At 44.6% G+C, this 55,878-nt stretch carries 63 protein-coding genes and 2 pseudogenes (1 of these 65 only partly in view); 26 read left to right on the top strand and 39 right to left on the bottom strand.

All coding sequences use genetic code 11. The annotated features are described in order from the left end of the window. The 18 genes from rplF to FTU82_RS06440 all read right to left on the bottom strand — a co-directional run. On the bottom strand, positions 1 to 383 hold the 5' portion of the coding sequence (gene rplF / locus FTU82_RS06525) for a 50S ribosomal protein L6 (protein ID WP_005094142.1). 151 nt of this gene lie to the left of the window's left edge; the window shows 383 of its 534 coding nt (coding positions 1-383); it begins with the start codon at positions 381 to 383; its stop codon lies off the left edge, out of view. Between the two features lie 13 nt (positions 384 to 396). Then, the gene (gene rpsH / locus FTU82_RS06520) at positions 397 to 792 is read right to left on the bottom strand and encodes a 30S ribosomal protein S8 (protein WP_005094144.1); all 396 of its coding nucleotides are present in this window, start codon (positions 790 to 792) and stop codon (positions 397 to 399) included. 12 nt (positions 793 to 804) lie between these two features. Continuing rightward, the gene (gene rpsN / locus FTU82_RS06515; protein WP_004732275.1) at positions 805 to 1,110 is read right to left on the bottom strand and encodes a 30S ribosomal protein S14; all 306 of its coding nucleotides are present in this window, start codon (positions 1,108 to 1,110) and stop codon (positions 805 to 807) included. Positions 1,111 to 1,119: 9 nt separating this feature from the next. Next, the gene (rplE, locus tag FTU82_RS06510; protein ID WP_005094146.1) at positions 1,120 to 1,656 is read right to left on the bottom strand and encodes a 50S ribosomal protein L5; all 537 of its coding nucleotides are present in this window, start codon (positions 1,654 to 1,656) and stop codon (positions 1,120 to 1,122) included. 16 nt (positions 1,657 to 1,672) lie between these two features. Beyond that, positions 1,673 to 1,990 (bottom strand): 50S ribosomal protein L24, encoded by a 318-nt coding sequence (gene rplX / locus FTU82_RS06505; RefSeq protein ID WP_004281502.1) that lies wholly within the window; start codon positions 1,988 to 1,990, stop codon positions 1,673 to 1,675. Positions 1,991 to 1,999: 9 nt separating this feature from the next. Next, entirely contained in the window at positions 2,000 to 2,368 is a 369-nt protein-coding gene (gene rplN / locus FTU82_RS06500; RefSeq protein WP_005094147.1) for a 50S ribosomal protein L14, read from the bottom strand. Between the two features lie 91 nt (positions 2,369 to 2,459). After that, complete coding sequence (gene rpsQ, locus FTU82_RS06495; RefSeq protein ID WP_004281504.1) at positions 2,460 to 2,717, bottom strand: 30S ribosomal protein S17; 258 nt, start codon at positions 2,715 to 2,717, stop codon at positions 2,460 to 2,462. Continuing rightward, the gene (gene rpmC / locus FTU82_RS06490) at positions 2,714 to 2,911 is read right to left on the bottom strand and encodes a 50S ribosomal protein L29 (RefSeq protein ID WP_004281505.1); all 198 of its coding nucleotides are present in this window, start codon (positions 2,909 to 2,911) and stop codon (positions 2,714 to 2,716) included. The genes rpsQ and rpmC overlap by 4 nt, the downstream gene beginning before the upstream one ends. Beyond that, the gene (rplP, locus tag FTU82_RS06485) at positions 2,911 to 3,324 is read right to left on the bottom strand and encodes a 50S ribosomal protein L16 (protein WP_004281506.1); all 414 of its coding nucleotides are present in this window, start codon (positions 3,322 to 3,324) and stop codon (positions 2,911 to 2,913) included. The genes rpmC and rplP overlap by 1 nt, the downstream gene beginning before the upstream one ends. A 3-nt stretch (positions 3,325 to 3,327) precedes the next feature. Next, positions 3,328 to 4,080, bottom strand: a complete 753-nt coding sequence (rpsC, locus tag FTU82_RS06480) for a 30S ribosomal protein S3 (RefSeq protein WP_004281507.1) — start codon at positions 4,078 to 4,080, stop codon at positions 3,328 to 3,330. A 1-nt stretch (position 4,081) separates the two neighbouring features. Next, complete coding sequence (rplV, locus tag FTU82_RS06475) at positions 4,082 to 4,411, bottom strand: 50S ribosomal protein L22 (RefSeq protein WP_001982638.1); 330 nt, start codon at positions 4,409 to 4,411, stop codon at positions 4,082 to 4,084. Between the two features lie 11 nt (positions 4,412 to 4,422). Continuing rightward, positions 4,423 to 4,698: a 30S ribosomal protein S19 gene (gene rpsS, locus FTU82_RS06470; protein WP_004281508.1), complete on the bottom strand. Its 276-nt coding sequence runs from the start codon at positions 4,696 to 4,698 to the stop codon at positions 4,423 to 4,425. Positions 4,699 to 4,717: 19 nt separating this feature from the next. Beyond that, positions 4,718 to 5,542 carry a 50S ribosomal protein L2 gene (gene rplB, locus FTU82_RS06465; RefSeq protein WP_005094148.1) on the bottom strand — a complete coding sequence of 275 codons (825 nt, stop codon included), beginning with the start codon at positions 5,540 to 5,542 and terminating at the stop codon, positions 4,718 to 4,720. An 11-nt stretch (positions 5,543 to 5,553) separates the two neighbouring features. Beyond that, a complete protein-coding gene (gene rplW / locus FTU82_RS06460) occupies positions 5,554 to 5,874 on the bottom strand; it encodes a 50S ribosomal protein L23 (RefSeq protein ID WP_005094149.1) in 321 nt (106 codons plus the stop codon). Further along, positions 5,871 to 6,473 carry a 50S ribosomal protein L4 gene (gene rplD / locus FTU82_RS06455; protein WP_005094150.1) on the bottom strand — a complete coding sequence of 201 codons (603 nt, stop codon included), beginning with the start codon at positions 6,471 to 6,473 and terminating at the stop codon, positions 5,871 to 5,873. The genes rplW and rplD overlap by 4 nt, the downstream gene beginning before the upstream one ends. Positions 6,474 to 6,484: 11 nt before the next feature. Then, positions 6,485 to 7,123 (bottom strand): 50S ribosomal protein L3, encoded by a 639-nt coding sequence (gene rplC, locus FTU82_RS06450; protein WP_005094152.1) that lies wholly within the window; start codon positions 7,121 to 7,123, stop codon positions 6,485 to 6,487. A 60-nt stretch (positions 7,124 to 7,183) separates the two neighbouring features. After that, complete coding sequence (gene rpsJ, locus FTU82_RS06445) at positions 7,184 to 7,495, bottom strand: 30S ribosomal protein S10 (RefSeq protein WP_000070912.1); 312 nt, start codon at positions 7,493 to 7,495, stop codon at positions 7,184 to 7,186. A 246-nt stretch (positions 7,496 to 7,741) separates the two neighbouring features. Continuing rightward, positions 7,742 to 8,503 carry a type 1 glutamine amidotransferase gene (locus tag FTU82_RS06440; protein WP_100357820.1) on the bottom strand — a complete coding sequence of 254 codons (762 nt, stop codon included), beginning with the start codon at positions 8,501 to 8,503 and terminating at the stop codon, positions 7,742 to 7,744. A gap of 161 nt (positions 8,504 to 8,664) precedes the next feature. On the opposite strand from FTU82_RS06440, the gene FTU82_RS06435 reads away from it, so the two are divergent. The 6 genes and pseudogenes from FTU82_RS06435 (at position 8,665) to FTU82_RS06415 (ending at position 13,892) form a co-directional block, all read left to right on the top strand. Next, positions 8,665 to 9,867 carry a PLP-dependent transferase gene (locus FTU82_RS06435; RefSeq protein WP_005094155.1) on the top strand — a complete coding sequence of 401 codons (1,203 nt, stop codon included), beginning with the start codon at positions 8,665 to 8,667 and terminating at the stop codon, positions 9,865 to 9,867. A gap of 59 nt (positions 9,868 to 9,926) precedes the next feature. Then, positions 9,927 to 10,014 (top strand): annotated as a pseudogene (locus FTU82_RS16395) (hypothetical protein); the annotation flags it as partial. Positions 10,015 to 10,450: 436 nt separating this feature from the next. Beyond that, a complete protein-coding gene (gene hmpA, locus FTU82_RS06430; RefSeq protein ID WP_180101148.1) occupies positions 10,451 to 11,662 on the top strand; it encodes an NO-inducible flavohemoprotein in 1,212 nt (403 codons plus the stop codon). 89 nt (positions 11,663 to 11,751) lie between these two features. Next, the gene (locus tag FTU82_RS06425; protein ID WP_005094159.1) at positions 11,752 to 12,204 is read left to right on the top strand and encodes an Rrf2 family transcriptional regulator; all 453 of its coding nucleotides are present in this window, start codon (positions 11,752 to 11,754) and stop codon (positions 12,202 to 12,204) included. Between the two features lie 88 nt (positions 12,205 to 12,292). Continuing rightward, positions 12,293 to 13,237 (top strand): ribosome biogenesis GTP-binding protein YihA/YsxC, encoded by a 945-nt coding sequence (gene yihA / locus FTU82_RS06420; protein ID WP_005168732.1) that lies wholly within the window; start codon positions 12,293 to 12,295, stop codon positions 13,235 to 13,237. Positions 13,238 to 13,472: 235 nt separating this feature from the next. Next, complete coding sequence (locus tag FTU82_RS06415; RefSeq protein ID WP_005168733.1) at positions 13,473 to 13,892, top strand: VOC family protein; 420 nt, start codon at positions 13,473 to 13,475, stop codon at positions 13,890 to 13,892. Here the strand turns inward: FTU82_RS06415 and FTU82_RS06410 are convergent. Together FTU82_RS06410 and FTU82_RS06405 are read right to left on the bottom strand one after the other, a co-directional pair. Then, positions 13,889 to 15,127 (bottom strand): dicarboxylate/amino acid:cation symporter, encoded by a 1,239-nt coding sequence (locus FTU82_RS06410; protein ID WP_034608350.1) that lies wholly within the window; start codon positions 15,125 to 15,127, stop codon positions 13,889 to 13,891. The two genes, FTU82_RS06415 and FTU82_RS06410, sit on opposite strands and share 4 nt — an antisense overlap. A 177-nt stretch (positions 15,128 to 15,304) precedes the next feature. Further along, positions 15,305 to 16,177, bottom strand: a complete 873-nt coding sequence (locus FTU82_RS06405; RefSeq protein ID WP_180076353.1) for an acyl-CoA thioesterase II — start codon at positions 16,175 to 16,177, stop codon at positions 15,305 to 15,307. A 284-nt stretch (positions 16,178 to 16,461) separates the two neighbouring features. Between FTU82_RS06405 and plsB the strand changes: the two genes are divergently transcribed. Further along, on the top strand, positions 16,462 to 19,029 hold the full coding sequence (gene plsB / locus FTU82_RS06400) for a glycerol-3-phosphate 1-O-acyltransferase PlsB (protein WP_180101147.1): 2,568 nt from the start codon (positions 16,462 to 16,464) through the stop codon (positions 19,027 to 19,029). 139 nt (positions 19,030 to 19,168) lie between these two features. Here the strand turns inward: plsB and FTU82_RS06395 are convergent, their stop codons facing one another. Next, positions 19,169 to 19,984, bottom strand: a complete 816-nt coding sequence (locus tag FTU82_RS06395) for an NAD-dependent epimerase/dehydratase family protein (RefSeq protein ID WP_180101146.1) — start codon at positions 19,982 to 19,984, stop codon at positions 19,169 to 19,171. 33 nt (positions 19,985 to 20,017) lie between these two features. On the opposite strand from FTU82_RS06395, the gene recG reads away from it, so the two are divergent. Next, positions 20,018 to 22,063 (top strand): ATP-dependent DNA helicase RecG, encoded by a 2,046-nt coding sequence (recG, locus tag FTU82_RS06390; protein WP_100357824.1) that lies wholly within the window; start codon positions 20,018 to 20,020, stop codon positions 22,061 to 22,063. Further along, the gene (locus FTU82_RS06385) at positions 22,050 to 22,685 is read left to right on the top strand and encodes a ComF family protein (RefSeq protein ID WP_180101145.1); all 636 of its coding nucleotides are present in this window, start codon (positions 22,050 to 22,052) and stop codon (positions 22,683 to 22,685) included. The genes recG and FTU82_RS06385 overlap by 14 nt, the downstream gene beginning before the upstream one ends. A 3-nt stretch (positions 22,686 to 22,688) precedes the next feature. On the opposite strand, the gene FTU82_RS06380 is transcribed toward FTU82_RS06385, so the two are convergent. Both FTU82_RS06380 and FTU82_RS06375 read right to left on the bottom strand, forming a co-directional pair. Further along, on the bottom strand, positions 22,689 to 23,090 hold the full coding sequence (locus tag FTU82_RS06380) for an NUDIX domain-containing protein (protein WP_005094183.1): 402 nt from the start codon (positions 23,088 to 23,090) through the stop codon (positions 22,689 to 22,691). 31 nt (positions 23,091 to 23,121) lie between these two features. Then, a complete protein-coding gene (locus tag FTU82_RS06375) occupies positions 23,122 to 23,712 on the bottom strand; it encodes a TIGR00730 family Rossman fold protein (protein WP_180101144.1) in 591 nt (196 codons plus the stop codon). Positions 23,713 to 23,864: 152 nt separating this feature from the next. On the opposite strand from FTU82_RS06375, the gene FTU82_RS06370 reads away from it, so the two are divergent. Then, positions 23,865 to 24,878: a CorA family divalent cation transporter gene (locus tag FTU82_RS06370; protein ID WP_005168743.1), complete on the top strand. Its 1,014-nt coding sequence runs from the start codon at positions 23,865 to 23,867 to the stop codon at positions 24,876 to 24,878. Positions 24,879 to 25,205: 327 nt separating this feature from the next. On the opposite strand, the gene FTU82_RS06365 is transcribed toward FTU82_RS06370, so the two are convergent. The 8 genes from FTU82_RS06365 to dxs all read right to left on the bottom strand — a co-directional run bounded on the left by FTU82_RS06365 (position 25,206) and on the right by dxs (position 34,123). Continuing rightward, positions 25,206 to 25,496 carry an STAS domain-containing protein gene (locus tag FTU82_RS06365; protein ID WP_100329361.1) on the bottom strand — a complete coding sequence of 97 codons (291 nt, stop codon included), beginning with the start codon at positions 25,494 to 25,496 and terminating at the stop codon, positions 25,206 to 25,208. 15 nt (positions 25,497 to 25,511) lie between these two features. Next, positions 25,512 to 26,144, bottom strand: a complete 633-nt coding sequence (locus FTU82_RS06360) for a phospholipid-binding protein MlaC (RefSeq protein WP_005094187.1) — start codon at positions 26,142 to 26,144, stop codon at positions 25,512 to 25,514. A gap of 18 nt (positions 26,145 to 26,162) precedes the next feature. Next, positions 26,163 to 26,840: an outer membrane lipid asymmetry maintenance protein MlaD gene (locus tag FTU82_RS06355; protein ID WP_180101143.1), complete on the bottom strand. Its 678-nt coding sequence runs from the start codon at positions 26,838 to 26,840 to the stop codon at positions 26,163 to 26,165. Continuing rightward, positions 26,840 to 27,619: a lipid asymmetry maintenance ABC transporter permease subunit MlaE gene (mlaE, locus tag FTU82_RS06350; RefSeq protein ID WP_074383590.1), complete on the bottom strand. Its 780-nt coding sequence runs from the start codon at positions 27,617 to 27,619 to the stop codon at positions 26,840 to 26,842. Before mlaE ends, FTU82_RS06355 begins: the two co-directional genes overlap by 1 nt. After that, positions 27,616 to 28,434, bottom strand: a complete 819-nt coding sequence (locus FTU82_RS06345; protein ID WP_180101142.1) for an ABC transporter ATP-binding protein — start codon at positions 28,432 to 28,434, stop codon at positions 27,616 to 27,618. The genes mlaE and FTU82_RS06345 overlap by 4 nt, the downstream gene beginning before the upstream one ends. 404 nt (positions 28,435 to 28,838) lie before the next feature. Then, a complete protein-coding gene (locus FTU82_RS06340) occupies positions 28,839 to 30,716 on the bottom strand; it encodes a DEAD/DEAH box helicase (RefSeq protein ID WP_005168750.1) in 1,878 nt (625 codons plus the stop codon). 551 nt (positions 30,717 to 31,267) lie between these two features. Beyond that, entirely contained in the window at positions 31,268 to 32,098 is an 831-nt protein-coding gene (locus tag FTU82_RS06335) for an inositol monophosphatase family protein (protein WP_034608351.1), read from the bottom strand. Positions 32,099 to 32,212: 114 nt separating this feature from the next. After that, positions 32,213 to 34,123 (bottom strand): 1-deoxy-D-xylulose-5-phosphate synthase, encoded by a 1,911-nt coding sequence (gene dxs / locus FTU82_RS06330; protein ID WP_074383592.1) that lies wholly within the window; start codon positions 34,121 to 34,123, stop codon positions 32,213 to 32,215. Between the two features lie 309 nt (positions 34,124 to 34,432). Between dxs and ribA the strand changes: the two genes are divergently transcribed. Further along, positions 34,433 to 35,035 carry a GTP cyclohydrolase II gene (gene ribA, locus FTU82_RS06325; RefSeq protein ID WP_005094196.1) on the top strand — a complete coding sequence of 201 codons (603 nt, stop codon included), beginning with the start codon at positions 34,433 to 34,435 and terminating at the stop codon, positions 35,033 to 35,035. A 150-nt stretch (positions 35,036 to 35,185) separates the two neighbouring features. Here ribA and hemN read toward each other — a convergent pair whose 3' ends face one another. Next, the gene (hemN, locus tag FTU82_RS06320) at positions 35,186 to 36,559 is read right to left on the bottom strand and encodes an oxygen-independent coproporphyrinogen III oxidase (RefSeq protein WP_180001107.1); all 1,374 of its coding nucleotides are present in this window, start codon (positions 36,557 to 36,559) and stop codon (positions 35,186 to 35,188) included. A gap of 236 nt (positions 36,560 to 36,795) precedes the next feature. On the opposite strand from hemN, the gene hemF reads away from it, so the two are divergent. From hemF to FTU82_RS06295, 5 genes are all read left to right on the top strand, one after another. Further along, positions 36,796 to 37,752 carry an oxygen-dependent coproporphyrinogen oxidase gene (gene hemF, locus FTU82_RS06315; protein WP_005094200.1) on the top strand — a complete coding sequence of 319 codons (957 nt, stop codon included), beginning with the start codon at positions 36,796 to 36,798 and terminating at the stop codon, positions 37,750 to 37,752. A 134-nt stretch (positions 37,753 to 37,886) separates the two neighbouring features. Then, the gene (locus FTU82_RS06310; protein WP_005094202.1) at positions 37,887 to 38,093 is read left to right on the top strand and encodes a hypothetical protein; all 207 of its coding nucleotides are present in this window, start codon (positions 37,887 to 37,889) and stop codon (positions 38,091 to 38,093) included. A gap of 98 nt (positions 38,094 to 38,191) precedes the next feature. Continuing rightward, positions 38,192 to 38,980: a shikimate dehydrogenase gene (gene aroE / locus FTU82_RS06305; protein ID WP_180101141.1), complete on the top strand. Its 789-nt coding sequence runs from the start codon at positions 38,192 to 38,194 to the stop codon at positions 38,978 to 38,980. Positions 38,981 to 39,376: 396 nt separating this feature from the next. After that, positions 39,377 to 41,200, top strand: coding sequence for an acyl-CoA dehydrogenase C-terminal domain-containing protein (locus FTU82_RS06300; RefSeq protein WP_100357830.1), 1,824 nt, complete (start codon positions 39,377 to 39,379; stop codon positions 41,198 to 41,200). A gap of 346 nt (positions 41,201 to 41,546) precedes the next feature. Then, positions 41,547 to 41,756, top strand: coding sequence for a cold-shock protein (locus tag FTU82_RS06295; protein ID WP_004281542.1), 210 nt, complete (start codon positions 41,547 to 41,549; stop codon positions 41,754 to 41,756). A 220-nt stretch (positions 41,757 to 41,976) separates the two neighbouring features. Here the strand turns inward: FTU82_RS06295 and hemW are convergent, their stop codons facing one another. After that, on the bottom strand, positions 41,977 to 43,131 hold the full coding sequence (gene hemW, locus FTU82_RS06290) for a radical SAM family heme chaperone HemW (protein WP_180001106.1): 1,155 nt from the start codon (positions 43,129 to 43,131) through the stop codon (positions 41,977 to 41,979). 126 nt (positions 43,132 to 43,257) lie between these two features. Here hemW and FTU82_RS06285 point away from each other — a divergent pair, with 126 nt between their 5' ends. Then, a complete protein-coding gene (locus FTU82_RS06285; RefSeq protein WP_005094208.1) occupies positions 43,258 to 43,716 on the top strand; it encodes a DMT family transporter in 459 nt (152 codons plus the stop codon). A gap of 40 nt (positions 43,717 to 43,756) precedes the next feature. Then, positions 43,757 to 45,133, top strand: a complete 1,377-nt coding sequence (locus tag FTU82_RS06280) for an MATE family efflux transporter (protein WP_005168767.1) — start codon at positions 43,757 to 43,759, stop codon at positions 45,131 to 45,133. Here FTU82_RS06280 and FTU82_RS16145 read toward each other — a convergent pair. Beyond that, positions 45,122 to 45,365, bottom strand: a pseudogene (locus FTU82_RS16145) (DUF1737 domain-containing protein). The gene FTU82_RS06280 and the pseudogene FTU82_RS16145 sit on opposite strands and share 12 nt — an antisense overlap. A gap of 287 nt (positions 45,366 to 45,652) precedes the next feature. Between FTU82_RS16145 and FTU82_RS06275 the strand changes: the two are divergent. Then, complete coding sequence (locus FTU82_RS06275; RefSeq protein ID WP_005094220.1) at positions 45,653 to 46,951, top strand: AarF/ABC1/UbiB kinase family protein; 1,299 nt, start codon at positions 45,653 to 45,655, stop codon at positions 46,949 to 46,951. 97 nt (positions 46,952 to 47,048) lie between these two features. Next, entirely contained in the window at positions 47,049 to 47,300 is a 252-nt protein-coding gene (locus tag FTU82_RS06270; RefSeq protein ID WP_005094222.1) for a type B 50S ribosomal protein L31, read from the top strand. A gap of 87 nt (positions 47,301 to 47,387) precedes the next feature. Here the strand turns inward: FTU82_RS06270 and crcB are convergent, their stop codons facing one another. After that, positions 47,388 to 47,768 (bottom strand): fluoride efflux transporter CrcB, encoded by a 381-nt coding sequence (crcB, locus tag FTU82_RS06265; RefSeq protein ID WP_004281556.1) that lies wholly within the window; start codon positions 47,766 to 47,768, stop codon positions 47,388 to 47,390. 175 nt (positions 47,769 to 47,943) lie between these two features. Here crcB and FTU82_RS06260 point away from each other — a divergent pair, with 175 nt between their 5' ends. Beyond that, entirely contained in the window at positions 47,944 to 48,276 is a 333-nt protein-coding gene (locus FTU82_RS06260) for a HopJ type III effector protein (RefSeq protein WP_005094224.1), read from the top strand. A 70-nt stretch (positions 48,277 to 48,346) separates the two neighbouring features. Here FTU82_RS06260 and FTU82_RS06255 read toward each other — a convergent pair whose 3' ends face one another. After that, on the bottom strand, positions 48,347 to 48,910 hold the full coding sequence (locus FTU82_RS06255) for a hypothetical protein (RefSeq protein ID WP_034608360.1): 564 nt from the start codon (positions 48,908 to 48,910) through the stop codon (positions 48,347 to 48,349). Positions 48,911 to 49,101: 191 nt separating this feature from the next. Between FTU82_RS06255 and FTU82_RS06250 the strand changes: the two genes are divergently transcribed. Further along, positions 49,102 to 49,731, top strand: a complete 630-nt coding sequence (locus FTU82_RS06250; RefSeq protein ID WP_159516290.1) for a class I SAM-dependent methyltransferase — start codon at positions 49,102 to 49,104, stop codon at positions 49,729 to 49,731. 18 nt (positions 49,732 to 49,749) lie between these two features. On the opposite strand, the gene FTU82_RS06245 is transcribed toward FTU82_RS06250, so the two are convergent. Both FTU82_RS06245 and FTU82_RS06240 read right to left on the bottom strand, forming a co-directional pair. Beyond that, the gene (locus FTU82_RS06245) at positions 49,750 to 50,328 is read right to left on the bottom strand and encodes a hypothetical protein (RefSeq protein ID WP_074383599.1); all 579 of its coding nucleotides are present in this window, start codon (positions 50,326 to 50,328) and stop codon (positions 49,750 to 49,752) included. Between the two features lie 27 nt (positions 50,329 to 50,355). Beyond that, complete coding sequence (locus FTU82_RS06240) at positions 50,356 to 50,823, bottom strand: Holliday junction resolvase-like protein (RefSeq protein ID WP_180076120.1); 468 nt, start codon at positions 50,821 to 50,823, stop codon at positions 50,356 to 50,358. Between the two features lie 124 nt (positions 50,824 to 50,947). Between FTU82_RS06240 and FTU82_RS06235 the strand changes: the two genes are divergently transcribed. The 4 genes from FTU82_RS06235 to FTU82_RS06220 all read left to right on the top strand — a co-directional run bounded on the left by FTU82_RS06235 (position 50,948) and on the right by FTU82_RS06220 (position 54,122). Beyond that, a complete protein-coding gene (locus FTU82_RS06235) occupies positions 50,948 to 51,592 on the top strand; it encodes a ParA family protein (protein WP_005094230.1) in 645 nt (214 codons plus the stop codon). A gap of 128 nt (positions 51,593 to 51,720) precedes the next feature. Next, positions 51,721 to 52,851 (top strand): AI-2E family transporter, encoded by a 1,131-nt coding sequence (locus FTU82_RS06230; protein ID WP_370982120.1) that lies wholly within the window; start codon positions 51,721 to 51,723, stop codon positions 52,849 to 52,851. Between the two features lie 122 nt (positions 52,852 to 52,973). Then, positions 52,974 to 53,516 carry a superoxide dismutase family protein gene (sodC, locus tag FTU82_RS06225; protein WP_005168781.1) on the top strand — a complete coding sequence of 181 codons (543 nt, stop codon included), beginning with the start codon at positions 52,974 to 52,976 and terminating at the stop codon, positions 53,514 to 53,516. Between the two features lie 303 nt (positions 53,517 to 53,819). Continuing rightward, positions 53,820 to 54,122, top strand: coding sequence for a DUF3817 domain-containing protein (locus tag FTU82_RS06220; RefSeq protein ID WP_100357834.1), 303 nt, complete (start codon positions 53,820 to 53,822; stop codon positions 54,120 to 54,122). Between the two features lie 74 nt (positions 54,123 to 54,196). On the opposite strand, the gene FTU82_RS06215 is transcribed toward FTU82_RS06220, so the two are convergent. Then, on the bottom strand, positions 54,197 to 55,426 hold the full coding sequence (locus tag FTU82_RS06215; protein ID WP_005168783.1) for an MFS transporter: 1,230 nt from the start codon (positions 55,424 to 55,426) through the stop codon (positions 54,197 to 54,199). Positions 55,427 to 55,878: the final 452 nt, after the last annotated feature.

Genomic DNA, 55,878 nt, shown 5'->3' with positions numbered 1-55,878 from the left:
GCAGTTGGAGTTTCAGCAGTTACACCTGCAGGAAGTGCATAATCGATCGGGTGAGAGAAACCAAGGTTAAGATGAACAACATCACCTTTAACCGCAGCTTTATAACCAACACCGATAAGCTGTAACTTACGTTCGAAACCTTCGCTAACACCTTTTACAAGGTTGTTAAGCACAGCGCGAGCAGTACCAGCTTGCATCCAAGCGTCTTTCGACTCTTGTACTGGAGCAATAGCCAGAGTACCGTCTTCCTGTTTAAGCTCGACCAGCGCATGCAGGTTGAAAGACAATGTACCTTTAGTGCCTTTCACTTCGACCTGCCGGCCGTTCTGAGTAACTGTTACACCATTCGGTACAGTTACTGGGGCTTTAGCCACACGAGACATGAGGAATCACCTATTAAGAAACAAAAGCAATAACTTCACCACCAACGCCTGCAGCACGTGCAGCGCGATCAGTCATGATGCCTTTGCTTGTAGAAACAATTGCAATACCTAAACCTTGCTTAACGCTTGGAAGTGCATCTTTACCGCGATACTGACGTAGACCTGGACGGCTTACGCGTTTCACAGTGTCAATCACTGGCTTGCCTTCAAAATATTTTAACGTAATTGTTAAAGTTGGTTTGCCTTCAGCTTCCGCAACTTCTACGTTAGAAATGTAACCTTCTTGTTGAAGTAAGTTAGCAATTGCAACTTTCAACTTAGAATTAGGCATAGAAACAGTTTGTTTCTTCGCCATTTGTGCGTTACGAACACGTGTTAGCATGTCGGCAACGGTATCTTGCATACTCATTTATAGTGCTCCTTACCAGCTTGCCTTAACAACGCCAGGTACATCACCTTGCATTACTGTTTCACGTAATTTGTTACGGCTTAAGCCGAACTTACGGAAATAGCCATGCGGACGACCAGTTAAACCACAACGGTTACGTAGACGTACTGGAGATGCATTACGTGGTAATGCTTGCAATTTCATCATCGCTTCGAAACGTTCTTCGTCTGATGCATTTACGTTTGCAATAACAGCTTTTAATTCAGCACGTTTTGCAGCGTATTTAGCAACAGTAGCTTCGCGTTTCAATTCGCGATTAATCATACCTTTCTTAGCCATATCGACCTCTTATTTGAACGGGAAGCCGAATGCACGCATAAGCGCACGGCCTTCGTCATCGGTGCGAGCAGTCGTAGTAATGGTAATGTCCATACCACGAATACGATCAATCTTGTCAAAATCGATTTCAGGGAACATGATCTGTTCCTTAAGACCCATTGAGTAGTTACCACGACCGTCGAATGATTTCGCAGAGAAACCACGGAAGTCACGGATACGAGGGATCGCAATCGAGATCAAACGGTCTAAGAATTCGTACATACGTTCGCCGCGTAAAGTAACTTTACAACCGATCGGCCAACCATCACGGATTTTAAAACCAGCGATTGATTTACGAGCTAACGTAAGTACTGGTTTTTGACCAGCGATAGCTTGCATATCTGAAAGAGCACCATCAAGGAGTTTTTTGTCAGCAGCAGCTGCGCCAACACCCATGTTGATCGTGATTTTAGTGATGCGAGGAATTTCCATCACATTTTTAACGCCTAAAGTCTCTAATAACTGAGCTTTAAGTTCGTCATTGTAACGTGTTTTAAGTCTGGCCATGGCCTATATCAACCTATTACTTCGCTACCGCCACTGATTCACCATTTGATTTGAATACGCGAGTTTTCACGCCATCAATCACTTGGTAACCAACACGGTCAGCCTTTTGGGTTGTAGCATTAAAAACTGCCACGTTTGAAATATGAAGCGAAGCTTCCTGAGTTACAACGCTACCTTCAGCGCCTGTAGCACGGTTCGGCTTTTGGTGCTTCTTCACCAAGTTAAGGCCTTCAACCTTAACACGGTCATTAGAAACAGACAGAACAGTACCCTGTTTGCCTTTTTCTTTACCTGCGATCACAATTACTTGATCGCCTTTTTTAATCTTAGCCATGATCGCCTCTTATAGAACTTCAGGAGCCAATGAAATAATTTTCATGAACTGTTCAGTACGAAGTTCACGAGTCACTGGTCCGAAAATACGAGTTGCAATCGGCGCTTTGTTGGTGTTCAAAATAACAGCAGCGTTATCGTCGAAACGAATCACTGAACCGTCTGCACGACGGATACCGAATTTTGTACGAACCACAACTGCATTCATCACGTCACCTTTTTTAACACGTGCGCGTGGAATTGCTTCTTTTACAGTAACTTTAATAATGTCGCCAACAGAAGCATAACGACGATGCGAGCCACCAAGTACTTTAATACATTGTACGCGGCGTGCACCACTGTTGTCTGCTACGTCGAGCATAGTTTCGGTCTGAATCATTGCCCTACTCCAAAACCGAGCAACACCGGTCGAAATTTCGAAAGGCTCAAAGAGTACTCGAAATTGACCGATGATGCAACAAGAACGTTAATTACTCAGCAGCTGCTTCAACAACTTCAACTAGAGTCCAAGACTTAGTTTTAGAAATTGGGCGGCTTTCTTTAATGGTTACAACATCACCAGCTTTCGCTGTGTTGTTCTCATCATGAGCATGTAATTTTGTTGAACGGCGGATTAATTTGCCATACAACGGGTGTTGAACTTGGCGTTCAATAAGAACAACGATAGATTTATCCATCTTGTCGCTTACAACTTTGCCAGTTAACGTGCGGACTGTTTTATCACTCATTGTCCGTTCCCCTGTTTTTCGGTAAGGAGGGTCTTAATACGAGCAATCGTCTGACGAGTAAGTGCAACTTCATGCGATTTACCCAATTGACCAGTTGCTTTCGCCATACGAAGACGGAATTGGTTAAGCTGTTGCTCATCAAGCAAAGCTGTCAACTCTTCTACCGACTTTTCACGTAGATCTTTAGTTTTCATTACATTACCGTCCGAGTCACGATAGCGGTTTTAAACGGAAGCTTAGCTGCTGCAAGCGTAAACGCTTCGCGAGCCAATTCTTCGTTAACACCATCAATTTCGTACAAGACTTTACCTGGTTTGATTTGGCAAACCCAATATTCCACAGAACCTTTACCTTTACCCATACGCACTTCAAGCGGCTTAGAAGTAATCGGTTTGTCCGGGAATACACGGATAAAGATCTTACCACCACGCTTAATACGACGGCTAATTGTACGACGCGCTGCTTCAATTTGACGCGCAGTCATTTGACCACGTTCAACTGATTTAAGTGCAATAGTACCGAAAGATACTGTGCTACCGCGGTGTGCTAGACCAGTGTTACGGCCTTTCTGCACTTTACGGAATTTAGTACGCTTAGGTTGCAACATGGATTATTCTCCTTTTTCAGCAGAACGATCATTGCGACGACCACGACGCTCTTGACCTTCACCACGACCACGACCGCGTTTAGCTGGACGTTCTTCTGCTGGAGCTGGGTTCATGACTTGTTTCATGCCGCCCAAAATCTCACCACGGAAGATCCAAACTTTAACACCAATCGTACCGTAAGTAGTCTCAGCACGCATAGTCGCATAGTCGATATCTGCACGAAGCGTATGTAGAGGTACACGACCTTCACGATACCACTCAGTACGAGCAATCTCAGCACCACCTAAACGGCCTGAAACTTCTACTTTGATACCTTTAGCACCAGCACGCATTGTGTTTTGTACTGCACGCTTCATAGCACGACGGAACATTACACGTTTTTCCAATTGAGAAGCGATTGCTTCAGCAACTAGACGCGCGTCTAAGTCTGGACGATCAATTTCATTGATACTTACTTGCGCAGGAACACCCATGATAGATGTTAATTCGCGTTGTAGTTTCTCAATATCTTCGCCTTTTTTACCGATTACGATACCAGGACGAGCAGTGCTAATAGTTACTTTAGCAGCGCCTGTAGGACGTTCGATAAGAATGTTGCTGATCATCGCGTTTTTAAGTTTTTTGATTAAAAACTCACGAACTTGAAGATCTTTAAGCAAGTATTCAGCGTATTGTTTCGGATTCGCATACCAGTTAGCGTTATGACGTTTCACAACACCTAGGCGGATACCGATTGGATGAACCTTCTGACCCATATCAAACCCCTACCTTAACGGTGATGTGACAAGTACGCTTAGTAATACGATCTGCACGGCCTTTAGCACGTGGCATAATACGTTTCAGGCTCATGCCTTCATCAACGTAGATCGTAGAAACTTTAAGGTCGTCTACATCTAAACTGTTATTGTGTTCAGCGTTTGCAATCGCAGATTCCAACGCTTTCTTAACTAGAACTGCAGCTTTTTTGTTGCTGAAGTTAAGGATGTTAAGCGCGTGCGCAACAGATTTGCCGCGGATAAGATCTGCAACCAAACGAGCTTTTTGTGCCGAGATAGCGGCACCGCGTAATTTAGCAGTTACTTCCATCATAGCACCCATTAACGTTTAGATTTCTTGTCAACACCGTGACCGCGATAGGTACGAGTTGGTGCAAATTCACCAAGCTTGTGACCAACCATGTGTTCAGAAACGATCACAGGAACGTGGTTACGGCCATTGTGTACAGAAATTGTTAAACCAACAAAATCCGGGAGGATCATCGAACGACGCGACCAAGTTTTGATCGGCTTACGGTTATTAGCCGCGATAGCCGCTTCAACCTTAGCGAACAAGTGCGCATCGACGAATGGGCCTTTTTTCAGAGAACGAGGCATTGTCAGATTCCTTTACTTGTTACTTAACGCGACGGTCGCGAATGATCATCTTAGTCGTACGCTTATTGGTACGTGTCTTGTACCCTTTAGCTTTTTGACCCCATGGGCTTACAGGTTGAATACCTTTGTTACGCCCTTCACCACCACCGTGCGGATGGTCAACCGGGTTCATTGCCATACCACGAACGGTAGGACGAACACCACGCCAGCGCGATGCACCAGCTTTACCAAGCGAACGAAGGTTGCTTTCCGAGTTAGATACTTCACCTAACACAGCGCGACATTCAACGTGAATTTTACGCATCTCGCCTGAACGTAGACGAACGATAGCGTAAGAACCGTCACGACCCAACAGCTGAACTGAAGTACCAGCTGAACGAGCAATCTGCGCGCCTTTACCGATTTTAAGTTCGATGTTGTGAAGAGTAGAACCGATTGGCATGTTGCGAAGCGGCAAGCAGTTACCTGGACGAATTGGAGCATCGTTACCAGACTGTACTTTATCGCCAGCGCGAAGGCCTTTAGGAGCGATGATATAACGACGTTCACCATCAGCATACAATACAAGTGCAATGTGTGCAGTACGGTTAGGATCGTATTCGATACGCTCTACAGTTGCAGGAATACCATCTTTGTTACGCTTAAAGTCAACTAGACGGTAGTGCTGCTTATGACCGCCACCAACGTGACGAGTCGTGATGTGACCGTTGTTGTTACGGCCGCCAGTACGTTTTTTAGCTTCAACCAACGGAGAGTACGGTGCGCCTTTGTGAAGGTGATCATGAACCACTTTCTCTACAAAGCGACGTCCTGGAGACGTTGGCTTACATTTTTGAATAGGCATAATTCTCGTCCTTATTCCGCTGTGCTTTCAGCGGTATCGCCCAAGTCAGCCATTTCAACATCTTGGCCAGCTTTCAGGGTGACGTATGCTTTTTTAACATCAGAACGACGTCCTAATGTTTTACCAAAGCGTTTAGACTTACCTTTAGTGATAGTCGTGTTAACTTTAACAACTTCTACACCAAAGAGTTGTTCCACTGCTTTTTTGATTTCAAGCTTGTTTGCATTGATAGCAACTTTAAACACTTGAACACCAGCAGTTTCACCTAAAACTTGTGCTTTTTCTGAGAATACAGGTCCTTGCAGGACTTGATAGATACGTTCGTTGTTCATCCGAGTTCTACCTCAATTTTCTTAGCAGCAGCTACAGACATAACAACTTTGTCGAACGCAATCAAGCTAACAGGATCGATTGCAGCAGCATCAACCACATCTACGTGTGGAATATTGCGTGCAGCAAGATACAAGTTCTCATCAACAGCATCGGTAACGATCAATGCACGAGTTGCATTCAAGTCGTTAAGCTTTGCAAGCAATTCTTTAGTTTTTGGAGCTGCAACAGCAAACTCATCAACTAAAATTAGGCGATCTTGACGAACAAGTTCAGCCATGATGCATTGCATAGCACCGCGGTACATTTTACGGTTTACTTTTTGAGACCAGTCTTGTGGACGAGCAGCAAAAGTTTTACCACCGCCAACCCAGATTGGGCTACGAATAGAACCAGCACGAGCACGGCCAGTACCTTTTTGACGGAATGGCTTGCGGCCACCGCCAGAAACGTCTGCACGTGATTTCTGAGCTTTTGAACCTTGACGGCCACCAGCTAAATAAGCTGTAACCACTTGGTGAACAAGAGCTTCATTAAATTCACGACCGAACGCAACTTCTGATAATTCAACAGCAGAGCCGGAAACAGTATTTAAATTCACGTTATTTCCCCTCAGGCCTTGATCGTAGGACGAACGATTACGTCGCCACCAGTAGCACCAGGAACCGCGCCTTTAACAACAAGAACTGAACGTTCTGTGTCGATAGCAACGATCTCAAGACCCTGTGTAGTTACGCGTTCAGCACCTAAATGGCCAGCCATTTTTTTGCCTTTGAATACGCGACCAGGAGTCTGGTTTTGACCAGTAGAACCTAAAACACGGTGAGAAAGCGAGTTACCGTGAGTTGCATCTTGCGTACGGAAATTCCAACGCTTAACACCACCTTGGAAACCTTTACCTTTAGATTGACCAGTTACGTCAACAACTTGACCAACCTGGAACAATTCAACGGTAAGCGTACCACCAACTTCACGACCTTCAAGATCAGCTTCTGTAGCGCGGAATTCTTGAACTAGACGACCAGCTGCAACACCTGCTTTCGCAAAGTGGCCTTTCTGAGCGTTAGTTACGCGAGATTCGCGACGTTCACCAGTAGTGATTTGAATCGCTTGATAACCATCAGTTTCAAGCGTTTTGATTTGAGTGATGCGGTTAGGATCAACCTCAATCACTGTAACAGGCACAGAAACACCAGCATCTGTAAAGATACGTGTCATACCGCACTTGCGACCGACTAAACCAATAGCCATGTGCATAAACCTCTAAAAAAGCGGCCTAATTAACTTAGAGTGTTAATTAACCCGAAAGCCTTAACCCAATGCGATCTGAACATCAACACCAGCTGCAAGATCTAACTTCATCAATGCATCTACAGTTTTGTCTGTAGGTTGAACGATGTCGATCAAACGCTTGTAAGTACGGATTTCGTACTGGTCACGCGCGTCTTTGTTTACGTGTGGTGATGTTAAAACGTTAAAACGTTCAATGCGTGTTGGCATTGGAATTGGACCACACACTTGTGCCCCAGTACGTTTTGCGGTTTCTACGATTTCTTGAGCAGATTGATCAATCAGGCGATGATCAAAAGACTTAAGACGGATACGAATTCTCTGGTTAGACATACCAGTAAACTCCAAGCCAAATATATAAAGAATCACTCCTGACGCATCTCACCCCACTTTAATACGGGTAAGTGTCAAGAGCAGTGAAATATCACTAAGGTCGTGATCGATGCCACGACTGTAACGATAGTTAACTACTTTATTCGCAGTTAACCCCCTTCCTATCGAAGGGTCGCTTATTATAGCCATTGTTTAATGCATAAGCAAATCCCTTTTATGGTTTTATCCAAGTTTTCAATTTACCCCCTAAAACAAGAGTTTATTTTCTGAATGCGGGGCAGTTTTCGCCAAGACATATTCTATAGCTCGATTTAATATCTGATTTCCTTCAACAAACTTATTTTTATGGGTCTTTTTTAATTCAGAGAGATCCTGAACATATTTTCCTGAAAATTGTGCAAGCTGCTCCTCATCTTCCAAAAATAAAGACAGGATTTCTGGAGTACTCTCTGGATGAAACTGAAAACCGAGCACATTTTTACCCAACTGGTACATCTGATTACGACAGGCTTGGTTTTCTGCCAGATGCACTGCCCCTTTGGGTATTTCAAAGCTTTCACTATGCCATTGCAGAATATTGAACTGTTCGGGTAAGCTAAAACATTCTTGCGGTAGATTGGCTACCTTGTGTACCGTGGCCCAGCCCAATTCCTGCTCAGGATTACGACTGACGCCCGCCCCCAATGCATTGGCAATCAATTGTCCACCCAGGCATAAACCGATTGCCGGTTTGCCATGTGACAGATAACGACGCAACCAGCGTTTCTCTATCTTTAACCAGGGGAAATTTGCCTCATCATTGACACTCATGGTTCCGCCCATGATGATCAGTAAATCGACGTCCTCAACCCTTGGCAAAGCCTCAATCTCTAAAGGACGATCCAACGGTAAAGCAAAAAACTCAGTCGCACTAATGTACGCCTGATACTGCTTTAAAAACTCATGACAACTACCATAGCCTTCACCAGCAATATGCTGAAAATAATGCACTTTTAAATGCGACTTCATGCTCCTCAACCTATTTTTTAGCTAGATAGTTTTAGGTTTTGCAAAAATGAAGCCAACTTTTTTCAAGGACCAATTTTTTTAACAATTCACAACCGAACTGGCAGTGAGTCACAGATTCTCTTAAGCTAAGGTAATATTTGATTACATTTAAGGGCATTCACGTGAAAAAAAACGCTCAAACCACCCTGATTCATGCACCACGAAAAGCCCCTCAATCCATTTCTACGGTTCAACCTCCCCTGTTTCGTGCATCGACCATTATTTTTGAGAATACTGATGCGCTATTTAATCGCCACTGGACCGATGCTTATGACTATAGCTACGGCACCCACGGCACACCCACGACATTCACCTTAGGCGATAACATCGCGCAAATTGAAGGGGGTGAATACTGCCTACTTGCGCCGAGCGGTTTATCCGCCATTAACCTGGTGAATTCTTGTTTCTTGAGCCAAGGTGATGAAGTCTGGGTTGCCGATAACATCTATGGCCCAAACATGGAACATCTGCGCAATCTGGAAACGCGTTATGGCATTGCGGTCAAAGTGTATAACCCGCTTGAGGTCGAAACCTTTACACCAAGTGAAAAAGCAAAACTGCTTTGGCTGGAAGCGGCCGGTTCAGTCACACTGGAGTTTCCAGATCTGGTCGGTTTAATCAAAAAAGCCCAGGCACATCATATTTTGACGGCGTTGGATAATACCTGGGGCGCAGGTCTGGCTTTTAATGCTTTTGATTTTGGCGAAGAGCATTTAAGTGTCGATATCACGGTTCATGCCCTGACCAAATATCCAAGCGGTGGTGGCGACATCTTGATGGGCTCAGTTGTTACACGAGATAAAACCCTGCATCACAAACTGTTCCGTACCCATGCCATTCAGGGCATTAGTGTTTCTGGTGATGATGTGGCGCAGGTACAACGCAGTCTGGCTTCGATGCAACTGCGTTATCAGCATCAGTCCGAAAGCGCACTGACTTTAATGAAGTGGCTCAAACAGCAAACTGAGCTTGTTCAAGTTTTACATCCAGCCGATCCAGATTGCGCTGGACATCAATACTGGAAAGATATTTGTAAGACAGGTCAAAGTGCCGGCCTGGTTAGCGTGATTTTTGATCATTCTTATAAGCTGCAAGATATTCGCAATTTCTGTGACAGCTTAAACCTGTTTAAGCTCGGCTTTAGCTGGGGTGGCCCTGTCAGCCTGGTCATGCTCTATAACTTAAAAGACATGCGTGTACTGGAACATTCACATTTAAAACATGGCTTTCTGGTTCGTTTCTGTATCGGACTGGAACATCCGCAAGATTTGATTCAAGATATCCAGTACGCCCTAGAACACATGAAAAAGCCTAAAAATGAATGATAAACAATAGGAAAAGTTAGGTGAACACTATTTGGTATTACTAAAAAACCACAAATACCATGCAAGACATTGTCTTATGCTCACAGCTTACCAGTCGGCATGGTCTGCTTGTCGGTTTAACTGAAACTAAAAAAACAGTCACTCTTATTTATGAACAGAGTGTCGATCGGAATAGTGCTTTTGAAATGCTGCAAAACCCAAGTGGCCGAACCTCAAAAAAATGCCAAACAAGCAGAATTTGCAAAACAGCAAGCCAAGGAACAGTGACCTCTAACCGGTGAGCAACAAAAGGAATTAGAACACGCGACTTAGGCAACCTAAAAAGTTCATAAAAGATACTGATCGATTTATCAAACTGCGCACGCAGGCTCGGAGATGATACCGGGGAGAATTGTCCGCGAGTTTCATGACTGCTTTTTCAGTGAAAATAGCACGATTTATTCCTATCAAGATTTTTAAAATTATGGGATATTCAGATATCCCATAATTTTTTTATGGTTTTATTAAAAGATGTATTTACAAGGCATGCTTTAAGATGTATTTTAAATACATCTTATAAATAAACAGCCATGAGAGATCAAACATGACTCCGCAGCAAATTGACCTTGTAAAAGCAACAGTGCCTGTACTCCGCGAAAATGGTGTGGCACTCACGGGCTATTTTTATAACCGCATGTTAGGCAACAACCCTGCCCTTAAAGAAACGTTTAATATGGGTCACCAACGCAGTGGTGCACAGGCGCAAGCCCTTGCCGGCGCTGTATTGGCCTATGCCGAAAATATTGAAGACCCATCTGTACTTTTACCTGTGGTTGAGCTGATCGCGCATAAACACGTGAGCTTAAACATTCAAGCGCCAGACTATAATATTGTGGGTGAAAACCTGCTGCATTCTATTAGTGAAGTATTAAGCATCCCGATGGAAGATCCATTAATTGATGCTTGGGCTACAGCTTATGGTCAATTGGCTGACTTGTTCATCAGCACTGAAAAAACGATCTATGAGCAGCATCAGCAAACCAAAGGTAGCTGGTTAGGCTGGCGCAATTTCAAAATTTCCCGAAAAGTAGTAGAAAGTGACGAGATTACTTCAATCTATCTACAACCGGTAGATGGTGGCGATTTACCGAAATATGAAGCCGGTCAATATATTTCAGTTCGTGTATTCGTAGAAGAACTTGGCTTAAAACAGCCGCGTCAATATACGCTTTCAACCAGCCCTCAAGCAGACTATTTGCGTATTTCAGTTAAACGTGAACCGGGCAATGGCGCAGATCAAGTTGCAGGTTGGGTGTCTAACACTCTACATGGTTTGCCGGAAGGTTCAGAAATTGAAGTATCTGCACCAACAGGTAACTTCTACCTGATCGATCCAGCTAAACGTAATGTGTTTATCAGTGGTGGTGTTGGCCTGACGCCAATGATCGCGATGCTGAACCAGCTGGTGACTCTGGATATGCCACAACCTGTGACCTTTATCCATGCTTGCCGTAGCAAACAGGTTCATGCGATGCACCAGCATATTCATGACCTGAAAGCAAAATATCCGCGCTTAAGCACCCTTACTGCTTATGAATTTCCACATCAAGCTGACAAACTGGGTGAGGATTATGATGTAGCAGGTCGTCTGGATCTGAGTACAGTTGATGCAGCGCTGTTACCAGTCAATGCCGATTACTACCTTTGCGGCCCAATGCCATTTATGGCAGAACAGCAAAAAGCACTCGTTGCCCGCGGTATTCCTGCTGAAAATATTCATAGTGAAGCATTTGGTACAGGTGGGGTTCACCACTAAGCCCTCGCTTCAAGCTGAATAGGTGGGGCTAGTCTGGTTATGCTAGACTAGCCCTTATCTATTTAATTCTTAAAGATATTAGTGCGATCATGCAATTAAACAAATTTACCGACTATGCTTTGCGTATTTTAATGTACATCTCCCAGCCGCGAGATACGCCGTATACGATTGCGGAAATTGCGCGAGATTTGTATGTGTCACAAAATCATTTAATGAAGATTGTGCATTTCATGTCGAAACAAGACTGGATTATTGCCACACGCGGTAAAGGCGGCGGCATCCGCTTAAATCCTACTACACTAAATCTAAAACTCGGTGAGATCGTGCTTAGCTTGCAGGGTGAAAATCATGTGATTGTCGAATGTAATACCCCACCCTGCGTACTGCGTAGCAATTGTGGTTTAAAAGGTATTCTCGACCATGCGCTGGAACAGTTTTACCAAAGCCTGAACCAATATACCCTGGCCGATGTGCTCACCCCATCTAACCAATCTCATTTTAGTACTGTTTCTCCAATCGGTTTAATTAACCTGATGGATTAAGTTGCAATAGCATTGCAAAGCAAAGTTCGCTTGCCTGTGCGACTTCCTTTATAATGTTTCTTTGTAGATCATTTATTGAAGTTGAGTTATGCACCACAGCAGAGGAAAATCCAAAAACAGTAAGACAGCCCATGCACCCAAGCAAAAGATCAGCTACGAGAAAAAAGTTGATTCTGCTATTACTGAATATTCTGTGCGCTCACTCAACTGGCTACGCAAAGCCGAATTTTTAATGAGTGCACCAAAACTCAGTCTTTGTGTAGAAGATACAGGCTATGAAATTGCTTTTGCCGGTCGCTCCAATGCCGGTAAATCCAGTGCGATTAATGCCCTGACCAACCAGAAACAGTTGGCACGTGCATCAAAAAGACCCGGCCGCACCCAGATGATTAACTTTTTTAGCTTGGGTAATCCAGATCAGCGTCTGGTCGATTTACCAGGCTATGGCTATGCTGCCGTACCAGAGGCGATGAAAATTGTTTGGCAAAAAGAACTGGAAAATTATCTGATTCATCGCAAAAGCTTACAGGGCTTGGTGCTGTTGATGGATATTCGTCATCCGCTACAACACTTTGATGTGATGATGCTGGAATGGGCTTATTCACGTCATTTGTTTGTGCATGTTCTTTTAACCAAATCAGATAAGCTGAATCGTGGCCCTGCCTCTAAAGCGCTTCAGGAAGTCAAAGCTGCATTGAAAAAAATGAAACTGGACTTCTCGATTCAATTGTTCTCCTCCATGAACAAAGAGGGACTTGAAGAACTGGCCAGCGTCATGGGCGGCCGTCTGAATTTCACTTTAGATCAATCAACTCAATTTGATTTGGACAGTATTCCGGAAGTATCGGCTCATGATCTAAATCAATTCGATGAACCAGTTGAACTCGACTCTGGGTCTGATGCAACTGCTATTGGTGAGGTTTCACCGCATGACTTAAATGAAGCTGAAGAACCGCTTGAATTACTTGAGCAGGATCAGTCAGAACTTAAAGCAGCAGATGAGCTAAACCAGAATAAACGCTCAGCTGAATAATCAAATGACAAAATATTTGATTGATTGATTGATTTAAATTAAAAACCTCCGTTATGCCGCATAACGGAGGTTTTTTTCTAAGGTGATTTTCACCATATCAAGCTGGTCAAGTGATAGCAGCGCCGGATTGATCAGATTTACCTGTTTTTACATGAAGACTGCATTGTTTACTTAGTGATTAAATCCTGATTCATATTAGAATAAATCTTGATCAGCCTTAGATCAGGAACCCATTATGAAACCATCTATCTCTGTGATTACGCTGGCTGTTCAGGACATAGAGCAATCATTGCAATTTTATTGTGAGGGTTTAGGCTTTAAAAGCGACGGAATTATGGGGCAGGAATTTGAATATGGTGCGGTGGCGTTTATTCAACTGCAATCCGGTCTTAAGCTTGCCTTATGGCCGCAGCGCAGCCTTCAGCAAGATACCGGTCTTGAATTGAGTCCGATCTGCCCAACCCAAATGGCGCTGGGACATAATGTCTATAGTCCATTAGAGGTTGACCAGATCATGGTACTGGCTGAACGTGCGGGCGCTAAAATTATCAAAGCTGCACACACCACCTTTTATGGCGGATATGCTGGTTATTTTCAGGATCCCAATGGTCATCTCTGGGAAATTGTCTGGAATCCGGACTTAGATAAAGATTAAACCGGCGCTTCAGGTTCACGGGTATGCCGGTCTACCACCACACTGATCATCATATCGCCCTGCACATTCACCACGGTACGTACCGTATCCAGTAAACGGTCGATCGGCAATAAAATCGCAATCGCCTCGGCAGGCAATCCCACAGATTGCAACACCATAATCATGGTGACCATGCCAGCGCTTGGAATCCCAGGTGCGCCTAAGGATGCAATCATTGCCGTGGCACAGACCACCAGCTGTTGCCCTAAACTCAGATCCAGCCCCATTAAATTGGCAATAAACAAGGCGGCGGCTGCCTCATAAAGAGCTGTGCCATCCATATTCAGCTGTGTTCCCAGTGGAATCACAAAACCTGCCGTATGCGGACGTACGCCCAGATTTTCCTGCGCACATTTCATTGACAGTGGCATGGTGGCCGAACTGGAACTGGTGGCAAATGCGGTAATTAAAGCAGCGCGTGTGCCTTTAAAGAACGTGATCGGATCCATCTTGCCAAAAATCCACAGCAATAAAGGCAATACCACGATGCCATGGAAAATGGTGGTTCCAGTGACCACGGCCGCAAATTCAGCCAGACGACTGAGTACCGAAATATCCTCAGTCGCGATCAGCTTGGCCAATAAAGCAAAAATACCGAAAGGTGCCAGTTTCATCACCCAGCCAATCATCAACATCATGATTTCAAAAAACTGGTGACTCAACTTGCGCACGGTACGGAATTTATCTCCGCCTGCGACCAGTGCCACACCGACAAACAAGGCAAAGACCACCACCGCCAGGACATTGCCATCTGAAAATGCCTTAAACGGATTGATCAGGGTATTTTGGATAAAATTGGTAAAGAAAGAAGATGGCGTTAAGGTGTCCGGAGTCTGATGCTGCGCCATGGCATCCTGGAACATCAGTACATCGACACCCTTGCCGACATCAAACAGATGTGCACAGGCCAGACCTAAAATGAGTGCCAAAGTCGTTGTGGTCACACAGCACATCAGGGTGATTTTCCAGGTGCGATTCAGTTGTCCGCCTGCCTGCAGATTGGATACCCCGACCACAATCGACGTAAAAATTAGCGGAACCAACAGCATTTTTAATAAGCCGATAAAAACACTGCTGACGATGCCGATGCCGTATAAACTGACATCAAAAAATGAGGTCTGCGGAAATATCGTGAGTAAAAATCCAAACAGCACCCCCAATACGGCGGCAATTAAAATTTGCGTATTTAAGCTCATCTTTTCATGCATTTTAATATAGATCTTAAGCGGCACTATGCCATGCCGATTCTACAGAATCGAGTAATATTTTATAAACGCGTGCCTAGAACAAGATCTCAAATAATGATTGTTCTGCGAATTAAAAACAAAAAAACCGAATCTGGGATTCGGCTTTTTGAGCAAAAAATATAAAAATTATTGGGTTTCGATTTCACGTAAGCGGATCAGCCCTTCCTGCGTGGTACTACAGACCAGTTCGCCATTCTGCCACATCCGTCCAAAATTCAGACCGCGTGAGCTGGCGCTCTGGGTGGCATCCATGTCATATAGCATCCATTCATCGGCACGAAATGGCTTATGGAAGTACATGGCATGGTCAATACTGGCACATTGCAGGCTTGGCGAAATATAACTCAGACCATGTGGACGCAGTGCCGTGGTCATCAAGGTAAAGTCTGAATAGAAAGCGGCAATCGCCTGATGCAAAGAAATCTGATCCACTTCTACAGCAATTCGGTCATGGGTGCGGATATAGTGCGCATAAGACGGCGCTTCCGGCTGAGGCTGAAAGGGGTTTTGCGGATTGATCGGGCGGATCTCGACATGACGATCACGGGTGAAGGACGCACGGACATTTTCCGGAATAAACTCAATCATTTGTTTGATCAGTTCTGCTTCATTTTTCAGGCTTTCTGCTGGCGGATATTCCGGCTCTGAAATCTGGTAATTGAGACCTTCTTCCTGATGCGCAAAAGACACCATACACATAAAAATAGTGCGACCATGCTGAATCGCACGTACTTGACGGCTGACAAAGCTCTTGCCGTCACGGATACGATCCACTTCATAAATAATCGGTGCGTTGACATCTCCGCCAAACAGAAAATAGGCATGTAACGAGTGTGCCGGACGGTCTGTGGTATAAGACGCAGCGCGCAGTGCCTGCCCTAAAACCTGCCCACCAAACACGCGCTTGCCCACCAGATTACGGCTGATTCCCCGAAAAATGTTTTCTTCTAACTTTTCCAAGCTGAGCAGCTCGACCAGTTCCTGTGTTAAGGCATTCATAAGCAACCTACGTAATATTGGAGATATCCCAAAATGGAAAAACAGATCTAAATAATTAATCTGGAATATTCTGCCACAAAATCAGACCGAAACTCTAAAGATTGCATGACTGTTCTGTCATACTGATGTCATAAGTGACTAGGAAAAGCATCTGCTTTCACGCTAAAATTAGCGCACTTCTGTTGAAGTTGTTAAAAAAAGATATATGGTTTCGCTTTGGAAACCCGCAAAAATAAATCCCCTCAGAAGTCCTGTGGTTTTGGTCAGTAAAATTAGGAGCAGCTATGTCCAAGAATGGCTTTGGTCAAATGTATCGCAAGCTTTCAAGTAAGCTACTTGATCTTGTGGTTACCCCTCATGTTCTTGGGGAAGTACCAAGTGAAGTGACAGCACCTGAACCTGATCAGACCGCAGCAGAATCGCGAAAGCTGGTCTGTTACGTTTTACAGAACCATTCGCGTAGTAATGCGTTGGTCGTCGATGCAGAAACCCGCCGTTTAAAGTTGCCAGCTGCGCTCGATCCAATGCAACTGGGCAATAGTAAGGAAAAAGCTTCGCTGCTGTTTTTACAGCATCATGATGAAAATAACCTGCTCAGCTCACCGCCGCATGCGTTTCCGCCGCGCCTATTACGCCTGATTGAAATCCTGGAACAACATCCTGAGCTGGATATCGAACTGGTACCAGTCACGGTGCTTTGGGGACGTGAACCTGAAAAAGAAGATTCCTGGTTCAAACTGCTATTTACCGATACCTGGTCTACGCCAAGCCGGGTCAAGCAACTGGTCAATATCGGTCTGCATGGCCGTCAGTCTTATTTAGAGTTTCACGAACCCCAGTCTTTACGTGCCATGATTGAGCATGCCAAAGAAACGCATCCAAATTCAGCGCCAGCAACTTATATTGTTAGCACTTTAAATGATTATCTGGATGGTCAGCGCGAAGTGATTCTCGGGCCCGACCTGTCCGATCGCCGTAATGTCATGCACAGTCTCATCAAATCGCCAGATGTACAGGCTGCGATTCGCAATGACAGTATTCGCAGTAAAATCTCGATGCTGGAATCTGAACGTCGTGCCATTGGTTATCTGAACGAAATTGTTTCCGATTATTCTCATTCGACTGTACGTTTTGCCGATAAAGCCCTGACCCGTTTATGGACACAGCTCTATGACGGCGTGGAAGTGCATAATTTCAGTACCGTGCGTGAACTGGCCAAAGATTATGAGATTGTCTATACCCCATGTCACCGCAGTCACATCGACTATTTGTTATTGTCTTATGTGATCTATCGTCGTGGCTTGATGGTGCCGTATATCGCTGCAGGCGATAACCTGAACATGCCTTTTGTCGGGCAGATTTTACGTGGTGGCGGTGCCTTCTTTATCCGCCGTACTTTCCGTGGCAATGCGCTCTATACCACAGTCTTTAAAGAATATTTATATAGCGTTCTGTCACGCAATACCCCACTGGAATACTTTATCGAAGGTGGTCGTTCACGTACTGGTCGTTTGCTACCACCTAAAACTGGGATGCTGGCGATGACCGTGCATGGTCATTTACGCGGCAAGGCCAAACCAATTGTCTTTGTACCGACCTATATCGGTTATGAACGCCTGATGGAAGGCGGCACTTATGTCGGTGAGATGAGCGGCAAGCCGAAAGAAGCCGAATCTATTTTTGGTATTGTCAAAACCCTGCGCAAAATTGAACGCATTTTCGGTAAAGTGCATCTGAATTTTGGTGAGCCGGTATTTCTGGATGACATCCTGAAACAGCATGGCGCAGAAAATATTAAAATTGAAAAGAACGATGATCCAATTCCACAAGCAGTTTCTGATGCAGTAAACAGCTCTGCGCAAGCGATTCTGGAAAATATCAACCGTGCAGTGGTGATCAATCCGGTATCGCTATTATCGTTGATCCTGCTGGCGACACCGAAACATACGCTGGATGAAGAAATCTGTATCAAGCAGCTGGATACTTATCGTACCCTGCTGGCGGCATTACCTTATGATGAGCGGATGGAAGTTACCCCGCTTTCAGGCAAAGAAATTATTGCCTATGCGATGAAGCTAAAACTGATCAAACGGGTAAAACATGTACTGGGCGATATCATTGCCATTGAAGATAATCAGGCAGTTTTGCTGACTTATTTCCGCAACAATATCGTGCACTCCTTTGTGCTTCCGTCATTGATTGCAGCACTGGCTGAACACAATGGAACGATTCGCCGTGATGATGTCGTCAACATCAGCAGCACCCTGTATCCATTCCTAAAAGCAGAGCTGTTTTTAAAATGGCGTGAAAATGAGATTCAGGATCAGGTCAATGCACATATTGACAACTTGATTTCTGCCAAACTGATCACGCAAGATGGTGAAAATCTGCTTGCTCCGGCACCCAATACTGAAGTCCATCATCAGCTCGAAGTTCTGGCTGCACCAGTGACTCAAAGTCTGGAACGTTATTACATGACTTTGGCACTGATTACCCAACGTGGTTCAGGCAATATTTCGACCCGTCAGGTTGAAGAATTGAGCTATCTGGTTGGTCAGCGTTTATCAGTTCTATACGAATTCAATTCGCCTGAATTCTTCGACAAAGCCCTGTTTCAGAGCTTTATTAAAGTCTTAACCCAAAAAGGTTATCTGTGTACCAATGACGACAATGCCATTGTTTTTGATGAGCAGCTGACCAACGTGGCGCAATATGCAGATCTGGTACTGGATGAAGTGAAATTACAGATGCTGCATCACATCACCGCCTTTACCGATGAAGAACTCAAAGAAGCACTTGATGCAGTTGCGGCTGAACAAGCCAAGAAACGTGCCAAGCGCAAAAAGAAGTAAAGCTTTTATTCTCTCTCCTTTCAGGAGATGGGAAGCACTGCTTCATAAGGGGGATGAGGGGGAATTTAAAATCCTTCCCCTTCTCCCCAGCTCTCTCCTACAAGGAACGGGAATTTAATCCTCCCTTTTTAAAGGGAGGTTAGGAGGGATTACTTTTCCTCATTAGTTCCAAATAATCCTCAAAACAATCTGTACGCTTTAATTCAAATCCTGTTTTTTGCATCCGAGTGGCATAGAGCTTTTTACCGGTGACCTGCTTGTTCTCAACTTCGAGTAAAGGCAGCCCCATCTGCTGCTGAAACCATTGCAAGACTTCATGTAAAAGCTGTGGCTGGTTATTGCTCATAATATAAGAAGACTCAGGATGTTCCACGTGAATCATCTGTGACAAGAAACGTGATAAATCTTCGATATGAATCCGGTTTGACCAGTGCAGATTTGGATAACTGGTCATAGATACTGCCATTTTTTGTAAGCGCTCTACCGATGTTCCATAAATTCCACTTGGGCGAATGATTGTACATTGCTCAGGATAAGCCGCTAAATAGGCCTGCTCCATCCGATACAGGATTTTTCCTTGCACATCGTTGGGCTGTAGAGGCGTTTCATCATTGATATTTTCTCCAGCATTTTGCCCATAGACCCGTGTCGATGACACCACCACAATCCGCTGCACTGGATGCTGCTTCAAGGCAGTGACAATCGGCTGAACTGAATCCAGATAGGTCTGTTGATAACCATCGACAGCACTTTGTTTTGGACTAAGCAATACATAGACCCAATCAATCGGTGTGACTGTCGTTAAATTCAGTTTATGCACATCTTGAATCAGATGAGTTGCAAAGGAATCTGTTTTGGGACTTGAGCTAATTGTGCTAATTTGATGACCTTGCTCAAATAGTTGTTTAGCAACACGCCGGGATGTTTTACCATAACCGATAAATAGAATATGCATTGAGCACCGAATCACGAATCTGGTTGAGGGGACATGGCTGCAGTCCATCAGTTACAAGGCGTTGGCAATGCCGCCGCTGCATTACTTGAAAAATTAAATATCTTCAATACTGATGATTTGCTTTTTCATCTACCACGTGACTATGAAGACCGTAGCACGATCATTCCCATGAATCAATTGAGCGTGGGGCGTAGCTATTTGCTCGAAGGTATCGTCAAAGGTGTGGATTTCCCGCCGGGTAAACGCAAGTCCATGGCTGTATTACTGGATGATGACTGCGGTAAAGTCACTTTGCGTTTTTATCATATTTATAAAGGCATCACCGATCGCTGCAAGCTCGGTCACCGTTTAAGAATTTTTGGTGAAGTCCGGGTCGGTGCGCGCGGTCTGGAAATGTATCATCCCGAACTGCAAGTCATTACTGAAGATACCCCGCTACCGCAAACCCAACTTACCGCGATTTACCCGGCCACTGAAGGTCTGACCCAGCCAAAAATACGCGATTATATTCAGCAGGCTTTGGCTCAGTATAGCGATCATCTGCCTGAACTGCTGCCAGCAAAATTTAGCAATGGTTATGCGTTAAAACAGGCACTGGAATATATTCATCATCCGCCAGTCAATGCCAATATGTTGCAACTGGCACAAGGTTCGCATCCCGCACAGCAACGCCTGATCTTTGAAGAACTGGTGGCGCATCAGATCAGTTTATTGACCCGGCGTGCCTTTATTCAGCAGGTTGAAGCCCCTTCATTTGCACCGAGTAAAACCTATGCCAAACAGCTTCTGGCCAGTCTGGCTTTTGAAATGACCGGTGCGCAAAAACGTGTATCCAAAGAAATCGCACAAGATTTAAAAGCCAATAAACCGATGTTACGTCTGGTACAAGGCGATGTCGGTGCCGGCAAAACATTGGTGGCCGGTGTCGCAGCCTGTCATGCCCTGGAAGAAAGCTGGCAAGTGGCGTTGATGGCACCTACCGAAATTCTGGCCGAGCAGCATTATCTCAACTTTAAACGCTGGTTTGAGCCACTAGGTCTTAATATCGCTTGGCTATCCGGCAAGCAAAAAGGCAAAGCCCGCGCCGCAGCGGAACAGGTCATTCGGGACGGGAGCGCCCATCTGGTGATTGGCACCCACGCCCTGTTTCAGGAGAATGTCGAGTTTGCCAAACTCGGTCTGGTGATTATTGATGAGCAACACCGCTTTGGAGTCGATCAACGTCTTGCACTCAGAAATAAAGGCCTGGATGGCATGTCCCCGCATCAGCTGGTGATGACCGCAACCCCGATTCCCCGCACCTTGGCCATGTCGGCTTATGGTGATCTGGATACCTCGGTGATTGACGAGCTGCCACCGGGTCGTACCCCGATTCAAACGGTGACCATTCCACTGGATCGGCGTGAACAAGTTCTGCAACGTATTGCGACGAATTGCGCTGAAGGCAAACAGGCCTATTGGGTCTGTACCTTGGTGGAGCAATCCGAAACTTTAGATGCCCAAGCCGCGGAGGCCACTTTTGCCGAAATTCGGGAACGCTTTCCTGCGCTGAATATCGGTCTGGTACATGGCAAAATGAAAGCCGATGAAAAACAGGCGGTGATGCAGCAATTTAAGAATAATGAATTACAGCTACTCATTGCCACCACCGTAATTGAGGTCGGGGTCGATGTACCCAACGCTTCCATTATGGTGATTGAAAATGCCGAACGTTTAGGCCTGTCACAGCTACATCAGCTACGTGGTCGGGTTGGCCGTGGTGCCAAAGCCAGTTTCTGCGCCCTGCTATACAAGCATCCACTATCGCAAAACGGTCAGGAACGCTTAAGAATCATGCGTGAAACCAATGATGGTTTTATGATTGCCGAGAAAGATCTGGAATTGCGTGGGCCGGGTGAATTACTGGGGACTAAACAAACCGGCGATATGAATTTCCGCGTGGCCAAACTTGAACGCGATGATCACCTGCTCAATCAGGCACATTATGTGGCGCAGCAAATTTTAAAAGATTATCCAGATCAGGCTGAGGCATTATTACAACGCTGGCTACCAGAAGCACCGCGTTATGCCTATGTTTAAATTACTGGCACAGGGAATCTCCAAGCTGAATACGCTTCAGCCCTGCCAGTTGTGTCAGACTGATTATCAGAGCATTCATTCAGTCTGTCAGGATTGCTGGCAGCAGTTGCCGTGGATACATCAAACCATTCAGCGTCAGGACATGCAGTTTCAGATTGCCTGTGATTATGCCTACCCAATGGATCGGTTGATTCAGCTGTTTAAATATGAACAGAAGCTGCATTTGCAAAATTTACTGGCCGGTACGCTGTTGAGTTTAGAATTACCCAAAGTCAGTGCAATAGTCCCGATGCCGATCTCGACTGAACGCCTGGCCGAACGCGGTTATAATCAATCTCTGGTACTGGCCAAGCATGTGGCGAAAAAATTGAATGTTCCCATCTGGCAACCTGTTAGCCGGCTGAAACAGCATTCACAAAAAGGCTTAAGCCGTCTGGAAAGAATCGAAGATATCCAGTCGCAGTTTCAGATCAGTACACCGTCTAATATTCGTTACCGACGCGTGCTGATTATTGATGATGTGGTGACAACCGGCAGTTCGATTCTAGCGCTCACTCGAAAACTTGAAGAGCTAGGCTGTCAAAAAATTTATGCAGCCTGTCTGGCAGGCGCGCAAATCTAAAATTTAAGCTTGGGCGAGCAAATGTGACTTCACCCACGGAATCACAATTTCAGTCGTTAAGGGCGCCAGCAAGACCTCTTTTTCATCCAGATCAACCCATTTCATTTCAGCGATTTCTGCTTCAATTTTAGGTGCTTGATCGAGCCTTACCCAATAGACATAACTCACCAGTTGATGATCAGGTTCATTGGCAGTCTGGGTTTCAAAACGGCCAATGAATTGCTGAATCTGGGCTTGTGTGCCAATTTCTTCCTGAATTTCACGCAACATGGTGGCTTCCGGGGTTTCATTTGGCTCCAGCTTGCCACCGACCTGCATAAAGCAGGATGTTCCTTGCTTGCGAACCACCAGCAGTTGCTGCGCTTCATTTAAAATAATGGCTGCAGCCACCGTAATCACTTTCATTTATTTTCTACAATTGCGTATTCTGGATAACTTATTTTACAAGGTCGGTCTGATCAACCATACCCCATTTGGCTTCAGGCGGCTGATAACTTTCGAATTGGCGCAAAATATCGTCCAGATCATCACTGATAATCAACGCCTCAGTGAAACGTGATTTAGTAAAACCCTTCTCCGTGGTCATACGGATGAATTTAATCAGGTCATCATAAAAACCATCGGTATTGAGAAAAGCACAAGGCTTCTGATGAATTCCCAATTGTGCCCAGGTCCATTGTTCAGAAATCTCTTCCAGTGTTCCTGCACCACCGGGAATGGCAATAAATCCCTGGGCCAGTTCCGACATCCGGGTTTTACGCTCATGCATATTATCCACCACATACAGCTCGGTAATATGTGGATGTGCCAGCTCACGATTGACCAGCTGCCTTGGAATCACGCCAATCACCTTACCGCCCGCCGCCAATGTACTATCAGCCACAATACCCATTAAGCCAGAACGACCTCCTCCATAAACCAGCGTTTGCTGTCGTGCCGCCAGAGTCTGACCGACTTTTTCGGCAACCTGCGTATAAAGAGGATCCGAGCCAAGCGCTGAACCACAAAAAATTGCGATAGAATTCATCATTTCATCCTCTAATTGACGCCATATTGTACGAAATCGCGGCAAGCGCGCTTTTTACCAAAATAACTGCTTAATATCAGTGTTTTTATTCAATTCCTTGTCTAAAATACACCCATTCCAATTCACATACTGCGCCCGGGAGAAAAGACAGCATGCTTGAAGCCTTTTACGCCACAGAGCGCGGTAGCTTAGAAGATATCACGATTAATGGTGATTTCGACCTGCATCCAGATTTAGTCTGGCTTGATCTGATTGCGCCTTCACAGGAAGAGCAGCAATGGATTCTAGATGCCTACGAGCAAAACTTACCGACCTTAAAATCGCTGGAAGATATTTCCTCGAGTGCCCGATTTTACCGTGATGATGACGGTATTTTGCATATCAGCACCTATTTTTTAACCAAGAATAAAAACTATCAAGTCGAAAACGAACACGAAGATGAATCCAGCATGCTGGCAACAGTACAAACTGTTGCATTCATTCTGCACAAGGATCGTCTGTTTACTTTGCGTGGTGAAAAACTGGTGGCTTTTCGCGCCTTTCGTGCCCGCGCGCGCCGCAATGATTATGAAATCGATTATAAAGATCCGACCTGGATTTTATTGGGCTTACTCGAAGCCAAGCTGGATGAGCTGGCCGATATTCTGGAAGATGTGCATAAAGATTTAGAGAAATATTCAACTGAAGTGTTGAATAACCGCCATCGTGAACAGATTCTGGATCTGGATGACATGATTACCCGCTTGGCGCAACTTGAAGATATGTTGGGTAAAGCGCAACTGTGTTTAATCGATTTACGCCGCGTCCTGACCTTCCTGTCGCGTCCACGCGCCTTGGGCAGTCATATTTATGATGCGGATATTCGAGAACTGAGTGAAGATGTGCGCTCGCTGGTCGAGCATGATGCTTTCTTGTTCCAGAAAGTGCGTTTCCTGCTCGATACCACGTCCGGATTCATTAACACTGAGCAGAACGATACCATTCGTCGATTCTCGATTCTGCCAAGTATGCTTGCGCCCCCAATGCTGATTGCCAGTATTTACGGTATGAACACCGAAGTGCTGCCCTTTGCACAAGGCACCATGAGTTTCATCATGGTCAGTATTATTTTAATTGGCTTCCTGATTGGCCCATTAATTTACTTTAGATGGAAGAAGTGGATCTAGAATCCCTCCTAACCTCCCTTTTGAAAAGGGAGAGATGTTTCCTGTCAGGGAGAGGTTTTTTTATTAGATATCCCTTTCTAAGTCTCACTTGCTCTTTAGATTTAAAGCGAAGTGCAAGAAATGCCTGTATTTAATTCATATTTATTTAATCCCTATTCAACTTCTCTTTAAAAAGTGAAGAAAATGGTTAGGGAGGATTTTTACACCCCTCTCTCTAACTCTCTCCCTGAGGCAGAGAGGACGTGCAATCCATATTTAGATCTATTTGATTTTAATGATTTCTTAAAATTTGATCACAATAAAAAAGCACCTTTCGGTGCTTTTCTTTTACTGAACGATGTTTAAATCATCCTGCAAATGGCTGGCCTGAATGATATTCATCATTTTAGCAGGAACAGCTTTAAACTGTAGCCCTTGAGCCTGAGGAGTCTGGCGCAACCAGCGCACCAACACTGCCAAAGCCAAAGTACTGCCACTTTCAAGCTCAGCCAGGTTAACCACAAGTGGAAACTTGCTTTGTGACTGGATCACACGCAGACCATTTAAGTAATAGTCCTGTGCATTGTCATAGTCAATCTTGCCTGAAACCTGTAGTTCCTGATCCTTGAATGTAATCACGGCTCACCTGTTTGATTATTTCTTGTCGATTGCAGCTTCTGCATCCGGTTTAAAGTTGGCAATTGCTTTATCAATATTACCGCCATTACGTTTTACCGTCGCAGCAAACTGGTTACGGAACTGTAAACCCAGGTCAATACCCGATACGTTGATGTTGCGGATTTTCCATTGTGAACCCTTGTCCACTAGCTGGAATGCTACTGGAATTTTCTCGCCTTTGTTATTAAAGTCGATGGTCACAACAGGGTTTTTGCTGTTGCTGGCCTTGTAAGGACGCACGCTATAAGTCTGATTACTGAACTTGGCAAAGGCAGAACCATAGTTTTCAATTAAGGTTTCACGGAAATTCTTTTCAAACTGCGCACGCTGTGCCGCCGTACTATATTGGTTCGTGGCATACGTGCCCATCACAATACGTGTGAAAGACTGAGAATCAATATACGGATCCAGATTCTGGCGCACAATGCTTTTGACCAAAGCTGGATTTGATTGCAGTTTTGCATTGTCAGCTTTGAGGCGCTCAATTAAACCATCTGCTACTTTTTTAATAAAAGCAGGTGGTGCTTCAGACGGTGCAGCAAACACTGTACCAGCAACCATTGTTGAAAGAATGCTTACTGCAAGCGTTTGTTTTACTAAAGTCTTCACTGAATTCTCCTCAATCTATTATTCAACAAATGCAGGTTCTGCATCTATTGTTTCTGAAACTGTCGTCTGTTCCGATGTAGTTTCTTGACTATCTGACGATTTGCCGGCACCACCGGTAATAAACTTCGTCACCAAATCTTCAATTTCCATAGTGCCTTGGGTATTGGCAATCTGATCGCCGCGTTGCAAATAGCTCAGACCACCACCTGGAATAATTTTCAGGTACTTTTCACCCAATAAGCCATTGGTCGCTACCATAATATAAGCATCTTCATCAATATTGGTGATGGATTTCATGTTAGCTAACAGTTGTTTTTCCATGTCTTTTTGTTGCGCAGGTGTCGCTGCTTCATAGTCCGAGCTGTAGCGTAACTCGTCCAGAGCTTCCTCTTGAACTTGCTTTAATTGTTCAGCATTAAACGAGGTCAATGAGCCATCTAAGGTCATATGTACGGTTGCCAGACGCGTTACAGGATCCAGGGTAATCTCATCGACCTGTCCCACTTTCACCCCGCTTAAAGCGACTTTGGCACGTGGCTTGATGCCATTCACATTTTCAAAAGTTGCCGTCATTTTATAGCTGTCGGAAATATTGCTGCCGACCAGACCACTGACACGCATCGCTAAAAAGAATAAGGCAATACCAAATAAAATAACAAAAACACCAACGGCCAGCTCACTAGTACGTGATTTCATTAAACACCTCCGAACATGACCGCAGTCAACACAAAATCAAAGCCTAAAACGCACAGTGAAGAATACACGACTGTACGCGTTGTAGAAGTTGCAATACCTTCCGATGTTGGTACACAGGCATAGCCTTGATATACCGCAATCCAGGTACACATTAATGCGAATACAAAACTTTTAATAATAGTGCCATTCAAGACATCTTTATAGAATTGCACGCTGCTTTCCATGCCGCTCCAATAAGCGCCTTCATCAGCCCCCAAAAAGTCTACACCGACCATTTTGCCGCCCATAATTCCGACTGCGGCAAAGATCACCGAAAGCATAGGCAAGCTGAAAATCCCCGCCCAGAGACGTGGCGAAATCACCCGTTTTAAGGGATCCACCCCGATCATTTCCATACTGGACAATTGTTCAGTGGCTTTCATCAGACCAATTTCTGCGGTCAAAGCCGAACCGGCACGTCCTGCAAACAGCAAAGCCGCGACCACAGGTGCTAATTCACGCAGCAAGGTCAACGCCACCGCTGTACCAAGCATGGATTCACTGCCAAAGGTCGACAGAATACTGAACATCTGCAAGCCAAGCACGGCACCAATAAACAGACCAGAAACCACAATAATCAGCAGGGACAATACCCCGACCCGATACATCTGATAAACAAATAGTCTTAGCCCAAGCCAGGTCGGCATGGAAAATAAGATCTGCAACAGCATCAGGGTTGCGACCCCAATCCCCTGTACACGTTCAATAACGCGTCTACCTAATGCGGCAATTGCATTCATGAACGTACCTCATCACTTAAATAAGCCCGGTGACTAAACTGATAATCGACTGGACCTTCCACCGAACCCGTCAGGAATTGCTGCACAAAAGTTGAAGGATGCACTTTTAGCTCTGCCGGTGTCCCCTCGCCCTGGATCTTGCCTTCTGCCACAATATAAATGTAATCAGCAATGGATAAGGTTTCTGTCACATCATGCGAGACAATAATCGTGGTCAGATCTAGTGCTTCACGCAATGAACGGATCAGGCGAGTCAATACCCCCATCACAATCGGATCTTGTCCGGCAAAGGGTTCATCGTACATGATCAGTTCAGGGTCCAGCGCAATCGCCCGGGCCAAAGCCACACGTCGGTTCATACCACCAGACAGTTCCGATGGCATCATTTGCTCTGCACCGCGCAAGCCGACGGATTCCAGTTTCAATGCCACGATTTCCTTAATTAGATGTTCTGGCAGTTTGGTATGGGCCCGAATTGGAAACGCGACATTTTCATACACGCTCATATCGGTAAACAAAGCACCGCTCTGAAATAGCATACCCATCCGTGCACGTGCTGAAAAAAGTTCGGAACGTGACATCGAGGCAATATCTTTGCCATCCAATAAGACCTGACCATGCTCAGGCGTCAGCTGCCCACCGATCAATCTTAATAAGGTAGTTTTACCAGTTCCGGATGGCCCCATAATGGCGGTAATCTGCCCACGACGAATATTTAAACACACGTCGTCATAAATCACGCGCTCGCCTCGTTTGAAGCTCAAATTCTTGACTTCAATCAAAGACTGAGCATCTCGCGCTGTTTGATTTTTCATAGCTGAGTTTATTCCTACATTTTTTCAGCATGCATACTATAAAGGAACGAAGTTCAAAATGTTAGCAGTTGAAAAAGGTGGGGGAATATCATAAAAAGATGACAACAATTGATTATTTCGTGTTTTTTATAATAAAAATATGTACTTAGGCTTAAAATGACTAGATTGATTAATTAAAAACACTGTATAAATAATAGATAATATTACATAAAATCAAAGTCAATGCGATATATGGCATATGCACCTTTATCAATTGAGATCGAGCGGCTAAACTTTTCATATTAATAATTATCATAACCCTGACAAAATATGAATTAGTAGACATTTTACGTTAAAAAGCAAAAAACTCAATGCATAAAAAACCGGTATTTCTACCGGTTTTTTATCTTCATCTAGCGACTCTATTAGTCGTTAAATTTACGACGTGGACGATCTTCACCACCGAACGAACGTTCACCACGTGGTTTGTCATCAAAGTTGCGACGTACTGGACGATCACCGAAATCACGTTTTGGACGGTCATCACCGAATGAACGCGCTGGACGATCACCGAAACCACCTTCACGACGTGGAGCAGGACGATCACCAAAATCACGTTTTGGACGATCACCATAACCGCCTTCACGAGCTGGCTTGTAATCTACACGGTTGCCACGGTTGTCATCATTAGAGCGAGGACGGTCACCAAAACCACCTTCACGACGCGGAGCTGGACGATCACCGAAGTCACGCTTTGGACGGTCATCAAACGAACGTTGTGGACGGTCGCCAAAACCACCTTCACGACGTGGCGCTGGACGGTCACCAAAGTCACGCTTTGGACGGTCATCAAACGAACGTTGTGGACGATCACCGAAACCGCCTTCACGACGTGGCGCTGGACGATCACCGAAGTCACGACGTGGACGATCTTCGCCAAATGCCGGACGTTCGCCACGTGGTTTGTCATCGAAGCTACGACGTGGACGATCATCACCGCCTTCACGACGTTTGAAGTTGCTTTCGCCTTCAAAACGACGACCACCGCCAAAACCACCACGACCGCCATCACGACGACCGCCGCCATCACGACCACGACCACGACCAGCGCCATCACGGCTACCACGTGCAGGAGGTGGAGATGGCTCAAGACCTTCGATTTCAGATACGTTTAAACGCGCATCAAGGAAGTCTTCCAAAGCACGGATTTTGCCACGCTCACGGTAAGTTGCAAGTGTAATGGCTTTACCAGTACGACCGGCACGACCTGTACGACCAATACGGTGTACATAGTCTTCGTTCTTCATTGGAAGACCGAAGTTAATTACGTGTGAAATGGTTGGTACGTCAAGACCACGAGCAGCAACGTCAGTTGCAACCAAGATCTTCGCACGACCTTCACGGATGCTGCGTAAACGACGGTTACGAACAGTTTGTGGCATAGCACCATGCAGCGCTACAACTGATAGGCCTGCTTCAGCAAGTTCTTCAGCCAACATATCTGTGTCTTCTTGAGTTGACGCAAATACAACTGCTTGATCAACGTCTTCTTCGTTCAACCAGTGAGTAAGCAGTTTTTTCTTGTGCTCGAAACCGTCAGTCCAATGCAAAGTCTGAGTAATGTCAGTATTTGTAGAGTGACCAGTTTCAATCGAAATACGCAGTGGATCATTCATCATGCGTTCTGCAAGTGTAATGATACGTGGTGCAAACGTCGCAGAGAACATTAGAGTTTGTTTACGGTTTGCAGCCAACTCACCAATTGCTTCCAAGTCTTCAGAGAAACCTAGGTCAAGCATACGGTCAGCTTCATCGACGATTAACGCATCAACTTTATCAAGTTTGATTTGACGGCGATTCACCAAGTCAAGTAGACGGCCTGGAGTTGCAACAACAACTTGCGCGCCTTTTAACTGTTGAATTTGCTTACCGAAAGGCATACCGCCCATGATTGCAGCAATACGAACACCTTTCATGTGACGTACAAATGCAATTGCGTCTTGACATACCTGTTGTGCCAATTCACGAGTCGGTGAAATCACCAGAATATTCGGTTGAGTAACCGCTTTCATACGGTCTTTAAATGGTACTAATGTATCTTGGCTTGCCAACGCATTTAAGGTAGGAAGCAAGAAAGCAGCAGTTTTACCAGAACCTGTTTGGCTTGACACAAGAAGGTCTTTACCTTCAAGTGCAGCTGGAATCGCTTGTTCTTGTACAGGAGTTGGAGTAGTAAAGCCTAAAGCATCGAGAGCCTGGGTTAGAGATTCGTCGAGGGAAAAATCAGCAAAAGTTTTGCTCATAGAGAGTGTTCACCCTGAAGTGGGTGCTCCATTAAATAAATTACAATATGGACATCGGCAAAAAGCGGCACAGCAAATAGAGCTGAAAAAGTTAGGATTCAGCAGCGATCCGAATAACGACGATGTGGATATAACGCACGTATATGATTACGGCCGCAAACCTGAAGGAATCGCTTAAGCGATTGGGGCGCGAAGGATATGTCCTCTCTATGGACAGAACGCGCATACAATGATTAGAAGATAGTGTTCAGGTAAAGAACGGAAAATTAAGTGCGTGGCAAGATTATAGCAGAATAATCAACAATGTCATTAAGTTTTCAAATAAATTTGCTTTATTTGTGATTTATATATGAATTTCATAGACTTAAATATGAATATAAAATGTAACGACTGGTATAAAAAGGCAATTTTTGCCAATTCACTTGATAGTTCCCGTATTCATGTGCGTTAAAAAACAGGCTTTTCCTCCCTGTTAACTATTTCACTGCTGCAAAAAAGGCATCCCGAAGGATGCCTTTTTTGAAAATTAGATATAATTCATCTAAACCCGATTATTTTGCTGCCTCACCCCAAGCAGGAACAACTGCTTGCATTAAAGGTTTAAGCATTTTCATTGAACAAGCCAAAACTTGACCATTTTCCATAGAGTCGCTACCACCACGTGCATCAACTACAGTACCGCCTGCTTCTTTCACGATCAATTCGCCCGCTGCGATATCCCAAGGTTTTAAACCAAGTTCGAAGTAAGCATCAAAACGGCCTGCAGCAACATAGGCTAAATCCAATGCCGCAGAACCTGAACGACGATATTGCGCGCCAGCTTCAGTCACGTTTAACAAACTTTGAAAATGGTTCTTGGCATAAGATACAACTTCGCCATTACGTTTAGCACGGTAAGCGTGACCAACAGCCATAAAGGTATTTTCCAGGCTGTCTTTGACATTCACACGAATACGACGCTGGTTCATCATGGCACCACGACCACGACTGGCAGAGAATAGCTCATCTTTCACCGGGTCATAAATCACCCCGTGTTGAGTAATGCCTTTGTGCTGAACTGCGATAGAGATACAGAAATGCGGGAAACCGTTAATGAAGTTTAAAGTACCATCCAGTGGATCGATCACCCAACACCAATCGGCGTCGTGACCATTACCTTCCTGATAGCCAAACTCTTCACCAAGGAAACTGTGATTTTTATAGCTTTTACGTAGGGTATCGATGGTCAACTGCTCCAAATAACGATCTACACGCGTTACTGGACCATCAATTCCTTTTTCTTCGACTTGTAGATCGAGTTTATGACGATTCTGATGCGCTTTTAAAAGCTCTTGACCAACTAACTGAGCCGCACGCGCAGCCATCACCACCATAGGTTCCATTGAACACCCACTACAAATTTAAAGAAACTGATAAAGAATAATGCATAAAAGCCCCGATATCTTAGCAAATATCAGGGCTTTTTTGGAGAAAATGTGTCTAAAATTTTTAAGAACTTATGACAAAACGCTTTGCCCCAAGGCTGACCAGGCTTGATTCATTGATTTTTCAATACCTTGCGCATCCAATCCGGCCTGCTGCAACATTTGTGCATGCGTGGCCTGAGCCATAAACGTGTCGTCTAAACCAAGATTCAGCAGCGGTTTCACAATCTGTGCTTCTGCCAGATATTCATTCACAGCACTACCCGCACCGCCCATCACGGCATGTTCTTCTACTGTCACAAACAGACTGGTGCTTGATGCCAGATCATCCAGCATTTGCGTATCAAGAGGTTTGATAAAACGCATGTTCACAACACGCACACCAATCTCATGTTTCACTGCAAAGGCTTCAGCGGCGTCGACTGCGGCCTGTACCCGGCTGCCAAAAGCCAGCACAGAAATATATTCGTCACACTGCGCATTAAAGCTGGCGACAATTTCCGCCTGACCGATTGGAATTTCAAGCATCTTTTGCTGGATATCCACCCCTAAGCCATTACCACGTGGATAACGCACAGCTGCCGGCCCGGGATATAAATAAGCGGTATGCAGCATTTGACGACATTCATTTTCGTCTTTTGGTGCCATGATCACGATATTCGGGATCGTCCGCATATAGGCATAGTCATAGGCACCGGCATGGGTCGGGCCATCTTCACCGACCAGACCAGCACGATCAATACCGAAGGTCACATCCAGATTTTGTAAGGCCACATCGTGTACCAGCTGGTCATAACCACGTTGCAGGAAGGTCGAATAAATTGCCACGACCGGCTTTAAGCCTTCACAGGCCATGCCCGCAGCCAGCGTCACGGCATGCTGCTCTGCAATCGCGACATCGAAAAAACGTTCCGGATATTCTTTGGCAAACTGCACCATACCTGAGCCTTCGCACATGGCCGGTGTAATCGCGAGCAAGCGCGAGTCCTGTGCTGCTTCATCGCAGAGCCACTGCCCAAATACATCCGAATATTTCGGTGCAGTCTTGGCAGCGGTAATGGCATTAAGCTTGCTAATCGCGTGATATTTGATTTGATCCGATTCGGCCGGCGCAAAGCCCTTGCCCTTTTTAGTATAGATATGAATCAGACGTGGGCCTGTACGCTTTTTCAGCGCTTTAAATACATGCACCAGTTGTTTGACATCATGACCGTCATAAGGGCCGAAATAGTCAAAGCCGATGGCTTTAAACAGGTTATCTGCGGCATCAGTCGCGGCACAGTGCAAGCGTGAGTTATACAGCCACTCCGGATGCGGCTGTACGTAAGCTTCACCTTCCTCGGTAATATTAACGAATTCACCGCGCTCCCAGATCGCCGCCAGATGCTTGGCAAAACCGCCAGTACTGCAAGAAATCGACATGTCATTGTCGTTCAGCACCACCATCAGATCGGCATTGTGCGCAACGGCATCGTTCAAGGCTTCAAAGGCCATACCCGCCGTCATGGCGCCATCGCCAATAATCGATACCACTTCACATGGCTTGTTCTGGTAGCGACGTGCCAAGGCCATGCCCAGACCAGCAGAAATTGCCGTCGAAGAATGCCCTACCCCAAAGGTATCAAATTCAGATTCTTCACGTGCTGGAAAGGCTGCCAGACCATCTTTGGCTCGGATAGTAGTGAGCTGTTCACGACGGCCGGTCAATGCCTTATGCGGATAGGCCTGATGCCCCACATCCCAGATCAGACGGTCATGTGGAGTATTGAAGCAATAGTGCAGAGCCACCGTAAGTTCAATAACACCGAGGTTGGCACCAAAATGTCCACCACTTTGCCCGGCAGCATACAAAATGAATTGACGTAACTCATCTGCCACTTGCGCTAGCTGGCTTTGCTCGAGTAAACGTAGTTGCTCAGGATGATTGATCGTATCCAGCAACGGTGTTACAGGGCGTTGAGTAGGGATTTCTGTATACAGCATATTATGGCAAAGCCTTCTAAAGCCTGGCAAATCTAAAGCTAGGTCAATGGGGAGTACCCGATCATATAGCTGAATTGTAGCAGCTTCAATTCAGCTACGCTTCTAGCGATGCAATATTAAACAATGATCTCATCGGGGTGAAAAAATCGCAGGCTACGATTATCCTGAATAATCTTACTATTTATCAACTATTATCGTCTGCTTTCTACAAAAAAGAAAATCTAATACAGAATTTCGACTTTGCAATTCTACCAATGTTCAATCATTACGCTATACTTTAGCCACTTTCAGGATTTAACGGGTTCAGCTGTGCCAATCGAATTTGTCGCAACGTCAAGATTACCTACCGCTCACGGTGAATTTAAAATTACTGTATTTCAAGACCCTAAGACTGGCGAAGAACATGTCGCGCTATCTAAAGGACTTGAAGAAGTTTCTGACGAGCCAGTCGTGGTTCGTGTACATTCTGAATGTTTAACCGGTGATGCCTTTGCTTCACTGAAATGTGACTGTGGCCCGCAATTGCAGGCGACTTTAAAGCTGATCAATGAGTTAGGTCGCGGGGCGATTCTGTATTTGCGTCAGGAAGGACGCGGTATTGGCCTGACCAACAAGATTCGTGCCTATGCCCTGCAAGATCAGGGACATGATACGGTCGATGCCAATTTAATGCTGAACCTGCCGGCTGATGCACGTCAATATGACATGTGCAGCATTATGCTGGATCATTTGCAGGTCAAAGCGGTACGTCTGGTGACCAACAATCCTTTAAAAATTGAAGCTTTAAAAGCCCAAGGGATTAATGTGGTCGATCGGGTGCCCCTCACCGTCGGCTTAAATCCGTTTAATGAGCAATATCTCAAAACCAAACATGAACGTATGGCGCATCTTTATCAGAAGGATGATTTTTAAATCCTCCCCTTAATAAATCCCTCCAAACCTCCCTTTCTTGCGCTTCGACTTAAAACAATGCTTAAGTCTTGCTCAGGGAGGCTTTTCCTTCTTTCAAAAAGAGGAGAAAACTCCCTCCTTTCTTAAAGGAGGGCTGGGGTGGATTAAGTATTAAATCGTCATCGAAAAAATCCGGTTCTCGGGCATGCGTCGCTTTAAACGTAAATCAAAAGCCATACAAATATTACGTACAAATGGTTTCCCTTTCTCCAAAATCGTGACTGATGAGTCTGTCATTTGAATCAAACCATCCTGTGCCATTTCTTCAAGCTGCACCAAGACCTGATCAATTTCAGGGAAAAATAGCTCGGGTTTTTCCCATGAGGTACTAAAGCTGCACATCAAATTCAGAATATGCTGACGAACAATCAAATCTTCCTGATTTAAGACATGTCCTTTAAATACCGGAATTTCATTGCGAGCTAAACACGCATAATATTCTTCAATGGTTTTCACATTTTGGGCAAAGCTGTACCAGCTATCACTGATCGAAGAAATGCCTAAACCGATCATCACTTGAGTTTTAGAGGCGGTATATCCCATAAAATTGCGGTGTAATGTTCCAGCTTGAAAGGACTGGTACATGCCATCTGTATCTAAAGCAAAATGATCCATGCCAATTTCATGATAACCATGCGCCAGCAGTTTCTTTTTAGCCGCTTCATAACATTCACGTTTGATCGCATCTTTGGGTACATCGGCATCTTTAAAACCGCGCTGGCCATTGCCTTTAATCCAGGGCACATGTGCATAGCTATATAAAGCCAAACGATCCGGCAGAAGTGAATTGGTTTGCTCAATGGTATTTAAGACATCGTCCAGATGCTGAAAAGGCAGGCCAAACACCAAGTCATGCGAAATCGACTCATAGCCAATTTCACGCGCCCATTCGGTTACCTGTTTGACATGTTCATAGGGCTGAATCCGGTGAATGGCTTTTTGCACGGTTTCATTATAATCCTGCACCCCATAACTGACCCGGCGAAAGCCCAGATCATACAAGCCTTGCAAATGCTCACGCGTGGTATTGTTCGGATGCCCTTCAAAACTGAATTCATGCACAGGCGCTATGTCTGCTTTGGCCAAAATACCTTGAATCAGTTGAGTCAAATGCTCAACAGAAAAGAAAGTCGGTGTTCCCCCGCCCAAATGAATTTCTTTAATCATTGGCTTATCTTTCAGCAACTCACAATACAAATCCCATTCTTTCAGCACTGCCTGAATATAGGGCTGTTCCATTTCATGTTTTTTCGTGACTCGCTTATGACACCCGCAAAAAGTGCACAGGCTTTCGCAAAATGGCAGATGGATATACAGGCTGATGCCTTCACTTTGATTGGATTCAGTAAAGGATTTTTTCAGCGTTTGCTTCCATTGTTCCAGTGAGAAATTCTGCTCTTCCCAATATGGAACGGTCGGATAACTGGTATAGCGGGGACCGGGAACATTATATTTTTGAATCAGGGAATTGACCTGTACCGACATGACACCCACCTATTACCATCGAGAAATGCTCAAACCCATGAGCGCTTGCAAGTTATTGTGCGGAGCTTGAAAAAAGAATTCAACCTAGCCATTTGGTCGGATTTAATACCCCATTCTGTCCATCAATACTCAAATTTAAAGCCTGGTTCAATCCACTACATTGCTAAATAGACCTTAATCTTTGACTGATTTTATGCTTTGATGTAGCTAGTTTTTTATTTCCCTACGAGGCTCTGATGCAGCATCCTACATCTGCGGATATTCAACGCGTTCGTGAATTTCTCCTCGACTTGCAGGCACGGATTTGTGCAGCACTGGAACAACAGGAGCGTGCTGGCGGCGGTACGGCCGAATTTATCATTGATGACTGGGAACGTCCTGAAGGTGGTGGTGGCCGTTCGCGTGTCTTGCAAAATGGTACCGTGATTGAGAAAGGCGGGGTGATGTTCTCCCATATCAATATTTCCAAACTGCCCGCTTCAGCCACTGAACGCCATCCCAATATTGCCGGTGCCAAGGCGCAAGCGATGGGTGTATCGCTGGTCATCCATCCGAAAAATCCGAATGTACCAACCTCACATGCCAACGTACGTTTATTCGTTGCAGAAAAAGAAGGGCAAGATCCAATCTGGTGGTTTGGTGGCGGTTTCGACCTGACGCCGTTCTATCCAAATGATGAAGATGTCCTTTCGTGGCATCAGACGGCGCATGATCTGTGTGCGCCATTTGGTGAAGAGATTTATCCTGAACATAAACAATGGTGTGATGATTATTTCTATTTAAAACATCGTGATGAACAGCGTGGTGTCGGCGGGTTATTCTTTGATGATCTGAATCAGTGGGATTTTGATACCTGTTTCCAGTATATACAGGCCGTAGGCAATGGTTATCTAGAGGCGATTCTGCCGATTTTCCAGCGTAATCAGGATAAGCCTTATACCGAAGCACAACGCGAGTTCCAGTTGTATCGTCGTGGCCGTTATGTCGAATACAATCTGGTTTATGACCGCGGTACGCTATTTGGTTTGCAGACCGGCGGCCGAATTGAATCAATCTTGGTGAGCTTGCCTCCGCTGACCGGCTGGTCCTATCGTCCTGAATGGGATGAAGGCTCGCCGGAAAAGCGTTTGACCGATTACTATCTGAAACCCCATGACTGGCTCACAGAATTAAAATCAACTGCAATGAAATGATACAAACAGCCCTCAAATAGAGGGCTGTTTTAATCCATTATTCCTCTATACTGCTGCAGAGTAATCCCTGATTTGGTCGCGGCATCCTATCGCTACATCGATCACAATCTATTAGATGTCTAGTGAGAATAACAATGCATCATCTTCAATTAAATCTTCCTGTTTTTGCCTTTTGGCTTTTTCTGGCTCTCGCCATCAGTGCGATGAGTACCGCCGTTTTGAGTCATAATCTGCTTCTGGATGGCGCGGCTATTCTGGTGAGTATCCTGACTGTGGTCGGAGCTGTGCTTAGTATGGCGCTGGTATTTGCAGAACATATTATGGACATCTGCAGTTCCTAAACCGCACTTCCAGCCCCCTTATTTAAAACAGCGCAGGCTTTAGTCCCTGCGCTTTTTCACGTATATTGATGCTCATTTCAGCACATGGACATTGTGAAATGAGCAAACAATTTGCCGTGATTGGTAATCCGATTGAACAGTCACGCTCTCCAGAATTGCATCATGCTTTTGCAGCAAAAACCGGAATTGATCTAAATTACAGCAAACGTCTGGCTCCACTGGATGGCTTTGAGGCCAATATTCAGGAGTTTTTTGCCCATGGCGGAATCGGGATGAATGTCACCGTGCCGTTTAAAGAGCAGGCTTTTGCCCAGTGTCAGGTGCTCAGTGAGCGAGCCAAAATTGCCAAGGCAGTGAATACCCTGTGGATAAAAAATGGTATTTTGCATGGCGATAATACTGATGGTCAAGGTCTGGTCGATGCGATTCGTGCACTCAACTGGCCGCTGGAAAATACCAACATCCTGATTATCGGTGCAGGCGGCGCAACCCGTGGCGTGATCTATCCTCTCGCCCAGGCAGGCGCAAAAAAAATTGTGATTGCCAATCGCACCTTGGCACGCGCTGAACAACTGGTTGCGGATCTGCAGGATGCTGTAGCGCAGCTCGAATTACAGGCTATTTCACTAGAACATCTTGCAGGTGAGTTTGATCTGGTGATCAATGCCACTTCAGCCAGTCTCAGCGGTGATGCTTTGCTGCTTCCAGAAGCCTTACAGTTTAACTATGCCTATGAAATGGCCTATGGCAAGCCTTCCTCCTTCCTTGATCAGGCCAAAGCACGTGCTGTGCCAACATCTGAAGGCTTTGGCATGCTGGTCGGTCAGGCACTGGAATCTTTTTCTATCTGGAATGGCATCAAACCAGATTTAAAAGATTTTCTATAAATATCCAGTTATTTTGACCAGAGAATTCGGGTTGTAACAACAATCCGAATTGATCTTAACTCCATTATTAAAGACTAAAAATTCAGCTACTGGATTTAATGACATTTTTAACTTGAATTTTTTATTGATAACAATTGAGTACAATTCATACAAAAGTAGCACTAGACAATCTGGTGTTCAATTCATTAAAGTCCAATCAGATAAGAAGTTTTCAACCTTTCTGTACGCTGACAGCCAGAAGATGAAATCATCCGATTTTATTGGTTGGCTCTAAGACTCGATTCGCTTTTCTGACATTTTTATTTGCTTGCCTTATCAATGTTTTTTTATCTCAAATATGAATAATCAAAGAATCGATACAGATAATCCAAAACTATTTTAATCAGGATTAAACGCATGCCAGCATATAAAGCCCCTTTACACGACATTCGCTTCCTCATGAATGAAGTGCTCGATTACCCTGCGCACTACCAGAATTTGTCGAATGGTGAATATGCCGATACCGACACGGTAGACATGATCTTGGAAGGTGCAGCAGATTTCTGTGAAAATGTACTTTCACCTCTGAATGAAAGCGGTGATGCTGAAGGCTGTCATTTTGAAAATGGCGAAGTGAAAACGCCTAAGGGCTTTAAAGACGCTTATGATCAGTTCGTCCAAGGTGGCTGGCAAGGTCTGTCTTATCCTGAAGAGTTTGGTGGTCAAAACCTGCCAATGTCTTTAAACCTGATCAAATCGGAAATGATGGGAACTGCAAACTGGTCATTCCAGATGTATCCGGGTTTAAGCGTGGGCTGTATCAATACCATTATCCAGTACGGCACCGATGAGCAGAAGAATACCTATCTGCCGCATCTGGTTGCGGGTACTTGGGCTGGCACCATGTGTCTGACTGAGCCGCAATGTGGTACCGACTTGGGTCAGGTTAAAACCAAAGCCGAGCCGCAAGAAGATGGCACGTATGCCATTTCAGGAACCAAAATCTTTATTTCCGCAGGCGAGCACGATCTCACTGAAAATATCGTACATATCGTGCTGGCGCGCCTTCCGGATGCACCGCAAGGTACTAAAGGCATTTCACTGTTTATCGTACCGAAATTTATTGCTGCTGCCGATGGTGGCATCGGTGAGCGCAATCCAGTCAATTGCGGTTCGATTGAACATAAAATGGGGATTCGTGCCTCAGCAACAGCCGTGCTGAATTTCGACAAGGCCACGGGTTACTTGATTGGTGAACCGAATAAAGGCTTGCATGCCATGTTCACCTTCATGAACACTGCGCGTATTGGCACTGCGATTCAAGGCATCTGTCATGCGGAGTTATCCTTCCAAGGTGCTCTGCCGTATGCCAAAGAACGTATGTCGATGCGTGCCCTGTCTGGCAAAAAAGATCCGGAAAAAGTGGCGGATGCCATCATTCATCATGCCGATGTACGCCGTATGCTGTTGACGCAAAAAGCCATTGCCGAAGGTGGCCGTGCCATGATTTATCATGCTGCGCAAATTGCCGACAACATGAATGATGCTTTATTGCGTGGCGATACCGCTGCCTTTGAACAGCATGATGATCACTTAGGTTTCTATACCCCGATTCTAAAAGGCTTCCTGACTGAAATGGGCTATGAAGCATCGAATCACGGTATGCAAATCTTTGGTGGTCATGGCTATATCAAAGAATGGGGCATGGAACAGATCGTGCGTGATTCACGTATCTCTACCTTGTACGAAGGAACGACAGGTGTACAGGCACTCGATCTGATCGGTCGTAAAGTACTGTTAACCTCGAAAGGCAAAGTGATTCGTGATTACACCGCTGAAATCCTGAAATTCTGTGGTCAGCATGCGCGTAATAAATATATGCGCCGTTTTGCCTGGGATCTCACCAAGCTATGTGCCCAGTGGAATGCATTAACTGTTCGAATCATGCTGGCAGCCCGTAAAGACCGCGATATCGTCTCTTCTGCTTCAGTCGATTTTCTGATGTTCTCGGGCTATGTGATGATGGCATACTTCTGGGCGCAGCAAGCCGCAGTTGCCTCAGCCAAACTGGCTTCTGGCGATGGCGCAGAAGTACCTGAGTTCTATAAAGCAAAAATCAAAACCGCTGATTTCTATTTCGAACGTATTCTGCCTCGTACCCAAGGTCATGCTGAAGCGATGGTGAATCCATCCAAAACCATGACCGCACTGGCGCCAGAGCACTTTAGTTTTGATTACTAAGCTGTAAATTGAATTACAAAGAGCGCTTCGGCGCTCTTTTTATTGAGAGCTAACCTTTTAAAACCCTAAAAACACCGGCCTGAATACAAAATATACAGGTTTAATTTTATATTTTTCAATAGCCTAATAAATTAGATAAATAAAACGCTTGTATATCTCAAAATAAGCGGTATGATAATCCCAACTAGAAAAATTCTTGTTTTGGTTAGTTTCTTTTAAGTATCGCAGTTTTAGTCATAAACCTTCGTATTACAGATCAAAAAGCTCCATCCTTTTTATTTTTCAAAGTTACAGTTAGTCATCTGAAATTTTGGCTATAAATTCATACGATTCAATAGGTTACATTATGTCTAATACAGTTAACGGTACAGTAAAATGGTTCAACGAAACTAAAGGTTTCGGTTTCATTCAACAAGAATCAGGTCCAGACGTTTTTGCTCATTTCAGCGAAATCACTGGTTCAGGTTTCAAAACTTTAGTTGAAGGCCAAAAGGTTTCTTTCAGCGTAGCTCAAGGTCAAAAAGGCCCTACAGCTGTAAATATCGTTGCTCTATAATTTAGAAGCAAGATATTGAAAAAAAGCACTCTTAGAGTGCTTTTTTTGTGCTTGTAATTTCTCTTATTCAACTCTAGCTTTTAAAGCTTATTTGTTTGATTTAAAAACCGGTGTGCTCTATGCCAAGCTAAAAACTCCTGATCTGGTAAAATCTGCACAATAAAACCCCCCATATAGATTTATGAAGGTCTTTGAAAAATGTTCAGAAAATAAAAATCAGTTAAAGAAATTCTTCCAGTACCGAATTTAAGAAGATATGCCCCTGCTCGGTACATGCAAGCCGGTTTTGATCATAGATCATTAATTTTCGTTTACGTAAAGAGTTCAATAAATCTTGTAGGGTGTCCAAACTTTGACCAGTACGCTCGATATAAAATTTAGCCTCTACGCCCTGATTTAAGCGTAGCGCATTCATCATAAACTCAAATGGCATCTCTGCAGCTTCAATACGCTTAAACTGCAAATGTTCAGCAGGTACTTTGGCTAAGTAGTCCTTAGGTAAGCGGGTTTTCTGGAAACGATATACGCCATCAGGTTGAGTCACTTTGCCATGTGCACCCGCACCAATCGCCAGATAATCGCCGAATTGCCAATAATTCAGGTTATGCGCTGAAGGTAGTTCTTTACGCCAGGCAGAAACTTCATAATTGATAAAGCCTTGAGCTTTGAGATAAATTTCGCCCTGCTCCTGAATCTCTTCAAGTACATCATCTACCGGTAGAATAGGTTGGGTACGGAAAAATACCGTATTCGGTTCAATCGTCAGCTGATACCAGGAAATATGTGTCGCGCCATTTTCTACCGCAAGTTTTAAATCATGCAAGGCCTGATCTAAAGTCTGCTCAGGCAAGCCATGCATTAAATCGACATTAATTCGTTGAAAGCCTGCTTCACGCGCCAATCCAATCGCAGAAATCGCATCTTCATTGCTGTGAATCCGACCCAAGCGTTTAAGATGGTCAGTATTAAAACTCTGCACCCCAATCGACAAACGGTTAATGCCGGCCTGCAAATAACCTGCAAATGGGTCATGCTCTACCGTACCAGGATTTGCTTCCAGCGTAATTTCACAGCCTTCTGCAAAGGGAATAATGGCTTGCAACTGATCAAATAGCCATTGATAACCTTGAGCAGAAATCAGCGACGGCGTACCGCCACCAATAAATACAGTATGAATCTGGCGGTCTTGGGCAAAATCGACCTGCGTTTTAAAATCCTCAACCAAGGCATGTAAATATTCCTGTTCTAGTTCCAGTGATAATTCACCATCAGGAACAGCATGCGAATTAAAGTCACAATACGGACATTTGCGCACGCACCATGGCATATGAATATATAAAGACAATGGGATAACAGCAGGATTCAATTCAGCCAAAGAACTACTCAAAAACGACTACAAGATATAGCTGAATTTTAACATGACTCGACAGCAACACTGCTAAAATTAAAATGATCACCGGGTTATATCTAAAAACTCAAATAGAATTAGACAGTTAAAATTATGAAAATATCTTCTCAACTGATTATTTTACTTCCTTTAGTCTTTGCAATTGGTGTTTTGCTGACGCTTCAAACCGCAATTAACACGCAACTGAAAGAATATTTATATTCTCCTATGCAAGCTGCATTTTTTTCCTTTTTGATTGGTACAATAGTGCTCGCTGTGATTGTACTTTTTCAGTCCAATCCCAAACCCGGTGTACAGGAATTAATGAATGTTCCCTGGTATTTATGGCTTGGGGGCATCGTGGGTGTCTACGCGATTAGCATGAGCATTTATGCAGCCCCCAAACTTGGCTTTCTGGTGCTTAGCGGCCTGATTATTTTTGGTCAGATGGCCATGTCGATGCTGGTCGATCATCTGGGTTTATTGGGCAACGAAAAAATGCCGATTAACTGGCAACGTCTTTTAGGCGGCGGAGTAATTTTTATTGGTGTGCTTCTCACTTTACAACGCTAAACCCCTCTATTTAAGCACATGATCACGATGAGTAATTTTTGTGTCGAATGTTACACCGGTTACGACCTTTGGTTTTGAATTAAAAAAACTGTTTCATCTGATGTTACCTATTCTGGTGACCCAATTTTCCCAGGCAGGTTTGGGCCTGATTGATACCATTATGGCAGGTCATCTGTCTGCGACCGACCTTGCAGCAATTGCAGTCGGGGTGGGTCTATGGATTCCGGTGATGCTGCTGTTTAGCGGTATCATGATTGCAACGACACCCTTGGTGGCTGAAGCGAATGGCGCACGTACCCCTGAAAAAATTGCCACCATTACCCGTCAGTCACTTTGGGTGGCCCTGATTCTGGGGATTATTGCTGGCCTGATTTTGCAGCTGTTGCCAGCGACTTTACCAATCTTAGGTGTACCGGAAAGCTTGCAGCCTAAAGCCGGTTTATTCCTGCATGCAATTGGTTTTGGTATGCCGGCAGTAACTATGTATGCCGCCTTACGTGGCTATTCAGAAGCGATTGGTCATCCACGTCCGGTGACCGTCATCAGCCTATTGGCACTGGTGTTGCTGGTTCCACTGAACTATGTATTTATGTATGGAATTGGCCCTGTTCCAGCCTTGGGTAGTGCCGGCTGTGGTTTTGCTACGGCAATTTTACAGTGGTTAATGGTCATTACTCTGGCACTGTATATTTTTAAGAATAAAGCCTATCAACGCACCCAGCCGTTTACTCATTGGGAAAAAATCAACCCGGAATGGATGAAACGCATCTTGCAGCTTGGCCTGCCGATCGGACTGGCGATTTTCTTTGAGGTCAGTATTTTTAGTACTGCGGCGATCGTGCTCAGCCCTTTGGGAGAAACCATTGTTGCGGCGCATCAGATTGCCATTTCAGTGACCTCACAGCTATTTATGATTCCAATGTCACTGGCGATTGCCCTGACCATTCGGGTCGGCACCTATTATGGCGAGCAGAACTGGCAGGCAATGCGTAAAGTGCAATATCTCGGCCTGATTACGGCCACTATTCTGGCAATCCTGACCATGATTTTGCTTTGGGCGTTCCGTAATGAAATCGTGGCGCTCTACACCTCGGATATGATCGTGACCCAAATCGCGGTCTATCTGATTCTGTTTGCGATTGCTTATCAACTGATGGATGGCTGGCAGATCAGTGCAGCAGGTTGTCTGCGTGGGATGCAGGACACCAAAGGCCCTATGTGGATTACCATGCTGGCTTACTGGGTGATTGCCTTCCCGGTCGGGGTGTATCTGTCCCGCTTTACCGACATGGGCGCAGCCGGTGTCTGGGTTGGCCTGATTGTGGGTCTGAGTGTGGCCTGTGTACTTTTATTAGCTCGTTTATACGGCAACAATAAACGTTTAAGTCTCGACCACCCAATGCGTTCAGCCGATTAATTCAAGCTGGAAAATGCGCTGCGATTCAAGATCCAGCGCATTTTTTAATGCTTTGGAAATCTCCGATTCGTCTATCACATCTTTGATCAGCAGGGGCTCTTACAATCACCTCCGTGCCATTAAAGCGCATGGTGGGTGAATCATCTAACTTAGGTCCTGTATTTAAGGTTTAAGTGATACGCACACAAAAATGCACATCATCTTGAGCAGTAAAATATCGATAGACTTTCATTGAATTTTCTTCATTACTGTAATCGGTTTCTTTTATACTTTTGGGACTAAAACAACCTTTAGTATGATTATGCAGCCTGACCTAAAACAATGATGTATTCAGGAATCTTGTTTGGGTTTAAGTACAGGAAAGGAAGAAAAATCTTCTGATAAATCAAAGATCATGCACTAAAGATGGAGAAGTTAAAGAAAATCACAACACAACCTCTACAATTAAATCTAGGCAATTGAATCTTTGTCACCTATGATCAAATACATCAAATAATTGTTGGTTTCAAGGAATCTCGCATGGCAAAAACGGCTAGCACACCCGGTCGTCGCTTTATGAAACTTGCCGGAATGACCGCAAGTATTGCAGGTAAAACCCTATCCAATTCAATTAAAAATTTAACTGCCGACGAAGAGCAAAAAAATACTGCGCGCAGCAAATTATTTCAGGATATTGGTATACAAATCGCGGATACCTTGGGAGAAATGAAAGGCGCGGTCATGAAAGTTGGTCAGATCGCCTCGCAATATAAAGATATTTTTCCACCCGAAGTTGCCAAAGCCATTGCCAAATTGCAACGTCAGGCACCGCCCATGCCATTTAAGGACATTCAGGCGCAAATTGAAAAGGAACTCGGTAAACCTTTACAGCAATTATTTCAACAGTTTGATGAACAACCTTTTGCCGCAGCATCGATTGGTCAGGTACATAAAGCCACTTTACCCAATGGCCAGCAAGTGGTGGTCAAGGTGCAGTATCCGGGTGTCGATGAAGCCTGTGAAAGCGACCTGAAACAGGTACGTCTGGCGCTCCGCATGATGGGCGTTTTAAAGATTGACCGTAAACTTCAGGATCAGTTATTTAAAGAAATTCAGCATAGTCTGGACAATGAGCTCAACTATGAAATTGAAGCTCAGAACCTGGAAGTTGCCCGCGCTTTCCATGAGTCACTGGATCATAAAATTGTGATTCCACAGGTTTTTCATGAATATTCTTCACGGCATATTCTAACCTTGAGTCAGGAAATGGGAGAAAGTATTGAAACCGCCAGCACCTGGCCACAGGAAACCCGCAATGCCTTAGGGCGACGTCTGCTGCGTGCGATTGGTCAGGAAATTTTTTATCTGAAACGCTTTCACTGTGACCCGCATCCGGGCAACTTTGCCTTTCGTGAAGATGGCTCTGTGATTGTTTATGATTATGGTGGCGTTAAGACTCTTTCGACTGAAGTGATTGGGCATTTCCGGGAACTTATTCATGCCGCACGCGAGAAGAATATTCCCGTGATCGAGCAACAGTTAGATGCGCTGCATTCCTTGACTGAAACCGGAAAATTCCCGACTGAATTGTATGAACAATGGCTGGAAGTTCTGATGCGTCCACTGGTCACCCATTATGATTTTGCTGAAAACTCGGCCCATCATGATGGCATGGAGTTGCTCAAACCTTCTCTAAAATATTGGGATGTGTTTAAGCCATCTCCAGATACGCTCATGGTGAACCGGACGATTTCAGGACAATACTGGAACCTGATTCATTTAAAAGTTCATGATGATCTGAGTGATGTATTTGAAGAACTGGTGCCGAGTCGAGGTTAATTTTGACCCCAAAGGCTTACACGCTGTAACTCTAGATGACTTGAAATACCAAATGTTATATTATAACATTTCATTAAGAATCATAAGGGAATTATATATGCGTCCAGATATTCATCCAGCGTATCGTGAAGTGTTATTTCATGACACCAATGCCGATACTTATTTTGTGATTGGCAGCACAATGAACTCTAGCCAGACTAAAGAATATGAGGGGAAAACATACCCTTATGTTACGCTTGATATTTCAAGTGCTTCTCATCCCTTCTATACTGGCGAGCAGCGTCAAACCAGCAATGAAGGTCGCGTGGCAAGCTTTAATAAACGTTTTGGCCGCTTTAAACGTGGCTAAAACTAAAAACCGTCGATTATCTTGATCTTCAAATCGTGGTTTATGTCAGGAAATAACCTCCAGTTTCCTGACTTTTTTATGTCTGTTTCAGCTTTGAGCCAAAGCCAGTGAAGTCAAGTAAAAACCCAGCGCCAGAACGATAATTCCAACAATTACACTCGACAGCGCATACAATAGAGCTAAACCTACAGCGCCATGTTTCAAGAGCTGAAAGCTTTCCAGACCAAAACTGGAAAATGTGGTAAATCCGCCCAGTATCCCCACCATTAAAAACAGACGTGCTTCCTGTTGCAGCATTGGATATTTTTGGCTACAGGCAAAAAAGATCCCTGCACATAAGCAGCCCAGAATATTGACCCACCAAGTCGGCCAAGGAAATTGCATCTGTGGTTTTAGCAACCAGAGCCCTGCTGCATACCGTAAACTGGCACCCACTGCCCCGCCGATTGCCACCCAAAGCCAGCCCATATACGTTCCTATTCTATTTATTGATCCAGTTGATTTGATCCGGAATTTCAAATTAATTATGAATCATTTTCATGATTATCTTGAACTGCAAACCCATTAAATACCATGGAACTTCGCAAGAAAATTGCTATATTCATCGCATCGAAATTTTTATTGATTGCAAAGGGAAAACAGCATGGCACAAGATTTATTGGCACAATTGGCCGCAGGTGAGGCAAAATTTGCAGATGTGATTGCCTATATCGAAGCGCATTATACCCATACCCCGACTGCATTTAAAAATGGCCAGCAGAGCAATGCGACCACTGAAAACCAAGGCAGCGCCAAAGTTTTTGCCTTTGCACGACTCAATGGGCTGGATCAGGCCCAAACCTTAAGCCTGTTTGCCGAGCACTATGCAGCTGTACAAGCGACGCCTCAAGCCAGCGATCATCAGAATATCCGCCAGTTTATGCAAAATGGCTGGGATGGCATTGCATTTAAAGGTCAGGCTTTAACTGCTAAATAAGCAGTTTATCAGTATATAAAACCGCTCATAAAAGCGGTTTTATATAGGCATCTAAATAGCAAATTTTAATTTAGCTTTTCCCAACCTGTTCAATCCACTGAATTGAACTGACACGGAATACCTCACAGGCGCCATCACCGGTATCGGTCGGAGTTAAAGACGATGTCCAGACCAGATCTTTATCACGCACTTCAACCAGCTCACCCTGCATACGCACCAGATCACCACGTTTCACCTTTTTAATGGCCTTGGCAATTTCAGGATTGGCCGGAATGATATGCATATTGGACACCATCTGCTTGGCTTGTTCTACCGGCACGGGCACCCGATCCATTTTCCAGTTCAGATAACGGTCATATTGATTGACACTAATATGTCGGGCAATTTCAGGTTCAGCAAACAGGCCCCAACTTACCGCATAATCAATCGGAGAGAATTTGGCCTGTGGATCAGCGCTATAGACTTTGGAACCCAAAATACGGAAATCGCCTTTAAAAGGCTGCAAGACAGAAATTGACTGTCCTTTGACCACAGGTGGCAAACCTTTGGCAATATTGTGATCGACCGAGCTATAGCTGGAAATAGGCAGCAACAAACCGGCCAACAATGCATAATGTTTAAAGTGTTTGAACATCATTTTTAATCTAATCCTAATCGAGTTGATCAAACGTTTTAAGGATATCTTCCTTGATCTTACGTATTTTTTAATGAATAAACAGTTGAACTTGGTAACAAACTGGGTGTATTTAGTCAGCTTGGGCATTCCCGAATATTGTATTTTTCAGTTAAGCTAAAATACATTCAGATTAAATTAAAACAACCCAAATGCTGTATCAACTTTATCAACAACACATCTTTCCGCACCTTTTAAATCAGGTGATGCAAACGCCGTCCTTGATGGATTTACGCCGTGAATTGCTTTTGAACATTTCTGGTGAAGTACTGGAAATTGGTTTTGGTACAGGGCTGAATCTGCCTTTCTATCAAGAAGTAGATCTGGTCTATGCCGTAGAACCCAATCCGGCCATTTTCAAGCTGGCAGAACCGCGCATCCAGCAGGCTGCTTTTCAGGTTGAATATATTCAGGCCAGCGCAGAAGCATTGCCTTTTGCAGAACATAGTCTAGAACATGTGATCTCGACCTGGACACTGTGTAGTATTGCTGACCTCGGCCAAAGTTTGCGTGAGATTTATCGGGTGCTACAACCGGGCGGTTACTTGCATGTGGTCGAACATGTGCTGAATCGACAAAATTTAAATATCCAGCGCCTGCAGCATTTACTCACCCCGATTCAGAAGAAAGTCGCAGATGGCTGTCATTTAAACCGGGATATTGAAACTGCCTTACTGGAAACTGGTTTTGAAATTGAAGAATTGAATTATATCAATGCCGCAGGGATTCCGAAGATTGGCCAGCGTATGCTGCTGGCTCGACTGCGTAAACCGCAAGGCTAATTTATTTTCGTTTTGCCGTTAATGTTGCTGCAACTGAGTCACACGCAGCAACTGACAATGGGCATGATATTCCGAGCCTGTACCCACCTGAAATTCCTGTCCCGTGCTTCCTGAATGTACTGTGACCAGATCACCGCTGAGTGTAATCTTCTGCCCTGATTTTAGCCTGCGAATCTGATTGGCAATTTTCTCGTTGGCAGCGATCAGACTAAAATGCTGGACATGCGTGCTGAGAAATTCAGCTTCAGCCTGGCTGATTTGTTCCTCGATTTGATAACAGCGTTTTGCTTTATCAAATGCTAATGTTGCCTGCATGACTGGCAGTGACTGACTGAGCAACAGCACATCAATATTACTGACATAGGCCAGATCATTAAAATGTCCGACCATAGGGCTGGCCTGATGCAAGACACGACGATTCGGTTTAACAAAACGTTTATCATGCACAGTAAATGTAGCTGAAATGGGCTGAATCGGCTCTACCGAAAAGTTTTTCAAGACACCTCGTTCTTCCAGATGTGGGATCGCACGAAAAAACTCATTCCAGACCCACAGTCCAAGCATAAACAGCAGCGCAGTGATCAGTAATTTCTGCATAATTTCTTATTCTTTCCTTGGTCGTGCTCAATCATCGAAATCAATCCGGATGGTTTCAAAACGCACCCGCCCTTCCTGAACTGCACGGGCAATCGCTTGCTGGCCTTTAGTCAGACGCGCTCCGCCACTTTTGATATCAATCAATACCACTTCAATATCCTCTGCTTCGCCTTCGCCGTCTCTGAAATCACTGTAGCCATCAAAGACCACATAATCGACAGGATCGCCCAGAAACTTGGCATCACTGGGCAGATATTGAAATTCCGGCATGATCGGTGCGAGCTGTTCCGCCATTTTGCCTTTCAGGACTGCACGGCTGGTATTGACACTGCGTTTTTGCGCGGCGATCAATGCCTGCTGATGTTCTAGTTCCAGCTCGGCAATATACTGCTCATATTCAGCCTTGATGCGTCCATTGCGTGTCTGACTTAAAATAATGGTGGTCAGCACCACCCCGATACATGTGCCAATCAGCATGGCCATCCATATGGACATTCAATCTTCCTAATTTACTTTATTTTTTCAGCACAATATTCGACTGAAGTTGAAAACATCAGCCATTGGTACGCTTGAAAAGAATGATATGCTAGGCAGGAACAGAATAAAATCACCTTGAGTCATGAAAACAATTTTAGTTGCGAATCAGAAAGGCGGTTGTGGCAAAACCATGACAGCTATTAGTTTAGCGTCAGCACTCGCACAAAAAGGTTATAAGGTGGCGCTGGCCGATGCCGATAACCAGAAATCGGCATTGCAATGGCTCAAGCAACGTCCGGAACAGGCCATGCCGATTCAAAGTCTGGACTGGCGCAATCACAAATCCATTGGTGATGCACCGAAGCAGATTGAGTATCTGATCATTGATGCACCGGGAGCGTTGACTGAAGATCATGCCGAGCAGCTGATCAGTGAAGCGCATGCGATTATTATTCCGATCCAGCCTTCATTTTTTGATATTGATTCGACCCGCCGTTTTCTCAAGCATTTGCAGGACATTAAGCGGATTCGTAAAGGCAAGGTTGAAATTTTACTGTTGGCCAACCGTACCAAACCGAATGCAGCCAGTAATCAGGACATACAGCAGTTTTTTGACAAGATCGACCAGCAGCCGGTGGCCTGGATTTCAGAACGTGCACCTTATAGCCGTCTGGCTATGGAAGGTCTGTCAGTCTTTGATAAACCTCAAAAAATCTATCGGGAATTACAGGATCAATGGCAACCGGTGCTGAATGCCATTATCGATGATCCCAGTCAGTGGTTTTAAGCCAGTCCGCTGAATCCTAACACTGCTTTGGGAAAATAATCACGCTACTTACCAAGCCGTCATTTTCGATCGCTTTTTTTTCAGTTAATATGCCTGAACACGACCTAAAAAATGAGCCATTAAATTCAGTGCAACAGTACGCGCCTACATTACAAAAAGTCTTATTATTTGGATTGTTCTTTATCCTGATTTTTTTGAGTTTTCATATACTCAAATATTTCATCATCCCTGTAGTTTGGGCAGCGATTATCGCCTATATGACTTGGCCCTTGTATCAGTCGGTGTTACGCATGTGCGGCAATCGGCCAACGCTGAGTGCAACCGTGATGATTCTGGCCGTGATTCTGGTGTTTGGTCTGCCATTTATCTTCGCCATTTTTATGTTGCAGCATGAAGGTCGTAATCTGTATTTTGAATTACAGCGACAGGTCTTTTCCGGTCATCTGGATGTACCGGATTTTATTCGTGGCCTTCCGATTGTCGGCAAGGAAATTAGCCGAACTTTAAATGAAATCAATACCGATCCAAACAGTATCGCGCTATCGATCTCGAGCTGGATTCAAGGTCATCTGAATTACGGCAAAGTGGTATTGAATGAAGTCAGTAAAAATATCTTTAAATTGTGTTTTGCGATACTTTCGCTGTTCTTTTTCTACCGTGATGGTCAGACCATTTTAAATCAGGTGCGTAAAGCTTTTGAGATGGTGGTCGGGCCACGTGTACATCATTATTTTTCTACCATTTCTGCCACTACACGTGCGGTGGTCTATGGCGTTGGTTTGACTGCAATTGCCCAGTCTTTATTGGCAGGTCTGAGTTATTTTGTCGCGGGTGTACCGAATCCGATGGTCTTGACCATTGTGACCTTTATTTTCGCCCTGATTCCTTTCGGCCCACCAGTGGCTTATAGTGCAGTATCACTGTGGCTCTTTTCACAGGGACAGACGATTGAGGCGATTGGGGTGATGGCTTGGGGCGTCTGTATTGTCAGTACGGCCGACAACGTAATTCGTCCACTGGTGATTTCTGGCGCAACACAAATTCCATTCCTGTTGATTATGTTTGGTGTTCTGGGCGGTATTGCCAGTTTTGGTCTGGTCGGCGTCTTCATTGGTCCAGTGATTCTTGCAGTCTTGCTGGCAATTTGGCGTGAATGGTTACATGAAAGTAATTTGAATGAACCCTTAATGATGCCTAAAGCCACCATGGCACATGACATCGATCCGCAGACCGAAGACACACCGCCCAAAGCACCTTAAAGCACAAATTGAGTCGACTTAAACAAAACAAAACATTTAAGTACTGATTCTATATAGAGCTTCTGATCTTGCTCTGTTTCAATAGATTTACAAAACAGAATAAAGATCAGGATGCCAATACCATGTCTTCATTGTTTAAAATTACGACACTTTGTGCGCTCAGTGCTGCACTTTTCACAGGTTGCGCCTCGACTTCTCCATCGAATGAACTGGTCAGAGCCGTGACTGTAAATGCAGTAACCGCTGAGGGGATAGGTCAAGAGATTGGCACCGTATTACTCAGTGACAGTCCAGCCGGTCTGGTGATACGTACCAACCTGAAACAGCTCCCTGCCGGTGAGCGAGGTTTCCATATTCACGAAAATGGTTCATGTGCACCCGCCATGAAAGATGGCAAGATGGGTGCAGCACTGGCTGCCGGTAGTCATTACAATCCGAACCAGTCACCCAATCATGGTACGCCGGTGACCGGTCACCTCGGTGATTTGCCTGCATTAAAAGTCAATACTGACGGTACTGCCCGTGTCACCCTGCTTGCACCACGTTTGAAACTGGCGGATCTTCAGGGTCGTGCCATTATGGTTCATGCCGGCGGCGACAACTATTCTGACAACCCCTTACCATTAGGTGGTGGTGGTGACCGCATTGCATGTGGTGTGATCTAAACAGATTAGTGTAGATATAAAAAGAAAAAGACGGGCTATCTGCTCGTCTTTTTTCATGAAATTTTCTTTAGAGTTGGCATCTAAATAACTTTTTTGCTCTTGAAATAGATCAGTTTATTGTCGGAAAACTTAAAGTTTTTTTGCAGTTATGCCATCAATAATAGTATCGTGAAACTAAATAACCAACTGCTTTACTCGGTTATAACTCATTATAAATATTGAATATATTTTTTATTTTTAAGATTTAATCTTCAATTTATATTGGGTACACTCAGGGTTAATTTAATTAAATCAGTATGTCTTATGAACATCAAAACTTTACGTCTGGTCGGTTTGTTTGAAGGGATTTCATTTCTGCTACTTTTATTTATCGCGATGCCCGTGAAATACATGATGGATAATCCGATCTTAGTGAAATATATTGGTATGGGGCATGGCGTACTATTTGTGCTGTTTTTAGTGGTGTTATTTGCGGTCTGTGAAAAGCAAAAATGGTCGCTCAGCATGTTTTTGATGGGCCTGATCGCTTCAATTTTGCCATTTGGGCCATTTTTGTTTGATCTGAAATTAAAGAAACTAGAGCAGCCAGTCGCTGAGCTTCAATAGATATTAAAATCCTCTCTCCCTCTGGGAGAGAGTTAGAGAGAGGGTATAGCCTTCCTTTATAAAAGGAAGGAGCTTTAAAACTCCCCTCTCACCTTCCGCTCAGAAATAATCTGCTTTAAGCTCAGACGCGGCAAAGTAAACCACAATGCAATCAAAATGAAAGAGGCGATGCAATAGGCCCAAATGTCATAGGCTTCATAAGCCATTCGAACTGCTTCAATCACCACGAAAAAGCTCAGCATCAGGATAATCGAAACCGTAGCAGCCACCGTACCTTTGGACACTTCAGAAGACATCAGTGCAAAACGGTACAGCACCGAGAAACTTACGCCTTCACCAAGGCTGATACAGGTGGTGCCGATAATCAGGCAATGCACAAAATAATCTGGAATAAACAGACCGAGTATTAATAAGCCTGTACCAAACAGCATCAATGGCACACCCAAGAGTACAGTTTTCCCCAGCGGCATTTTGTCGATGATTTTTAGCAAAACCAGATTACCGATAATCAAGCCGCCCAAAACCGGAAACTGCGCCAGACCATATTGCACGCTGCTGAATCCAAACTGCTCGACCAGAATTACAGGCGATAAGGCAATCCATAACATCAACGGCAGGCTGACCAAGGGCAAGGCCGCGGTCATAATTACAAAACGTTTATTTTTTAAAACCTGTTTAAAGTCATCCAGAATATAGCTAAACGGCTGCTTCGGAACACTGACTTTCAGGTTTGGCATTTTGGCTTTCAGACCAAACCAGCTTAAAAATGATAGAAATGCAATGCCGATAAAGCCCCAATGCCAGGAGATATGATCGATCATAAAGGCACCCAGCACCGGCCCGAGCAATGGCGCCAGTAAAGAAACATTGGCCATCAGTGCCATGACTTTAATGGCATCGCGTTCTTCAAAGCTTTCCTGAATGGCGGCATAACCTACGGCGGTAATAAAGGACAGTCCAAAGCCTTGTAAAAAGCGCAGGAATAAAAAGCTTTCGATATTGGGTGTCAATAAAATGGCCAAACAGCTAATTGTGAAAAATGCCACGCCGCCCAAGAGTACGGTTTTACGTCCAAGACGATCGGACAATGGTCCCAAAATCGCTGCAACAAATGCCCCACCCAACAGGAAAAAGGACATGGAGGATGGCGCCCATGAACTGCTTACCCCAAAATCACGGGTAATCGATAGCATGGCTGGTTGGATCAGGTCATTACAGATATAGACGGAAAATTCAAACAGAACCAGTGCCAGCGGGAACATGAGTGTGGCACGGGTCAGTTTTTGGGTTTGGATGTTTTGCATGGGAGTTTTTATTGTCACCCTGCTCGTTTAAGCAGGCTAAACTTTGTCTAAAATAGAAAGAGGAAATTTTAGCAGAGTCCTGTTTTTAAGTCCGTTCTCTTTTTTAATGACCTACTCAAAACAAATCAATGGAGGATACATTATTCATCTATATTCTAATAATTTATAAAAATCAAATAGACTCTACTGAGTTCCACTCTTGAAACCATTTTTCTTTTCTAGGATTTTCAAAATGAAGAATTTGTTCTACTAAGTCTATAATTAGTTGATCAATATCTTTTGCTATCGAAGATCCTAACGTTATTTTTGAAATACTTCCACTTTTGGTGGTGTTTCAAAAAGTATGCTGAAAAAAAGCAGGTTGGATTTTGATAAAATAGAGAAATGCGAATAACTCTAGAAATCAAGTGTCCAGCCTGCCTAAGTGACAGTATAAAGAAAAATGGCACAAA

The organism is Acinetobacter sp. YH12151 (genome assembly GCF_013418355.1).
Classification (GTDB): Bacteria; Pseudomonadota; Gammaproteobacteria; order Pseudomonadales; family Moraxellaceae; genus Acinetobacter; species Acinetobacter pseudolwoffii.
Note: the sequence above shows the minus strand (reverse complement) of the source record. Positions and strands in the feature narration are given on the sequence as shown.

What these genes read in the sequence shown, in the direction of transcription:
- rpsH (WP_005094144.1), bottom strand. Translation starts at nt 792, where the DNA reads ATGAGTATGCAAGATACCGTTGCCGACATGCTAACACGTGTTCGTAAC.
- rpsN (WP_004732275.1), bottom strand. Translation starts at nt 1,110, where the DNA reads ATGGCTAAGAAAGGTATGATTAATCGCGAATTGAAACGCGAAGCTACT.
- rplE (WP_005094146.1), bottom strand. Translation starts at nt 1,656, where the DNA reads ATGGCCAGACTTAAAACACGTTACAATGACGAACTTAAAGCTCAGTTA.
- rplX (WP_004281502.1), bottom strand. Translation starts at nt 1,990, where the DNA reads ATGGCTAAGATTAAAAAAGGCGATCAAGTAATTGTGATCGCAGGTAAA.
- rplN (WP_005094147.1), bottom strand. Translation starts at nt 2,368, where the DNA reads ATGATTCAGACCGAAACTATGCTCGACGTAGCAGACAACAGTGGTGCA.
- rpsQ (WP_004281504.1), bottom strand. Translation starts at nt 2,717, where the DNA reads ATGAGTGATAAAACAGTCCGCACGTTAACTGGCAAAGTTGTAAGCGAC.
- rpmC (WP_004281505.1), bottom strand. Translation starts at nt 2,911, where the DNA reads ATGAAAACTAAAGATCTACGTGAAAAGTCGGTAGAAGAGTTGACAGCT.
- rplP (WP_004281506.1), bottom strand. Translation starts at nt 3,324, where the DNA reads ATGTTGCAACCTAAGCGTACTAAATTCCGTAAAGTGCAGAAAGGCCGT.
- rpsC (WP_004281507.1), bottom strand. Translation starts at nt 4,080, where the DNA reads ATGGGTCAGAAGGTTCATCCAATCGGTATCCGCCTAGGTGTTGTGAAA.
- rplV (WP_001982638.1), bottom strand. Translation starts at nt 4,411, where the DNA reads ATGGAAGTAACTGCTAAATTACGCGGTGCCGCTATCTCGGCACAAAAA.
- rpsS (WP_004281508.1), bottom strand. Translation starts at nt 4,698, where the DNA reads ATGCCTCGTTCTCTGAAAAAAGGCCCATTCGTCGATGCGCACTTGTTC.
- rplB (WP_005094148.1), bottom strand. Translation starts at nt 5,542, where the DNA reads ATGCCTATTCAAAAATGTAAGCCAACGTCTCCAGGACGTCGCTTTGTA.
- rplW (WP_005094149.1), bottom strand. Translation starts at nt 5,874, where the DNA reads ATGAACAACGAACGTATCTATCAAGTCCTGCAAGGACCTGTATTCTCA.
- rplC (WP_005094152.1), bottom strand. Translation starts at nt 7,123, where the DNA reads ATGGCTATTGGTTTAGTCGGTCGCAAGTGCGGTATGACACGTATCTTT.
- rpsJ (WP_000070912.1), bottom strand. Translation starts at nt 7,495, where the DNA reads ATGTCTAACCAGAGAATTCGTATCCGTCTTAAGTCTTTTGATCATCGC.
- FTU82_RS06440 (WP_100357820.1), bottom strand. Translation starts at nt 8,503, where the DNA reads ATGAAGTCGCATTTAAAAGTGCATTATTTTCAGCATATTGCTGGTGAA.
- hmpA (WP_180101148.1), top strand. Translation starts at nt 10,451, where the DNA reads ATGACTCCGCAGCAAATTGACCTTGTAAAAGCAACAGTGCCTGTACTC.
- FTU82_RS06425 (WP_005094159.1), top strand. Translation starts at nt 11,752, where the DNA reads ATGCAATTAAACAAATTTACCGACTATGCTTTGCGTATTTTAATGTAC.
- yihA (WP_005168732.1), top strand. Translation starts at nt 12,293, where the DNA reads ATGCACCACAGCAGAGGAAAATCCAAAAACAGTAAGACAGCCCATGCA.
- FTU82_RS06415 (WP_005168733.1), top strand. Translation starts at nt 13,473, where the DNA reads ATGAAACCATCTATCTCTGTGATTACGCTGGCTGTTCAGGACATAGAG.
- FTU82_RS06410 (WP_034608350.1), bottom strand. Translation starts at nt 15,127, where the DNA reads ATGAGCTTAAATACGCAAATTTTAATTGCCGCCGTATTGGGGGTGCTG.
- FTU82_RS06405 (WP_180076353.1), bottom strand. Translation starts at nt 16,177, where the DNA reads ATGAATGCCTTAACACAGGAACTGGTCGAGCTGCTCAGCTTGGAAAAG.
- plsB (WP_180101147.1), top strand. Translation starts at nt 16,462, where the DNA reads ATGTCCAAGAATGGCTTTGGTCAAATGTATCGCAAGCTTTCAAGTAAG.
- FTU82_RS06395 (WP_180101146.1), bottom strand. Translation starts at nt 19,984, where the DNA reads ATGCATATTCTATTTATCGGTTATGGTAAAACATCCCGGCGTGTTGCT.
- recG (WP_100357824.1), top strand. Translation starts at nt 20,018, where the DNA reads ATGGCTGCAGTCCATCAGTTACAAGGCGTTGGCAATGCCGCCGCTGCA.
- FTU82_RS06385 (WP_180101145.1), top strand. Translation starts at nt 22,050, where the DNA reads ATGCCTATGTTTAAATTACTGGCACAGGGAATCTCCAAGCTGAATACG.
- FTU82_RS06380 (WP_005094183.1), bottom strand. Translation starts at nt 23,090, where the DNA reads ATGAAAGTGATTACGGTGGCTGCAGCCATTATTTTAAATGAAGCGCAG.
- FTU82_RS06375 (WP_180101144.1), bottom strand. Translation starts at nt 23,712, where the DNA reads ATGAATTCTATCGCAATTTTTTGTGGTTCAGCGCTTGGCTCGGATCCT.
- FTU82_RS06370 (WP_005168743.1), top strand. Translation starts at nt 23,865, where the DNA reads ATGCTTGAAGCCTTTTACGCCACAGAGCGCGGTAGCTTAGAAGATATC.
- FTU82_RS06355 (WP_180101143.1), bottom strand. Translation starts at nt 26,840, where the DNA reads ATGAAATCACGTACTAGTGAGCTGGCCGTTGGTGTTTTTGTTATTTTA.
- mlaE (WP_074383590.1), bottom strand. Translation starts at nt 27,619, where the DNA reads ATGAATGCAATTGCCGCATTAGGTAGACGCGTTATTGAACGTGTACAG.
- FTU82_RS06345 (WP_180101142.1), bottom strand. Translation starts at nt 28,434, where the DNA reads ATGAAAAATCAAACAGCGCGAGATGCTCAGTCTTTGATTGAAGTCAAG.
- FTU82_RS06340 (WP_005168750.1), bottom strand. Translation starts at nt 30,716, where the DNA reads ATGAGCAAAACTTTTGCTGATTTTTCCCTCGACGAATCTCTAACCCAG.
- FTU82_RS06335 (WP_034608351.1), bottom strand. Translation starts at nt 32,098, where the DNA reads ATGGAACCTATGGTGGTGATGGCTGCGCGTGCGGCTCAGTTAGTTGGT.
- dxs (WP_074383592.1), bottom strand. Translation starts at nt 34,123, where the DNA reads ATGCTGTATACAGAAATCCCTACTCAACGCCCTGTAACACCGTTGCTG.
- hemN (WP_180001107.1), bottom strand. Translation starts at nt 36,559, where the DNA reads ATGTCGGTACAGGTCAATTCCCTGATTCAAAAATATAATGTTCCCGGT.
- hemF (WP_005094200.1), top strand. Translation starts at nt 36,796, where the DNA reads ATGCAGCATCCTACATCTGCGGATATTCAACGCGTTCGTGAATTTCTC.
- FTU82_RS06310 (WP_005094202.1), top strand. Translation starts at nt 37,887, where the DNA reads ATGCATCATCTTCAATTAAATCTTCCTGTTTTTGCCTTTTGGCTTTTT.
- aroE (WP_180101141.1), top strand. Translation starts at nt 38,192, where the DNA reads ATGAGCAAACAATTTGCCGTGATTGGTAATCCGATTGAACAGTCACGC.
- FTU82_RS06300 (WP_100357830.1), top strand. Translation starts at nt 39,377, where the DNA reads ATGCCAGCATATAAAGCCCCTTTACACGACATTCGCTTCCTCATGAAT.
- FTU82_RS06295 (WP_004281542.1), top strand. Translation starts at nt 41,547, where the DNA reads ATGTCTAATACAGTTAACGGTACAGTAAAATGGTTCAACGAAACTAAA.
- FTU82_RS06285 (WP_005094208.1), top strand. Translation starts at nt 43,258, where the DNA reads ATGAAAATATCTTCTCAACTGATTATTTTACTTCCTTTAGTCTTTGCA.
- FTU82_RS06275 (WP_005094220.1), top strand. Translation starts at nt 45,653, where the DNA reads ATGGCAAAAACGGCTAGCACACCCGGTCGTCGCTTTATGAAACTTGCC.
- FTU82_RS06270 (WP_005094222.1), top strand. Translation starts at nt 47,049, where the DNA reads ATGCGTCCAGATATTCATCCAGCGTATCGTGAAGTGTTATTTCATGAC.
- crcB (WP_004281556.1), bottom strand. Translation starts at nt 47,768, where the DNA reads ATGGGCTGGCTTTGGGTGGCAATCGGCGGGGCAGTGGGTGCCAGTTTA.
- FTU82_RS06260 (WP_005094224.1), top strand. Translation starts at nt 47,944, where the DNA reads ATGGCACAAGATTTATTGGCACAATTGGCCGCAGGTGAGGCAAAATTT.
- FTU82_RS06255 (WP_034608360.1), bottom strand. Translation starts at nt 48,910, where the DNA reads ATGTTCAAACACTTTAAACATTATGCATTGTTGGCCGGTTTGTTGCTG.
- FTU82_RS06250 (WP_159516290.1), top strand. Translation starts at nt 49,102, where the DNA reads ATGCTGTATCAACTTTATCAACAACACATCTTTCCGCACCTTTTAAAT.
- FTU82_RS06245 (WP_074383599.1), bottom strand. Translation starts at nt 50,328, where the DNA reads ATGCAGAAATTACTGATCACTGCGCTGCTGTTTATGCTTGGACTGTGG.
- FTU82_RS06240 (WP_180076120.1), bottom strand. Translation starts at nt 50,823, where the DNA reads ATGTCCATATGGATGGCCATGCTGATTGGCACATGTATCGGGGTGGTG.
- FTU82_RS06235 (WP_005094230.1), top strand. Translation starts at nt 50,948, where the DNA reads ATGAAAACAATTTTAGTTGCGAATCAGAAAGGCGGTTGTGGCAAAACC.
- sodC (WP_005168781.1), top strand. Translation starts at nt 52,974, where the DNA reads ATGTCTTCATTGTTTAAAATTACGACACTTTGTGCGCTCAGTGCTGCA.
- FTU82_RS06220 (WP_100357834.1), top strand. Translation starts at nt 53,820, where the DNA reads ATGAACATCAAAACTTTACGTCTGGTCGGTTTGTTTGAAGGGATTTCA.
- FTU82_RS06215 (WP_005168783.1), bottom strand. Translation starts at nt 55,426, where the DNA reads ATGCAAAACATCCAAACCCAAAAACTGACCCGTGCCACACTCATGTTC.